Here is a 56,790-nt window from a genome sequence, read left to right as displayed (position 1 = left end):
CGCTGCCTTTTTTCAGCGTCACCGCGATATGCGCCGCCTTCGGCCAGCCGCCGTCGACGCTGCCGACCAGTTTGGTTTTACCGTTAAGCGCCGCTTTCCAGGCACCGATCACGTTCGGGCCAAAGTAGGCGTCCGCGCGTCCGGACTGAAGCGCCAGCGTTTGGGCCGCGTCGTCTTTGGTGTAGATCGGCGTAAAGGGTTTAAGCCCTTTTTTGAGGTTCTCTTCGTTCCATGCCAGAAGGATGGCCTCCTGGTTGGTGCCGGAACCCACGATGATGCGCAGCCCGGCGATATCCTCTGCCTTCACAAGCGAGTTGATCGGACTGGTGGATTTCACGTAGAAGCCAAGTGAATCCTTGCGGTAGGTGGCGAAGTCGAACTTCTCTTTGCGCGCTTTAGTGACGGTGATGTTGCTGATAGCCGCGTCGTATTTCCCGGAGGCAACCCCCAGCGGCCAATCCTCCCAGGAGGTGGGCACCACGTTCAGCTCCAGTCCGAGGCTGTCCGCTACCAGACGCGCGATGTCGACCTCACTTCCCAGCAGAGTTTTGTTGTCGTCGGAAAAGACCGTCAGTGGCGGTTGATTCAGTCCCGCCACCGCCACGGTAAATTTCCCCGGCACGGCAAAACGATAGTCTTTCGGCAGTTGCGCGATCGCATCGCTGTTTTTGGCGGTATTGATCGGCGTTTTATTGGCCTCAATGCTCACGCCGGTGCCGTTAATATTGACGTTCTCTGCCCAGACGGCAGGGGTAAAGGCCAGCGCAAGCGCCAGAATAAGCGATGATTTCTGCATAGCATTTTTCTCTTTTATTGTTGTGTGAACTGATTTTTGGGCTCGTCTAAGCCCAGACTTTCGCGCAGCGTGGTGCCGGGATAGTCGGTGCGGAACAGGCCGCGCGCCTGTAAAACGGGCACCACCTGGTCAACAAAGCGCGGGAAGGTGTCCGGCGTGCCGCCCTGAATGATGAAGCCATCCGCCGCCTTCTCTTCGAACCAGGCCTGTAAACCATCGGCCACCTGCTCCGGTGTGCCGGAAAAACGCGGGCGCGGCGATGCGGCTTCCAGCGCGACCTGACGCAGAGTTAAGTTGCGCTCACGAGCGTTACGCTTGATTTCATCGGTGGTGCTGCGGAAGCTGTTTTTGCCCAAATCGCCAATATCCGGGAACGGCGCGTCGAGGGGATACTGGCTGAAGTCGTGATGCTCGAAATATCGTCCGAGGTAATTCAGCGCATCATTAATGGAGACCAGTGCCGCCGTAGTTTGATACTGGTTTTCTACGTCATCGGCGTCGTTTCCAACAATCACGCTGACGCCCTGGAATATATGTAAATCCTCTGCGCGGCGGCCGTGACTTTCCAGCTGCTGTTTAACATCGCGGTAAAAAGCCTGGGCTTCTTCCCGCGTGTCATGGTGGGTAAAGATGGCGTCAGCGTGTTTTGCCGCCAGCTTTTTACCGTCGTCGGACGCACCAGCCTGAAAGACAATCGGACGTCCCTGCGGCGTGCGGCCAATATTCAGCGGGCCGGAAACCTGGAAGAAATCACCGTGGTGATCAAGAGTATGCAGTTTCGACGCATCAAAGAACTGTCCGCTCTCTTTATTGCGGATAAAGGCATCCCCTTCCCAGGAATCCCACAGCCCTTTCACCACGTCGAGATACTCATCGGCAATGCGGTAGCGCAGCGCATGCTCCGGGTGTTTTTCGCGGGAGAAGTTCTTCGCTGACCCTTCCAGCGGTGACGTCACCACGTTCCAGCCCGCGCGTCCGTTGCTCAGGTGATCGAGGCTGGCGAACTGGCGTGCAACGGTGAAAGGCTCGCTGTACGAGGTGGATAACGTGCCGACCAGCCCCAGGCGCGAGGTGATACTCGCCAGCGCGGACAACACCGTCAGCGGCTCAAAGCGGTTTAAAAAATGCGGAATGGATTTCTCGTTAATATAAAGGCCGTCGGCCACAAATATAAAGTCGAGCTTGCCCGCTTCTGCTTTTAAAGCCGTTTCTTTAACGAAATCAAAATTAATGCTGGCATCCGCGACCGCCGCGGGATGGCGCCAGGCAGACATATTTCCGGATGCACCATGCAAAATGGTCCCCAGCCGCAATTGACGATGTGCAGACATATTCACCTCAAATTAATTAAACGTGTTGCAGGGCTTTTTCCGCGAGCTGTGCAAAATAGCGGGCAGCGGGTTCGATTAATGCTTCGTCCGGGTTAAATGCCGGGTGATGTAACCCAAACGGACTGTTGCTGCCAATGCTGACAAACGCGCCGGGTATGTTTTGCAGATAGACCGCGAAATCCTCCCCGCCCATGTGCAGTTCCGCATGCCGGGTTTCATATCCCGCTTCGCGCGCGACCGAGGTGGCAAACCCGGCCCAGTGCTCATCATTCACCAGCGCGGTGGGCCCGGCGTACCAGGTGATGTTGATTTGCGCGCTAAAGGCGCTGGCAAATCCGGCGGCGATTTCACCGACGCGCGCTTTCACGTTCTGCTGCACTTCCGTGCGGTGCGTGCGCAGCGTGCCCTCCAGCTCAACGCTTTCCGGCAGCACGTTCCAGGTATTCCCCCCGGCGATGCGCGTCACGCTCAGAACAACCGAATCCAGCGTGTTGACGTTACGGCTGGCTACGCTTTGCAGCGCGGTTACCAGCTGGCTTGCGAGCACGATGGCGTCGTTGCCTTCATGGGGACGTGCGGCATGCGCGCCTTTGCCGGTCACGTGAATAACGAAGCGATCAACGTTGGCATAGAACGGGCCGCCGCGCGTGGCAAACTCGCCGACCGGCAGTGACGGCTCGTTATGCATCCCGAAAATCGCGCGTACGTCGCGTAACGCCCCGGCCCGCACCATGCTTTTTGCTCCGCCGAAATTCTCTTCCGCTGGCTGGAACAGGATCCGCACGCGACCGTTGAGCGAGGCTTCCCGCTCTTTCAGCTTTAGCGCGGCGCCGAGGATCACGCTGGTGTGAATGTCGTGTCCGCAGGCATGCATCACCCCGGCGCGCCGGGAGCTAAACGGCACCCCGCTGCGCTCGTCGATGGGTAACGCGTCGATATCGGCGCGCAGCGCAACCAGTGCGTTGCCCGTGCCGATCTCCGCAACCAGCCCGGTCTGGAGATCGTAAGGCAGCGGGGCAATCCCGGCTGCCGTCAGCCACTCGCGCAGGCGCGCCGTTGTTTCGACCTCCTGACCAGAGAGTTCAGGGTTCTGGTGCAGCTCACGGCGCCAGGCAATCAGTTGTTCGCTAAAGCTCATACGGTAACCTCCCTGTTAAGACGCGCCTCGGCCAGCAGTCGCAGGGACTGTACGCGCGTTGCGCCATCAGCGACCGGCGTGTCGATGATAAATTCGTCAATCCCCCACTGCTGATGCAGCGCGTTGAGCTGTTCAAGCACCGACGCCGCCGTTCCGGCCAGCAGAGACTGCGCCCGACGCCCGATGCGCACCGGTTCACTCCCTGCCTGCCGCGCAAAGGCGTAGGCCTGTTCTTCGCTGGCGACGGTGACGCGCTGTCCGTTTGCCAGCTCCACGCCCCACACTTCAACCTTCTGCGCCAGCGCATCGGCCTCAGCCTGGGTTGGGGCAACAATGGCCTGCACGGCCACAATCACCTCCCGGACGCTGTGTTGACGCCAGGCTGTGACGACCTCGCGCAGCAGCTCAGGATCACCGTTCAGATGGGCGGCAAAGACAAAATGCCAGTCGAGGGAGGCCGCCAGCAGCGCGCTTTCTGTGCTGGCGCCCAGCAGAAACCCCCGGGCAGGCACCGGCGGCAGCGGCGTGGCGCGAACGTCCTCCTCCGCTGACTGATTTTCAGGGCGGATCCAGCGATCGAGCTGCGTCAGTTGTTCAGCAAAGCTGCCTTTTTCCTGCGGATTAAGGCCGTGCTGCAAGGCGCGGGTAGAGAGCGGCAGACCGCCGGGCGCTTTGCCAACGCCCAGATCAACCCGGCCCGGCGCAATGGCGGCCAGTACGTTAAAATTTTCGGCGACTTTATAGGGGCTGTAATGTTGCAGCATGACGCCGCCCGAGCCCACGCGAATACGTTTTGTTTGCCCGAGGATCCAGGCAATCAGCAGCTCCGGCGAGGGGCTGGCAAGCTGCGGGGTATTGTGGTGTTCGGCAATCCAGAAGCGGTGATAACCCAGCGTTTCTGCCTGTTGCGCCAGTGCTAAGGTTCGCGCCAGCGCATCGGCGGCTGTTTCGTGTTCTGCGACGGGGCTTTTATCCAGAATGCTGATTCGCCATGACATGTTGCGTTCTCGTTTGACTTAACATGTCGTCATTATTAAAGGTGGATTTCACCTCTGAGAAACAATTAATTTACATTTGGATTGCCGGAAAACGGCAATAGAGAGTCTGTCATCGGCGTGATTTGAGCGATGTAATGAGTCTTTCCGCATCCTGCCGTCGGGTAATGCGGAGAAAGCGAATGTGTGCGTACTGCGGGTTTTGTATATCCGCCTCATATCGTTTGCGGTTGCTGCGCCAGGTTTTGATCGTCCAGATGATAATAGAGTCCTTGCTAAGGAACGACCGACGAAAGCTTTCGCGGTTCCCCGTGCCGGGCCAGAGCTCCTGTTTGTGCCAGGCGCGTCTGGAGGCCCGCGTCACCGCCTGCCAGAGCGTGCGGATAAACCCACGATCTATCCACACCACCAGATCGACGTCGCGCCACTTAACGTCGCGTGTGCGGTTGTAATTCCCGTCCAGGACCCAGTCAGGCGAGGCGGCGAGCGCTTTTTCCAGGGTAGCAAGAAACTCATCATCCGGTGTTCCCTGCCAGTTCGCTCGCCAGTAAAGCCTGTCCATCTCAATGTAAGGGATAGCCAGCGCCTCCGCGATTCGCCTGCCAAACGTGCTTTTCCCACTTCCGCTGGTGCCTATGATATTGATTTTCACCGTTCCGCCTGCACATGCTGAAGAAAACGGATCGAATCATAACGTTAATAATTTGTTTACGAAACGCCAGACTACTCGTTCGGATACTGCTCGTCGGTGACCTTCTCCAGCCATGCCACCGGGCTCCCGTCGACAGCTTCTGCGATGGCGATATGGGTCATGGCCGTCTGCGCGCTTGCGCCATGCCAGTGCTTCACGCCGGGTGGGATCCAGGCGATATCACCCTGATTCAGCGGTTCCGCCTCTTTCCCCCACTCCTGTAACCAGCCGCGCCCCTGCGTCACGATCAGCGTTTGTCCAAGAGGATGCGTATGCCAGGCGGTACGTGCGCCGGATTCAAAGGTGACGGTCGCGCCGCCGACTTTTGCCGGTTCAGTCGCCTGGAAAGGCGCGTCAATGCGCACGCAGCCGGTAAACCAGGCCTCTGGCCCCTGAACGGAAGGTAACGAACCGCTACGGATAATTTTCATGATTAACTCCTCGTTTGCTGTTGCGTTAACAGTAGCGTAAAGCCATGGGGAGCATTAGAGTGCATAATCAGAAAGGAACCATGAATTCATTTCATAAATCGAGTAAACCGCCATGTTAAAAGACAACTTCAACGATCTGCTTTCCTTTATGGTCGTCGCCCGGGAGCGCAGCTTTACCCGCGCCGCGGCGCAGCTTGGGGTATCTCAGTCGGCGCTCAGCCACGCAATGCGCAATCTGGAAACGAGGCTGGAAGTCCGTCTGTTAACCCGCACCACCCGTAGCGTGGCCCCTACCGAGGCCGGCGAGCAACTCCTCATGCGCTTAAGCCCCCATCTGCTGGAGATCGAACAGGAACTCACCGCGCTGCGTGATACCCGCGACAGACCTGCCGGGAATATTCGCCTTACCGCCGGGGAGCACGCCATGTCTGCGGTGCTGTGGCCTGTGCTTAAACCCTTTATGGCGCAGTATCCTGATATCAACGTTGAAGTCACGGTGGACAATGGGCTGACTGATATTGTCGATGGCCGCTTTGACGCGGGGGTGCGTCTGGGTGAGCAGGTGGCGAAAGATATGATTGCCGTTCGTATTGCGCCGGACATGCGCATGGCGGTCGTCGGGTCGGCAGAGTATTTGCAACGTTTCGGCGTACCGGAAACGCCGGAGCAGCTTGATCAGCACCGCTGCATTAATATGCGCCTGCCCACACGCGGCGGATTATATGCCTGGGAATTTGAACGGGACGGACGTGAGCTGCGCGTGCGGGTTGACGGCCAGCTGATCCTCAACAGCCTGCCGCAACGCATCGATGCCGCCGAAAACGGTCTGGGGCTGGCGTACGTCCCGGAAGATGCGGTTCAGGACGCCCTTGCTGAGAGCCGGTTAGTGCGTGTGCTTGAAGCCTGGTGCCCGGCTTTTACGGGATACCATCTGTACTATCCGAGCCGCCGCCAGCACACTACCGCGTTTGCATTACTTATTGCAGCCCTGCGGCATTCATAAGCTCTACCTATAAGTAACTATTAAGTAAACCTGATGATTAAATCAGCATTCGCAGACCTTTTTGCCTAAAAAAACGTCACGATTCAGCGCGTTGTGATCGCCGTCTGCTCTGACCACACGATTTCCTTCGACGAGCATCACTTTCGACACGGTTATATTTTGCGTCACTTAACAATTGCGGGTAGGATGCCTCGCCATGTTTTGCCTTATCCATACACAGAATGACTGGAAAGGCGGCATGTGTCTGCGCAGAAGCAATCGTTTGTTTCGGCTTCTGCCAGGCAGGACTATCACGTTAATGGTTCAGACAGGCAAACAGGTAACTCAATGAAAACAAGCAATAAAAGCGCAGCCGATCATCATGCTGCGAAACGTCGCTGGTTGAACTCTCATGAAGAGGGCTATCACAAGGCGATGGGCAACCGTCAGGTGCAGATGATCGCCATCGGCGGCGCTATCGGTACAGGTCTGTTTTTAGGTGCAGGCGCACGTCTGCAAATGGCTGGCCCCGCTCTCGCCCTGGTCTATCTGGTGTGCGGGATCTTCTCTTTCTTCATCCTTCGCGCCCTCGGCGAACTGGTACTCCACCGCCCTTCCAGCGGCAGCTTTGTCTCTTACGCCCGCGAGTTTCTTGGTGAAAAAGCCGCGTATGTCGCGGGCTGGATGTACTTCGTTAACTGGGCGATGACCGGTATCGTCGATATCACCGCCGTTGCGCTGTACATGCACTACTGGGGCGCGTTTGGCGATGTGCCGCAGTGGGTTTTCGCCCTTGGGGCGCTGGCAATTGTCGGGACCATGAACATGATAGGCGTGAAATGGTTCGCCGAGATGGAGTTCTGGTTCGCACTGGTGAAGGTGCTGGCCATTGTGATCTTCCTGGTGGTCGGAACCGTATTCCTCGGTACCGGTAAACCACTGGACGGTAACGCAACCGGCTTCCATCTGATTACCGATAACGGTGGTTTCTTCCCGCACGGCCTGCTGCCTGCGCTGGTGCTGGTGCAGGGGGTGGTGTTCGCCTTTGCTTCCATCGAACTGGTCGGTACGGCGGCAGGCGAATGTAAAGATCCGCAGACGATGGTGCCAAAAGCCATCAACAGCGTGATCTGGCGTATCGGTCTGTTCTATGTGGGTTCCGTGGTGCTGCTGGTGCTGCTGCTGCCGTGGAATGCATACCAGGCGGGGCAAAGCCCGTTTGTAACCTTCTTCTCTAAGCTGGGCGTGCCGTACGTGGGCAGCATCATGAACATCGTGGTACTGACCGCCGCGCTCTCCAGCCTGAACTCCGGGCTCTATTCGACGGGCCGTATCCTGCGCTCCATGTCGATGGGAGGCTCTGCGCCGAAGTTTATGTCGAAGATGAGCAGGCAGCAGGTTCCTTATGCGGGGATTCTGGCCACGCTGGTGGTTTACGTCTTTGGCGTGTTCCTGAACTATCTGGTGCCGTCCCGCGTATTTGAGATCGTTCTGAACGTGGCTGCACTGGGGATTATCGCCTCCTGGGCCTTTATTGTGGTCTGCCAGATGCGTCTGCGCAAAGCGATCAAAGAAGGCAAAGCGGCTGATGTGTGCTTCAGGCTGCCGGGCGCACCGGTGACCTCCTGGCTCACCCTGCTGTTCCTGTTCAGCGTGCTGGTACTGATGGCGTTTGACTACCCGAACGGTACTTACACCATCGCGACGATTCCACTGCTGGCGGTTCTGCTGATTGCTGGCTGGTTCGGCGTGCGTAAGCGCGTTCACGAGATCCACAGCACCGCGCCGCTTCATCACGACGATGAAAAGCACGACGCACCGCTGGTAGAAGAAACCTCGCGTTAATAAAAAAGCCGGGTGGCGGCTTCGCCTTACCCGGCCTACATCTCATGGTTTTGTAGGCCCGGTAAGCGCAGCGCCACCGGGCAATTCCACCATCACAGCGCGATACGAATCACATCGTCAGGCTGGGTCGCTTCCTGCTGACGGGTTGATTTCTGTTTCACCGTTACATACAGCGTTTTACCGTCCGCAGACAGCGCCAGGCTGTTCGGGTAAACCGGGGTATCGTAGGTCCTGGTCACTTTGTAGGTTTTGGCGTCAATCACGCTCACCTTGCCCGCCTCGCGGTGCGTCACATAGGCTTCGTTACGCGCCGGGTTAAACAGTACGGCCAGCGATGCTGGCGCGGCGATTTTCTGCATCACGCTGCCATCTTTCAGATTCACCACCAGCACTTCTGGCTGTTTTGAATCCGTCACAAACGCACGCTGGCCGGCAGTGTCCAGGCTCAGGTTCAGGTAGAAGTGCTCTTTTCCGTCATCCTGCACTTTTTTACGGCTGAGGATTTTGTTGGTTGCCGTATCAATGGTCACCAGCTCGCCGTCCGCATTGGTGGTATACAGGCGTTTTGCCTTCGCATCCAGCGCCAGCCCGGTGCTGAACGTGCCGGTGTTCGTGATAGTGTCCTTCAGCTTCAGCGTTGCGCCATCAACAACCCAGATCACGCTCTCCTTGCCGATACCGGTAATGTAAACCGTATTGGTCGTGTCATCGGCCACCAGCTGGCGCGGCTGAAGCGGCTTCACCGTGTCGCTACGCTTGCGATCGTCCAGCACCAGGCGCCCTTTCACCTCGCTCGTTTTGGCGTCAATCGCCGTCACGGCGCTGTTGACGGTGTTACCGAACCACAGCGTCTGGGTGGCGTTATCGATCGTGGCGCCAAACGGCTTGAGATCGTTATGAATCGCCTGCGTCACTTCCAGCGTGACCGGATCCAGACGATAGACCACGCCGCCCTTATCGGTTTTGCGGCTTTGTGACGTCGCAACCCACAGCGCGTTTTCCTGCTGGCTGACGGCCATTTCATACGCGCCCTTGCCGACCGCTTTGCGCAGCATCTCTTCAGCGGCATGAACCTGGAACGTACCGGCAAACAGTAAAGAGCCCAACAGCAGAGACCCACGCAGGCGCGGCGAGCACAGATGACGTAAAGACATAACAATTCCTTTTTAAATGAGGAGTTTTACCGCTGACATCACTTCCGGTGGGCAAAGTCATCGCTTTGCCGTTATTTTAATGAGAATAGTAATCATTAATGAGTTGAATGTGGAGTATTTCTTTCCTTCAAAACCTTACATTCACGAAATGTGCGGTTATAGTTTTCATAACATTTACAAAGGATTTAACATATATACACAGGTTCCAGTTGATTTGGTTCGAATTTTTCTTAACCGGTTTACTCCATGAAAATTATTACTGCCCGTAAGGCATCACTACCACTGCTCTTCGTTCCCGTCATTTTTAGCCCGCTGAGTGCGATGGCCGCGGATGAACAGACCCTGATCGTCAGCGCCACGCCGCAAACCGTCTCCGAACTGGACACCCCGGCCGCAGTCAGCGTGGTGAGCGGCGAGGATATGCGACATGCCACACCGCGCATCAACCTTTCTGAATCCCTTGGGAGCGTACCAGGCCTGCAAATCCAGAACCGCCAGAACTATGCTCAGGATCTGCAACTTTCCGTTCGCGGATTCGGCGCGCGTTCGACCTTCGGCGTACGCGGGATCCGCATGTACGTGGACGGCATTCCGGCAACCATGCCCGACGGCCAGGGGCAGACGTCTAACATTGACCTCAACAGCATTGAGAGCGTCGACGTGCTGCGTGGCCCCTTCTCTGCCCTGTACGGCAATGCCTCCGGCGGCGTGATCAACATCAACACCCAGACCGGACAACAGCCAGCCACAATTGAAGCCAGCAGCTATTACGGCAGCTACGGCACCTGGCGTTACGGCATGAAGGCCACCGGTGCGGTAGGCGACGGGACTCAGGCGGGGGATGTGGACTATGCGGTATCCACCACCCGCTTCACCACCCATGGCTATCGCGACCACAGCGGCGCACGGAAAAACCTCGCCAACGCGAAACTGGGCGTGCGCATTGATGATGTCAGCAAGCTAACGCTGATTTTTAACAGCGTGGACATGAAAGCCAACGATCCGGGCGGACTGAGTTATCAGGAGTGGCAGAACAACCCGCGCCAGTCACCCCGTGGCGATCAGTACAATACGCGTAAAACCATTAAGCAGACCCAGGCCGGGATCCGCTACGACCGCCAGCTGAGCGAACAGGACGACCTCAGCGTGATGATGTACGCCGGTGAGCGTGAAATGACCCAGTACCAGTCCATTCCGGATACCACGCAGACTGAAAATCCAGCGCATTCGGGCGGCGTAATTGATATGCAGCGCCACTATCAGGGTATTGATACCCGCTGGACCCACCGCGGCGAGCTGCTGGTGCCGGTAACGTTTACCACCGGCCTTAACTACGAAAATATGAGTGAAAATCGCCGCGGGTATGAAAACTTCGTGATGAACAACGGCGTGCCGGATTTTGGCGTGAAGGGTAACAAACGCCGTGACGAACGTAACCTGATGTGGAACCTTGATCCCTACCTGCAAACCCAGTGGCAGCTCACGCAAAAGCTGTCCGTTGAGGCGGGCGTGCGTTACAGCTCCGTCTGGTTTGACTCCAACGATCATTACATTACCCCGCAAAACGGCGATGACAGCGGTGACGCCAGCTACCATAAATGGCTCCCGGCTGGTGCGGTGAAATACGCCGTGACCGACGCCTGGAACCTTTATGCTGCGGCGGGACGTGGATTTGAGACCCCGACCATCAACGAACTCTCCTACCGTTCTGATGGCAAAGGCGGCCTCAATATTAATCTGCAACCGTCAACCAACAACACCTATGAGATTGGCAGCAAAACCCGCATCGGCAATGGCATCCTGACGGCGGCGCTGTTCCGCACGGATACCGACAACGAGATCGTGGTGGACGAAAACAAAGATGGTCGCACTACCTACAAAAATGCGGGGAAAACGCGCCGTCAGGGTGTGGAAATTGCGCTCGACCAGCAGTTTGCCGAAAACTGGAAGCTGAAAATGGCGTGGACCTATCTCGATGCGACCTACCGTACCAACGTCTGTAGCAATGCAGACTGTAGCGGCAACCGGATGCCGGGGATTGCCCGTAACATGGGGTATGCGTCGTTTGGCTGGGAGCCTGAGGAAGGCTGGTACGCGGGGGCAGATGCCCGCTACATGAGCGACGTGATGGCAAACGACACCAATACCGCCAAAGCGCCCTCTTATACCGTGGTCGGTCTGAATACCGGGTATAAACTCAATTACGGCAAATGGGGAATGGACATCTTTGGTCGCGTCGATAACCTGTTTGATAAAGAGTACGTCGGTTCAGAGATTGTAAACGCCGGCTACAATCGCTATTACGAACCCGCCCCTGGCCGTAACTATGGCGTGGGCCTGTCGGTCTCTTATCGCTTTGAGTAAAACATTTTCCGGCAGCGCACGTTGCCGGTAAAAAAATAACATCATTCCCGGTAGCCTTAAGCGCCGGGAATATACTCAGGGAAGTTTAAAACGAATAAAAAAATAAGTGCGCCAGTGCGATCCTTAACTGTAGTATTGCCGTTGCAGGAGGATATTAGCTTCATCAATGGCTCGGTCGATCGCTTCCCGACTGGCCGTCACGTCCCTTTGCTCAAGCGCAGAAAGCAGATCGGCATAATGGTAAGTCGTTGCAGGGATATCTTTCATCTCTTCGTGCAGGTAGTTGATACACGGACCAATCCGTACCCAGAGCTGCTCAATCAGCGAGTTCAGGGTCGGCATTTCGGCATACTGATAAAGCGTAAACCGGAACACGCGGTTGGCATGGATCGCCTTCTGCACATCGCCCTGATGCATGGCGGTGCTGAAGTTATCTGACAGCGCGCGTAATGCATCCAGTTTGGTCTCGGTCATATTCTGACACGCCGCCGCAACGGCCATCGGCTCAAGCTGTTTTCGAATGGCGTTAATTTCGTTATAACGCTCCAGCGTAACCTCTGGCACCAAAAACGCCTGAGCAGGCGTGGCCTGTAATGCGCCTGCCGACACCAGGCGCAGCAGGGCTTCGCGCACCGGTGTGATGCTGGTGCCTAATTTATCCGCAATCTCTTTCGTGATGAGTCGAGCCCCAGGTTTTAATGAGCCCGTAATTAACGCTCCCTTTAAACTGTTCTCAACTTGCATCGTCAGACTGATTCTTTGTGCTTTTTCCAGGTTTTCCAAATCAAGCATGTTTAATTCCCGTAGCCAAAACAAAATGCCATTTTCAGCGACTGTTTAAAAAAACATCGCCGGTTTGATATATCCTGTATCGTCATGCCTGGTATGAAGGGCGCGCGTTAAAATAAAAATTGTTCAATTAATATTACGTTTACCACTTCTGGCTCAGCTGGGCCGATGGCGCGCAATGCTTATGGATTAATTAAAGACAATATATCGTATCTTCACAAATAATTATGGCGGACTTTGCCCGCCATAACCGATGCTCTGTTTAGTCCGCCGCCACGCGGATCACGACCTTGCCGAAGTTTTTCCCTTCCAGCAGCCCAATCAGCGCCTCCGGCGCCGCGTCCAGCCCTTCGGTGACCTGCTCGCGATAGTGAATTTTGCCTTCCTTCACCCAGCGTCCCATTTCCTGCTGGAACTCGTCGATACGATGACCATAGTCCTGAGCGATGATAAAGCCCTGCATGCGGATGCGTTTTTTGAGGATGGTCCCCATCAGCAGCGGCAAGCGATCCGGACCATCCGGCAGGTTGGTCGCGTTGTAGCCGCTGACCAGTCCGCAAACAGGTACGCGCGCGGAGGTATTCAGGAGCGGCAGTACGGCGTCAAAGACTTTACCGCCGACGTTTTCATAATACACGTCAATGCCCTGCGGGCAGGCTTTCGCCAGCTGTTCGGAAAAATCATCCGCATGGTGATCCAGGCAGGCGTCGAAACCGAGCACGTCGACCGCATGACGGCATTTCTCCTCCCCGCCGGCCACGCCGATAACCCGGCACCCCTTGATTTTACCGATCTGCCCCACCGTTGCGCCGACCGGCCCCGTGGCTGCCGCCACGACAAGCGTTTCCCCCGCCTGAGGCTGGCCGATATCAAGCAGCCCCATATACGCGGTGAAGCCCGGCATTCCCAGCACGCCGAGTGCCCATGAAGGGTGCGACGGGTTTTCGCCCAGCCTGACCAGCCCTTTCCCGTCGGAAAGTTCATACTCCTGCCAGCCGCTGTAGCCCAGAACCCACTCGCCCTCATTATAATCCGGATGGCGGGAGGTCTCGACGCGGCTTACCGTGCCGCCCACCATCACCGCGCCAATCTCGACAGGAGGTGAATAGGATGGGGCATCGCTCATACGGCCCCGCATGTACGGATCAAGCGAGAGCCATACGGTGCGTAATAACACCTGCCCCTCTGCGGGCGTGGGGATCGGCTGCTCTTCCAGGCGGAAATTTTCGGCAACCGGTGCGCCGTGTGGACGGGAAGCCAGTACCCAGCGTCGGTTTTGCGTAGTTGATTGACTCATTCATCGCTCCTTACAGCTGAAAATGTCATTCAAGTCTGGCACGCTATCCTGCGGATCGCCTTTGCATTATGAGCCGGACTGATTAAGCCGCACGACCAGATAAAGGCACGATTCATCCGTTTCGTTAATAAACCGGCAGTCGTTCGGCGGCCCGAGTTCCAGACAATCTCCGGCCTTCATTTCATGGCGGGTGTCCCCCTCCAGAAAGACCAGTTCACCTGCCTGCAACCAAATCAGCTGTCGCGCCAGCGCATAAGAGGAGGCGGGCATCGGCACATCGCTGCCCGCGGGCAGCTCCACCTGGACGAGGTCAATAGGCATATCGCTGCGCGGCGACACATGACGACGTAAATAGTGGGTTTGCGGATCGCGCCAGACGGGCTGGTTCGCCAGACGTAACAGTTTGCCCTCCTGCATTTCCGCGCGCGCAATGAGCGTAGACATGCTAATACCGAAGGCACCGGATAACCGGGCAAGCAGCGTCGCCGTTGGGCTACTGTCCCCCCGTTCAATCTTATGGATCATGGCGCGTGAAATACCTGCCCGTTCGGCCAGTTCGCTTAATGACCAGCCCCGCGACTCGCGTTCAAGGCGTATGCGGGCGCTAATGCGTTGATTCATATTGTCTGTCATTGTGTTCATGACGTCATACTATAGTGTACGGATGGTTTTTCGGGGCAGTTTGGTGACAAAAAAATAGGGATTTTGTCGTAGCGATGCAACACAAGAACTGTGTAATATTGTGAGTGAATCGTACTACTATAGTAAACAACACAGCCAGAGGTTAACCATGATCGTTCGTCATGCCTGCAAAGAAGATTGTGCCGCTATCGGTGAAATTTATAACCATGCGGTGCTGTACACCGCCGCCATCTGGAACGATACAACTGTCGACACCGATAACCGTATTGCATGGTTTGAGGCGCGCACGCTGTTGGGTTATCCGGTGCTGGTCAGTGAAGAAGAAGGTGTTGTGACGGGATACGCCTCATTTGGCGACTGGCGAGCGTTCGACGGTTTTCGCCATACGGTGGAGCACTCGGTTTACGTTCATCCCGATCATCAGGGCAAAGGCATCGGTCGGCTGCTGATGACGGAATTAATCAAGGAAGCCCGCCAGATTGGTAAACATGTGATGGTTGCCGGTATTGAGGCGCAGAATCAGGCGTCGATTCATCTGCACAAAACCCTGGGCTTTATTACCACCGGAAATATGCCGCAGGTGGGAACCAAATTCGGTCGCTGGCTGGATTTAACCTTTATGCAACTCCAGCTCGATGAGCGCAGCGATCCGGATGCTCTGCCATGAATCAATCGTTGACGTTAGCGTTTCTGGTGGCCGCCGGGATTGGGCTGGTGGTACAAAACACCATGATGGTGCGCATTACGCAATCCTCTTCCACTATTCTTATCGCCATGCTGCTGAACTCGCTGGTGGGGATTGTGCTGTTTGTCAGCATTTTGCTGGTGAAAAATGGCCTGTCGGGGTTTAGCGAACTGGCGTCGACAGTGCGCTGGTGGACGTTGATCCCCGGCCTGCTGGGGTCATTTTTTGTCTTTGCCAGTATTAGCGGGTATCAGAATGTGGGCGCGGCAACGACCATTGCCGTGCTGGTAGCAAGCCAGCTGATTGGCGGCCTGGTGATGGACATCCTCAAGAGCAACGGCGTTCCCCTGCGCGCGCTGGTAGGCCCGGTCTGCGGCGCAGCGATGCTGGTGGTCGGCGCCTGGCTGGTGGCACGGCGCCAGTTTTAACCCTTACAGGATAGTCCCACCCTGCGTGAGGTGGGCATGGCGCGCCTCCGCCTCTTCTTTATGCTGCTTACCATGATGCGCAATCGCGGTACGCAGGCGCTGCTGCTGGGTATAGCGATCTTCACGGCTGAGCTCTGCATCGTCGCTTAATTCGATCAGCAGTTCGTTCATGTGGGTAATTATGCTCTCTTCGATGGCGGCATCGACGCGGGCGATAACATCGTTTAAATGTGACATTGTCACTCCTTTCCAAATGCCCGGTGGCGCTACGCTTACCGGGCCTACGAGTGGTAACTGTAGGCCGGGTAAGGCATAGCCGCCACCCGGCAAGAATACGATCAGTTCAGCTTCGCTTTCGAGAAGTCACTGCCCATCAGACTCACGCTGTACCCGGTCACGTTGCTGCGGGTCGCGTAGAACGTTTTGCCGTTAGCTAACGCAATCCACGGTGCCTGCTGGTAGAAAATCTCCTGTGCCCGGCCATACAGCTTCGCACGTTCGTCCGGGTTGCTGGTCAGTTTGGCCTTTTGCACCAGCTCATCATACCCCTTATCACACCAGCGCGCGGCGTTAGATCCGGTTTTGATGCTGTTACAACCCAGCAGCACATCGGCGAAGTTGTCCGGATCGCCGTTATCAGACATCCAGCCGAACAGCGCGGAATCATGCTCGCCTTTACGCATGCCGGAGAGATATTCCCCCCACTCGTATGAGACGATTTTCGCCTTCACGCCCACTTTCGCCCAGTCAGCCTGGATCATCTCCGCAATGCGTCGCGAGTTCGGGTTGTACGGACGCTGAACCGGCATGGACCAGAGGGTCACTTCCGCGCCCTTATCCAGACCCGCCTGCTTCAGCAGCGCTTTCGCTTTTTCCGGATCGTAGCCGTAATCCTTCAGGTCTTTGTTAAAGCCGAGCATGTTCGGCGGGATCGGCGATTTAGCGACCGTACCAGACCCCATAAAGACCGCGTTAACAATGGCCTTTTTGTCCGTTGCGTAATTCAGAGCCTGGCGCACCAGCACGTTATCAAACGGTTTTTTCTCCGTGTTGAACGCCAGGTACCCCACGTTCAGCGCATCCACCGAGTGCAGGGTCAGGTCTTTGTTTTTCTTGATCGCTTCAAACTGCACCGGCGACGGCGCAGGAATGATCTGACACTCGTTCGTTTGCAGCTTCGCCAGACGCGTCTCAACGTTTGGCGTGATGGAGAAGATCAGGTGTTTGGTCGGCACCTCACCCTCCCAGTAGTTCGGATTGGCGACGTAGCGGATCAGCGAATCCACCTTGTACTGCTGAAGCACATACGGGCCGGTGCCGATTGGCCAGGTGTCCACATATTCAGGTGTCCCCTTTTTCAGCATCGCGTCCGCGTACTCGGCAGAGAGGATCGAGGCGAAGTCCATTCCCCAGTCGGCGAGGAACGCCGCGTTGGGTTCACTCAGCGTGAACTGAACGTGATAATCGTCGATCTTTTTCACATCCTGAATGAGCTTGTCGAGGCCCACGTCATTAAAGTATTCGTAATTACCCTGGGAAACATTGTGATAGGGATGCTTAGGGTCTTTCTGACGCATAACGGAGAAAATAACGTCATCAGCGTTAAAATCACGGGTCGGTTTGAAGTATTTATTGCTGTTGAACTTTACCCCTTTACGCAGGGTAAACGTGTATGTTTTGCCGTCTGGCGAAATGGTCCACGACTCGGCCAGAGAAGGCACCGGCGTGTTTTTTACCGGGTCGAAGTTAATCAGACGGTTATACAGCGTTTGCGAGCTGGCGACAAATGAGGGCCCAGAGCTGGCGATCTGCGGGTTAAACGACTCCGGCGACGCCTCGGAGCAGTAGATAATGGTGTCTTTGTTTTCCGCCCATGCGGCGCTTGCCGGTAGCAGCGCGCTCAGCGCGAGGGCCAGCACGGTTTTCCCTGTAGACATGGTTATTACCCTTTCGGTTTTATTATAGTGAACAGTAATAACAGCACAGACGTTTTGGCCTGACAAATAACGAATCACTATCAGGTTATTCTAAAGCCGTACATTTCGCTGGTTTTAGCATCAGCCCGCAGAAACCGATTTGCCTTAAGGTCCATTATTCGTCAAGCACAACCGTCACGATCAATGCCGCAAGAAATCGTCCCTTTTGCCGTCTCCTCAGCCGTTTGCTTGCTTACCTGATTCGCTAAAGTAATGGCGTGAAAAAGTCTACAGGACCAAATCGTGGCAAAAACACTTTTACGCAGCGGTAATCTGGATGATTTTCAGGCCGTTGGCGGCGGCGGACAGGCCGTTTTTGAATCAGCGCTGCAAATCCGCGAAGCGCTTCGGTTGCGCAAACAGCAGGCTATCGTTGATTGCCTGGCCATCCCCCAGGTCAACGACGGCGGCGATCGCGTTGACTGGTACTCCCCGGTTGAGGGAACCGTCTCCAGCTGGAAGGCGGCGGATGAAGATGATCGTTATCGCGCCCTGCGCTATCTGGAAAACACGCTCGCCAGCGTGGAGTCGCTGAGTAAAAAATGCCTTCAGTCACCGAAAACGGCGCAGCAACTGTTTGGCTCTCTGCTCTCAAAAGCCTTTCAGTATCCCGGTGAAAACTTTGTTTTCCTGGTGGATGGCAAGCCGGTGATCTGCTTCTGGGGTTTCGTCAACCTTAACGAAAACGCGCGCGATGACGTGCTGGACTGCCTGCGCGAATCGTTGGTCACTGAACCTGAGCCAGTGGTGATTAACGAGCCTGAACCTGAACCGGAGCCAGAACCGGCCCCGGTGGTGACCTTTGAGCAGGCCGACGCGCCGCTTATCACGCCTGTGACTACAGTCCGTATCACCGACGATGAACTGTATACGCCAGAGCCGGTGCGCATGAACGCCGCGCCGCCAGAGCCCGCACCGGCGGCCATACAGAAAAAACGTCGCTCCCCCCTGTGGTTGCTGCCGGTTGCCGCCGTCATTATTGCAGCCATCGCCACCCCGCTGCTCTGGCCAAAACAGGCCCCAATCGCAGCGCCTGTTGCCACACCAGCGCCAGTACCCGTCGCCATTGCTCCGGCCCCCATAAAGTCGGTTGAGCCGCTTGAACTGAAACTCCCGCTGCACCAAGCCGAAGTGGTAGAGCCGAAGGTGAAAACGCCTGCCCCGGCAGCCGAACCGGTGGTCATTACCGCGATACCGAAAGATGCGATGGTGATGGAGGCAAACCAGGTCAAAGCGGGGTTAACGCGCTTCCTGAACGGCACCTGGCGCGCGTTTCTCGATGTGCAGGATCCGCTCACCGGCAAACCGCCGTCGCTGCGCTACCAGATCCAGAACAATAAAGGTTTCGCCCGGGTCGTGCATGGCGACAACATTGTCTGCCGGGTAGACGTCTTTTCCGGATTACACAGCAACGGCGAGCTGTTGATCAAAACGCGCGGAAACGCGCGTTGCACCGACGGTTCACGCTATCCGATGCCGGAAGTGACCTGTAAGGCAGGTGCCAGCGATGTGGCGGAATGCACCGCACGTTACGATGCCAACACCGTCGTTCCTCTGACGTTCAAGAAAGCAGGTGTCTGATCCTATGCTGGTTAATCTTTGCGACTATAAACAGAGCGTGACGCTGATTGCTAACAGCGGCGTGCAGTTTCTCGATTTTGGCCTGACTCCGCAGGACACCGCCAGCAACGGGCGTTTCGTGCGTAAAACGGCAAATGGCCCGCTGCTGCGTCTGGATTTTGACCTGGTTAACGGCCGGTACACGCTCCCTGCCACCGATGGCGGGCAGCCGGAAGTGGTCAAGCCTGAAAGCACCATTCCACTGCATGACTCCCTGACCGTGCTGGACGGCGTCTGGCTGCCGATCCCTTTCCTGCGCTTTAACCCGCCGCGGACGTTTGTTGAAGGCCCGGATAACTGGGCGCGCGTCCAGGTACGAAAGCTTTCCACGCCCGACGCAGCTGGCAATACGCACCGGGTCACCGTCGCGCTCGACAGCCAGATTGCAGAGCATGCGACGTCTGCCCTGTCGCCGGTTGAAAACGATATCCTGAACGGCACACGTTTCGCGCTCGCCTGGCGCGACAGTGAGGTTGAAAGTTTCCTCGACCAGACCTGGATTGACGGCTGGCTCCGTGAAGCCTTCACGCAGTTTGCCGACGGGGTTGAAAAACGCTCCGAGCGCGAGCTGCATCAGGCCATGCGCAGCTTTGAATATCAGGCGCACTGGCTCAACCTGCTCTCCATGCTCGGTGAACAACTCACCGTGCCGGAAGTGAAGTTTGTCACCCATACCCTGAGCACCCCTGCTATTCCTGTCGATTTGATCCTTGACGTAGGCAACACCCACACCTGCGGCGTGATTATTGAAGATCATGGTGATGCCAACGACGGCCTGCGTCAGACGGCTGAACTTCAGGTACGATCGCTGAGTGAGCCGCAGTTCCTGAATGAGCCGCTGTTTACCAGCCGTCTTGAGTTTTCCGAAGCGCGTTTTGGCAAGCAACACTTCTCGGTGGAAAGCGGCCGGGAGGATGCGTTCGTCTGGCCGTCGATTGTCCGCGTGGGTGATGAAGCGCGTAAGCTGGCAATGCAGCGTCTGGGCACCGAAGGCAACAGCGGCATTTCCAGCCCGCGTCGCTATCTGTGGGACGAGACGCCGGTGGTGCAGGACTGGCGCTTTAGCCAGATGAACAGCAAAACCCAGCGCGAACCGCTGGCAACTGCGTTTCCGCTGATGAACCTGATGAACGACGACGGGGAACCGCTCTTTACGCTGCCGCAGGATGAGCGCCTGCCGGTGTTCTCTCCGCAGTACAGCCGCAGCACCCTGATGACGCACATGCTCTGCGAGCTGCTGGCTCAGGCGCTTGGCCAGATTAACAGCGTGGCCACCCGCCTGCGGCTCGGCTTCCCGGCCTCTCCCCGCCAGTTGCGGACGCTGATCCTCACCCTGCCGTCGGCGATGCCGAAACAGGAGCGCGAGATTTTCCGTCGCCGCATGTTCGAAGCCATCGCCATCGTCTGGAAAGCGATGGGCTGGCACCCGCAGGATGAAGATTTTGCCAGCCGCAAGCAGCAGGAAAAAAGCGTGGTGCCGGTCCCTGAGATCCAGATGGAGTGGGACGAGGCCAGCTGCGGCCAGCTGGTGTGGCTGTATAACGAAGCCATTTCCCATTTTGGTGGCCAGACCGAGGCCTTTTTCGCCTCCCTCGCCCGTCCGGATCGCGCGCCTGAGCCTGGCGTCCAGCCGGGGCGTGCGCTGCGCGTGGCCTCGATTGATATCGGCGGCGGCACGACGGATATGGCCATCACGCACTATCAGTTAGATGATGGTTCCGGGAATAACGTCAAAATCACCCCGCAGCTGCTGTTCCGCGAAGGGTTTAAGGTAGCCGGTGACGACACGCTGCTGGACGTGATCCAGCGCTACGTTCTGCCCGCCCTGCAAACCCAGCTTCAGAAATCCGGCATAGCCGATGCCTCCCAGCTGATGGCATCCCTGTTCGGTGACTCCGGGCGGATCGATACCCAGGCGGTCCTGCGCCAGCAGACGGCGCTTCAGCTCTTTATGCCGATCGGTCACGCGATCCTGGCGGCGTGGGAATCGAGCGATGTTGACGATCCGCTGGCCGGGCTGCATGCCACCTTTGGCGATCTGCTTGCGCAAAAACCGACGCGCAACGTGATGAATTATCTCCAGCAGGCGATCGACCATGCGTTGCCTGCCGGCTCAGAACACTTTGATCTGTTCAGCGTACCGCTGCACGTCAGCTTCCGGGAGATGCGGGACGCCATGCTGGCGGGTCAGTTCACGCTTGCCGCCCCGCTTCATGCGGTATGTGAGGCGATCTCTCATTACAGCTGCGATATCCTGCTGATCACGGGACGGCCGGGCTGTCAGCCGGGCGTTCAGGCCTTGATTCGCCACCTGCAACCGGTGCCCGTCAACCGCATCGTCTGGCTGGATAAATACCAGGTTCATGAATGGTATCCGTTCAGCCAGCAGGGACGGATCGGCAACCCGAAATCCACCGCTGCGGTGGGAGCGATGCTCTGTAGCCTGGCGCTGGATCTTCGTCTGCCGCGCTTTAACTTTAAAGCAGCGGATATCGGCGCGTATTCTACGGTGCGCTATCTGGGCGTGCTGGATAACACGATCAATACCCTGCGGGACGAGAACGTCTGGTATCACGATATCGACCTCGATAAACCCGGCGCGAAACTGGACGCCCGTCTGCACTTCCCGCTGCGCGGCAACGTTACGCTCGGCTTCCGGCAGTTGGCCAATGCCCGCTGGCCCGCGACGCCGCTCTATACCCTGAGCATCAACTCAGCCGAGCTGGCGAAAGCCATTGCGGGCGACGGCGTACTGAACGTGCGCCTGAAGCTGCGTGGCGGCACTAAGCAGGAAGGCCCGGAATCTTTCGAGCTGAGTGATGCCTGGCTACAGGACGGCACGCCCGTGCCGCCGGATGCCCTGACCTTTAAACTGAATACTCTGGCCGATCGCCGACACAGCGGCAGCCACTACTGGATCGACAGCGGGAGCGTATACCTCAAATGACTGCGACGACTGCCACCACTCAGGCCTTAATCGGGTGGATCAACGAGACGCGACAGCACGCCCCGATGCTTGATAACGAAGCCGACGCCCTGCTTGCCCGCCTTAACGCAGTAAGCGCGCGTGAAGAGGCGCTCGATCGCGCCCTTGTCAGCCAAGGCAGTATCGGCTTATATGGCCACTCGCAGGCCGCGAAAGCGCACCTGCTGGCTGCTCTTTGCGGCAGCGGGGACGAACGGCTGAACGTTACGCCGGGTCAACGCACGTTTGATTACTTCTCGCATATTAACCCCGGGCATGCACCGACCAACATGGCCGTGCGTTTCAGCAGAGCGTCCCGCGAGGTCGCAGACGACGCGTTTCCCCTGCGCCTGCGCCTGGTAACGGAGGCCGAGCTGGTGCAGCTGTTTATCGCGCGCACCACGCTGGATCCGCAGATCCGCGCGGTGGATAAATTGGTGATTGAAGCCCGGCTTGACAAGTGGCGGGCGCTGCGTCAACCGCAGAGCGTGCCGGGAATGACGGCGCGGGAAGTCGCGACCATTGCCCGGTTCTGGCAAAGCGTAGTACCCGGCGCTAAGCAGCATATTGATGATGCCCTGTGGCACCAGTTTGCCCTGCTGGTTCCGTCGCTTGATCTCAGCACCCGCGCCAGCGTCTGGTCTCTGCTGTGGGGTGAGCAGCAGGAGTTAACCCAGCAGTGGCTTAAATTCGCCCAGGTGCTGCATCAAACCAGCCATGCCAGCGCGCTTGCGGCGCCGTTGAGTCTGCTGGTGGACAGCTTTGGTCTGCCCTGCGAAGGCTTCCTTACGCACGGGGCGTTTACCGTGCCGGAAGCACAGGAAACACTGCTTCATCCGGTAAAAAACGGCGAGCTGCTTAACGCCATTAGCCTGCCCGTCGATGTACTGGCATCTCTGACCCGCGAAGTGGTGCTGCCCGTTGAGAACTGCGTGCTGGATAACGTTGACGTCATTGATATCCCTGCCATTTCTGAGGAAAGCACGCCGCTGATAATGCAGGCAAAATGCCTGTGGTTGCTGGAGCATTATCGTCAGCACATTCAGCCGGATGTCCTGGTTATCTGCAATGCGACGGCGCACCACCAGCAGACCGCGAAAACGGCAAGGCTCCTGCAAAACTGGGTCAAAGAGACGCAGCCGGTTGAAGAATCCGCATTGCCGGGGCTGGTCTGGGCCATTACCCCTCATGATGCGCGGTTTACCACAAAGCAGAATCTGGACGAAGCGGTGCAGCAATTGCTGGGCCAGCCGGGTCTGCGCTGGGGCACGCTCCAGGCGCTCGATACCCACAGCATGCAGCGGGTGATTGAGTGGCTGTCGCAGGCTACCCTGCCGGCACAGCGCCAGAAGCGTCTCCGCGCGCTGAAAAGGCTGTTACAAGAGTCGCTGTCGACGCTGATTCGCCCATATGTCGCGCCTCTCACTCAGGAGCCAGGCGCAGGGCGGGCACAGGCCGAAAAAATGGTCCGAACGCTGCAAGGCAGTGCCGCTCGTCATGGTGAACTGCTTGAGGGACTTCTGCCGCCGTTAAACGCGTTTGAGACGCTGCTGACCGTTCACCAGCCTCGTGAGGAACAGGTCAACGGCCTGTTTAACGATGTTATCGATCTGTTTGCGGAAGAGACGCAGGAAAATCCAGGCGCGTTGCAGACCAAAGACAAGGCGCGGCTGGCCCATAACGTGTGGGTTAACCATCTTCGTCAGTGGAGTCGCAACGACGCGGCGGCTGCCCGTCTGGGCCTGGACGCAGAGGTATTACAGCAGATTGCGGATGTGCTGATCGTTACCAGCTACCGGCTGGATCTGCCGCTGCAACTGCAACGCATTGCAGAAAAAGATAAAAGCAGTGCCGCGCAGCTGCATGCCGCGACAGGCAATTTCATTAGCTGGCTTGGCTATGAAATGACGCCCGTTTCTGAACGGCCTGCAAGCCGGATCCGCAAAGGTCAGCCAATTTTTGTGACGCCAGTTGTGAGCAGCGCTTCTCCCCGTCTTACCCGACTTGGCGAGCAGCCTGTCCATGCGGCGACAGCCTATGTTTATGACTGGCTGGTTGCGCTCTACACCCGCGCGATTGAAAACGTGGATTATCAGTGCCCGTATGACGTTCAGCCTGCTGCGCGGAAAGCCTTGTCTGCCCTGCTGTCTTAATCATTGCAGCCCGCAGCAATGCGGGCTACCCCTTCATGAGCCGTTTATGAAGCCAGATAAAGCCTGAGCCAACGCTGACGGGTTTTCCCAGGACATTGAATGGCCCGCATCAGGGATAATTTTTACAGCAACATTGTTTTGTTGCAGGCGATTAAAATCGTCATCAGGCAGGGATCGCTCACCAAAAACTAACATTACCGGGCAGCTCAATGACAAGAACAGGTGTGCCCAGTCAGGTTTAACGCCCTCGACCAGGCTTGTTGCGCCGCGCCAGACGGCCCAGGGGGCATTGCTTTGAAGGCTTCCAGCCCACGGCGACGTTTCCGCCCGCAGCATGTCATCATAGCCCTGAGCCAGAAAATGTTGTTCCGTTTGGGCCGCAATTGCTCGGCTGAACATCCCGCCACCCGCATGAAAATTGGGTTCAGATACTATCAGGCCCTTAACGCGCGACGTTAACAGTGCTGCCGTTTCGATCGCGATACTCCCTCCCATGCTATGACCATACAGCCATAGACTATCCAGGGCGAGATGGTTTAACAGTTCAACCACCACCTGCGCCTGTTCGCTCGTGCGATAACGGTAGTTGTCAGGTTTGTCACTGTAACCGCTACCGGGAAGATCGATCAGAATGGCTCTGCGCCCCCCGAAACGGGTATCACAGACAATACGAGGATATTCATACGACGATGCACAGCCCAACCCGTGGATAAACACAACCGGGTCACCGACACCGGGAAGATCTTGCCAGCGCACAGTGCAGCCTGCTTGCTGCGAATAGAAACTGATCATAAGCACTCCATGTATGACGGACTGTATATTTATACAGCCTCAATGTATGGAATGCTATGTCTGGATGCCGATTCTGGAAGCGTGCTTCAGAAAAGAGAGATCAACAGGGCAACAGGAAAGCTCATCGGCCAGGTGGAACCCACCAGGAATGCGCTCAACAGGCGAATACGTTTACGATCTTTAGACAGGAACCAGGTGATTAATGCGCAGATGGAGGCCATGATTGCGTAGAACACCAACATCTTTTGATACAACGTCATTCTGTTTACCTGAGCCGAAAAATAACCGCACGCAATATGCGTCATATGTTGACACAGATCAAGTTTTTTCGTTACATCATAACCACTTAAATACTAAGGATAATAACAACTGAGTACCTTGTGTAACAACGCCGGGTAAAGCAAAACGGTTATTATTGATAAGATGCATATTAAATGCACTTTTTGATAAATCCATCCCCTCAGAAAGCAGTTTAATACCAGCAGGCTTTTAAGGGAGGAAACATGCTACGCATTCCGCAGAGTTGCATTCACACCCGTTCCACGCCTTTCTGGAACAAAGAAACGGCCCCCGCCGGCATTTTTAAACGCCACCTGGATACGGGCACGCGTCCGGGCGTTTACCCTCGCCTGTCGGTGATGCGTGGCGCAGTGCGTTATCTGGGCTATGCTGATGAATTTACCTCTGAGCCTGACAGCGAGCTCGTCATTGAAGCGGGTCGTTTCGGCGTTTTCCCGCCAGAGAGATGGCACCACATTGAGGTGATGACCGACGACACCCTGTTCAATATTGAATTCTTTGTTGAACCTGAGGTGCTTAAGTCCCTTTAAGCGCCCGCCAACATGAAGGAAACTATTATGTTACGTATTCCTGAAAACTTTGTTCATACCCGCTCGACGCCGTTCTGGAATAAAGAGACCGCCCCAAAAGCGCTTTTTACCCATCACAACACCAAAGCCGGCGTGTACGGTCGGTTGTCCGTCATGCAGGGTGCGGTGCGTTACTTTGGCTTTGCCGATGGCGACGCCACCGAGCCCGATCTGGAAGTGGTTATTGAGGCCGGTTCTTTTGGCATCTCCCCACCGCAAAAATGGCACCGCATTGAGCTACTGACCGACGACACCTATTTTAATATCGACTTTTTTGCGGATCCTGCCGTCACGCTCAGCGGTGCGGGCATCGGTAAAGTGGTCAATACGCATAAGGAGTAGATAATGGGTAAGGCTACCTATACCGTGACCGTCACCAACAACAGCAACGGCGTGTCGGTGGATTATGAAACAGAAGCGCCAATGGAGCTGTTGATCCCGGACGTCGCGGCAGATGTCGTGAAGGATCTGGTGAACACCGTTCGCGCCTACGATACGGAAAATGAACACGAGGTCTGTGGCTGGTAAGCTGAATCGCCCGGCACTGCGCCGGGCATGAGGGTTTAGTGTTTGATCATTACATGCCGGACTACCGTGTAATCCTCAAGTCCGTAGACCGACATATCTTTGCCATAACCGGATAACTTCATCCCGCCGTGCGGCATTTCGCTCACCAGCATAAAATGGGTATTGACCCAGGTGCAGCCATACTGCAACCGTGCGCTGAGGCGATGGGCGCGTCCGACGTCTTTTGTCCAGACGGACGAGGCCAGGCCGTATTGCGAATCGTTGGCCCAGTTCAGCACCTGCGCTTCATCCTCAAATTCTGTCACGCTGACCACCGGGCCAAACACTTCTCGCTGGACGATCGCATCTTCCTGCTTCGCCCCGGCCAGCAGCGTTGGCTGGAAGTAATATCCTGCCCCCTCTCTTTTACTGCCACCGGTGACGACGCGGATATGTCCAAGGGTTTTGGCTTCGTCCACGGCAGCACAAACGCGGGAAAGATGCGCTGCGGAGCTGAGCGGGCCCAGCTCGGTTGACGCATCGTCCGGCGCGCCCATTTTCAGGCTGGCAACGGCTGCGCCCAGCTTTTCGACCAGCGCGGGGTAAATCCCCTTCTGGGCATAGATACGACAGGCTGCGGTACAATCCTGACCAGCATTGTAGAAACCAAACGTACGCACGCCTTCAACCACGGCATCCAAATCTGCATCGTCAAAGACAATGACCGGGGCTTTTCCGCCCAATTCCATATGGGTACGTTTAACTGAAGATGCGGTATGCCCGATAATATGTTCTCCGGTAGCAATAGAGCCGGTGAGAGAAACCATACGGACTTTTTCGTGGCCGGTCAGCGGATCTCCTACGGTTTTTCCGCGACCAAACAGCACGTTCAGCACACCTGGCGGGAAGATATCTTTCGCCAGTTCCGCCAGCTTCAGCGCCGTCAACGGGGTGATTTCAGACGGCTTGATGACGACACAGTTTCCCGCCGCCAGCGCGGGCGCCAGCTTCCACGCCGCCATCATCAGAGGATAGTTCCAGGGGGCAATAGAGGCGACAACGCCAACCGGGTCGCGGCGGATCATCGAGGTATGTCCTTCAAGATATTCTCCGGCAGCCAGCCCGTTCAGGCAGCGGGCTGCCCCGGCAAAGAAGCGAAACACATCGACCACGGCCGGGATCTCGTCCCCCTGGACACAGTGCAGCGGTTTCCCGCAGTTAAGGGACTCCACTTTTGCGAACGCGTCAGCGTTGGCTTCTATCACATCAGCCAGTTTCAACAGACATTCGGCGCGCGTTTTCGGCGTCGTTTGTCCCCACTCTGTGAACGCGCGATCGGCAGCCTGGACGGCAGCGTCCACCTGTGCTGCCGACGCTTCAGCAATCTCCAGCAGCACTTCACCCGTGGCAGGATTATAAACCGCCTGCTTCTCACCTTCGCCGGTCACCAGTTCACCATTAATCAGCAATTGATTTTGCATAGCATCGTCCTGTTGAAATCGACATTGTTTTCGCTGTCAGCACACGTTCTGGCGGGCAGAAACGTGACAACGTCACGTTACCAATCCGCGCTCCCTTACTAAAGGTAGACCGCGCGTCATGTCGCTTCAGGAATTTTCATCAAGGTGTGACTGGGTGCAGCATCATTTCGCGGATTAACCCCGCCAGCTGGACGACCGCCTGCTCCTCCCGCTCGCCCCAGCCCCATGAGGTATTGAAACGGAAAAACGGTGTCCAGATATTGGAGGTGGAAAACATCTTGCCGGGCGCAATGCTGATTTGATGGGTTAACGCCTTCTCGCTCAACCGCCCCGCATCCAGCTGTTCAGGCAGTTCCAGCCATAAAAAATAGCCGCTGTCGTTGTGATGGATTTTGACACCAGCAGGCATATGACGCAAAAGCGATTGCCAGGCCTGCTGTTTGCGTTCAGCAAGCGTGCGTCGCAGGCGACGAAGGTGGGCGTCGTAACGTTTGGTCGCCAGGTAATCCACCAGCGCCAGTTGCATGGGAGAGCTGGTGGACAACGTACTCATCAGCTGCAACTGCTGAATACGGCGCGCATGTTTTCCCGCCGCCACCCAGCCAATACGGAAACCGGCCACCAGACACTTGGAGAATGAGGAGCAGTGCAACGTCATATCCTGCTTATCCCAGGCCTTTGCCGGAAGCGGCTTTTCGCGGCCAAAGTAGAGTTCGCTGTAAACATCGTCTTCAATCAGCGTGACGTTATGCCGGGTGAGTAAGGCCACCAGCTGAGCTTTCTTCTCTGCACTCAGCGTGAAGCCGAGCGGGTTCTGACTGTTGGTCATCAGCCAGCAGGCTTTCACCGGATAATCATTTAACGCCTGCTCAAGGGCACTGAGATCGATGCCCTCACGCACGTCAGTGGCAACCGACAGCGCTTTCAGTTTCAGACGTTCAAGCGCCTGGAGTGCGCCATAAAAACAGGGGTTTTCAACGATAACCCAGTCCCCTGGTTCAGTCACAGCCTGCAAACTGAGGTTGAGCGCCTCAAGCGCGCCCGCGGTAATCACAATTTCATCCGGGGAGATATTCATTCCCTGCTGAGCGTAGCGACGGGCAATGGCATGACGTAAGTCGACGTTACCCGGCGGCAGGTTTTCGATCACGCTCATGGCGGTAGCCGTTTTGCTGACGTTAGCCAGCGATCGGTTGAGTTGCTGAAGCGGGAAAAGGCGCGGATCGGGAAACGCCGAGGCAAAAGGGACAACGGAGGGGTCGCGGCTGGCCTGTAGCACGTCGAAAATATAGGTGTTGATGTCGACCACTTCATCGCGCATCACCTGCGCGGGCGGTGCAGGCTGGTGTGTGATCGGGCGGGCGGCAACGTAATAGCCTGACTGCGGTCTGGCAACAATGCGCCCCTGACTTTCCAGCATCTGATACGCGTGGCCCACGGTCATAAAACTCATGCCGCTGCTTGCCACCTGCTCTCGCAGAGAAGGCAGCTTATCGCCCGGCAACCATACGCCAAGCTCAATCTGCGAGATAATTTGTTGCGCCAGACGCTGGTATTTTTTCATCAGATTCTCCTTATTGCTGACAGTGTATATCAGCAGGAGAAAAAGAGAAGATTTTGCTAACTGTTATAGGAAACGCGGCAGATTACTTGCGGTACTCTGTAATGTGATTCTGAGCAGAACGCGCTGCGGCCAGGTGGTCGAGCGTGATCATCGACGATTTGCAGAAAATGCATTTCGCGCCGAACGGATTTTTGTCAGACACATCAAAAGCTGAGGTGCGGTACTGCGAGCCATGACAGCATGGGCAGCGGAAATGGATATAAGAAGTCATAGGATTCTCCTGTAAACGTAAAAACGTAAATTACTCATGAGCCGATCAGGCAATAAATGGTTCGATACAAAACTAATCGGAATGTAGATAAAGACCCAAGAGAGGCTGCGGAGAGGCACAACGTGATGAGAACTGCTTTATAAAACTACGTCAGATATTTATTTGGATTCAAAACCAGAAATCCATTAACGCATGTTGCTGGCGACAAAGCAAGCTGTTTAATGCGTAAAAATCATAAAAAGAAATTTTTTATTCTTCCTTGTTACCTATATCAGCCAGATAAAGTTCAGCTTTTCCCACAACTGTTATAGATAAATTATCGATTTCTGCCCCTGATATCTCATTTGCCGCCTCTCTATCATAACAGTACACCGTTTAACATTGAGGCAGTGCATGTTTGGTTTAGATGCGTTTCATCTTGCGCGAATACAGTTCGCCTTTACCGTATCCTTTCATATTATTTTTCCGGCGATAACCATTGGCCTGGCGAGCTATCTCGCCGTGCTGGAAGGGCTGTGGTTGAAAACAAAAAATCCCGTCTGGCGCTCGCTGTACCATTTCTGGTCGAAGATCTTCGCCGTCAACTTTGGGATGGGCGTGGTTTCCGGCCTGGTGATGGCTTATCAGTTTGGCACTAACTGGAGTGGGTTTTCGCAGTTCGCGGGCAGTATTACCGGCCCCCTGCTGACCTATGAAGTGCTTACCGCGTTCTTCCTTGAGGCGGGGTTCCTCGGGGTAATGTTGTTTGGCTGGAATAAGGTCGGGCCAGGGCTGCACTTCTTTTCGACCTGCATGGTCGCACTGGGGACCCTCATGTCTACGTTCTGGATCCTCTCGTCAAACAGCTGGATGCAGACACCGCAAGGGTATGAAATCATCAACGGTCAGGTCGTTCCGGTGGACTGGTTTGCCGTGGTATTTAACCCCTCCTTCCCTTACCGCCTGCTGCACATGTCGATAGCGGCATTTCTCAGCAGCGCGCTGTTTGTCGGTGCCTCCGCGGCCTGGCATTTGCTGCGCGGAAACAATACGCCCGCTATTCGCACCATGTTTTCCATGGCGTTGTGGATGACGTTGATCGTGGCCCCAGTCCAGGCGCTGGTGGGGGATATGCATGGACTTAACACCTTAAAACACCAGCCAGCGAAAATAGCCGCCATAGAAGGCCACTGGGAGAATCCGCCGGGTGAGCCTACCCCACTGCTGCTATTTGGCTGGCCGGATATGGAGCAGGAACGGACCCGTTTTGGCCTGGAAATTCCCGCTCTCGGCAGCCTGATCCTGACCCACAGTCTTGATAAACAGGTTCCGGCATTGAAGGAGTTCCCAAAAGAAGATCGCCCGAACGCCACCATTGTCTTCTGGTCTTTCCGCATCATGGCCGGCCTGGGAATGTTGATGCTGCTCCTGGGCGTGACGGCAATCTGGCTGCGTTATAAACAGCGCCTTTATACCTTACGTTCCTTCCTGTGGTTTGCCCTGCTGATGGGGCCGTCCGGGCTGATCGCGATCCTCGCCGGATGGGTAACAACGGAGGTCGGCCGCCAGCCCTGGGTCGTCTATGGTCTACAGCGTACAAAGGATGCGGTTTCCGCGCATGGCGATCTGCACATGAGCGTCAGTTTGCTGGCCTTCTTCGTGGTTTATACCGCGGTATTCGGCGTGGGTTACAGCTATATGGTGCGTCTGATTAAAAAAGGGCCGCAGCCCCATGAATCCTTCGCGACTGAATCCGATGGCCGCCCTGCTCGTCCGCTTTCTGCCGTCACCACTGAATTCAAGGAGTAACCGTAATGGGTATCGATCTTTCCATTATCTGGTTCGTGATTATCGTTTTCGCCACGTTGATGTATATCGTGATGGACGGTTTTGATCTGGGGATAGGCATCCTGTTTCCGGCAACGCCGAATGCGGACGACCGCGACGTGATGGTCAATAGCGTGGCTCCCGTCTGGGATGGCAACGAAACCTGGCTGGTGCTTGGCGGTGCGGCCCTGTTTGGCGCCTTTCCTCTCGCCTATGCGGTTATCATCGACGCGCTAACCATTCCACTGACAATAATGCTGATCGGGCTTATATTTCGTGGCGTCGCCTTCGAATTTCGCTTCAAGGCCACTCCGGCGCACCGCCCGTTCTGGGATAAGGCCTTTATTGGCGGATCAATTGTGGCGACCTTTAGCCAGGGCATCACCGTCGGCGCGGTCATCCATGGGTTCAGCGTCACTGGTCGCGCTTACAGCGGTGGTCCGTTTGACTGGTTTACCGCGTTCAATTTTTTCTGCGGTGCGGGTCTTGTAGTGGCTTACGCGCTGCTAGGTTCAACGTGGCTGGTAATGAAAAGCGAAAATGCCCTGCAACAGCGGATGCGTCAGGTATCGAAAGTGCTTCTGCTCCTGCTTCTGGTATTCATTGCAGTAATCAGTATCTGGACCCCTCTCGCCCAACCAGCTATTGCTGCGCGCTGGTTTACGCTGCCGAATCTGTTTTATCTGCTGCCCGTGCCTGCGCTGGTTGCGATCCTGAGTCTGTGCCAGTGGCGCTGCCTGAACGATCCTGCGAGCCATACTCTGCCGTTTATTATGACATTAGGGCTGGTTTTTCTTGGCTTTAGCGGGCTTGGGATCAGCATCTGGCCGCATATTGTCCCGCCGGACATTACCCTGTGGCAGGCCGCTGCGCCAGTCCAAAGCCAGGGCTTTATGTTAGTGGGTGCACTGTTGATCATTCCCGTGATTCTGGTCTACACCTTCTGGAGTTATTACGTTTTTCGCGGAAAAGTACAGCATGGGGAGGGTTATCACTGATGCAACAACCTGTATGGAAACGTTTGATGTGGCTTGCCATCATCTGGGGCGGCAGCGTTCTGGCGCTGGCCTGCGTAAGTATGCTCTTTAAAATGCTGATGGCCGCAGCCGGATTTAAATCGCACTAACTCACTGACCGGGTGCGCCGCCGCCCGGTCCCTTCCCGCACTTTCAGATAAACCCCATTAACACCCAGGAGGGTATGGTTACACTGAAAAAATATTTACGGTATTGATAGTTTGAGAAAAAAAATGAAAAAGCTCGCGGCAGTAAGTTTAATCAGCCTCGCACTGGCTGGATGCGTTAATCCTGGTAAAGCCTCCGTTCAGACCGAACAGCTAGAGAATCATCGTTTCGTTCTGGAAAATGTGGATGGCAAAGCGGTTAAAGGCGGGAAAACCCAGCCTGAAATTCGCTTCAGTGCGCAACCCAATATCAGCCTGATTAACAACATTGTCGTCTCCGGCACAATGTGCAACGGCTTCAACGGCCAGGGGAAACTGTCCGAAGGAGAGTTGACGGTCAAAACGCTGGCAATGACGCGGAAACTCTGCACCGAGCCGCAGCTAAATGAACTGGATCAGACCATCGCCGATATGCTACGCACAGGGGCACAGGTAGACCTGACCGAAGACCAGTTAACCCTGGCGACAGCCAATAAGACATTGATGTTTAAGCGAGTTGAATAACTCAGTAGCTTCCGCACGAACCTACGGCAAGCGACTGCTCACTACAGCGTTTGCCATTTGGCAATGCGCACATGCCGATGGCGGAGCCATCGAGCTGACGGGCAACGGAGAGTGAACCGCCGATCATTGCGCAGTTGGCCTGACCTGAACTGGACATAGCCGCCCGCATACCTGGCGTAACGTGTGCCGCTGTCGCCTGCTGTACAGGTTCATTGCTGCATGCCGACAACAGTAACGCGGCACATCCGACCCAAAATGCTGAACGCATACCTTCCTCCCCATAATTAACGCGAAACCTATGCATAATAGGCATCACGCGCCGCATCGTCGAGAGCGGATGTGCGTATTTATGCGCCCTGGTAACAATTTCTCGCAATTTTTTAACGCGAGTAGCCATCGAGTCATTGATACAGCGCATACCAAGGACACAAAAGCGAAAATCGTAAAACCTGAGCTTTGCTAAAATACACAGATAATATTCAGGGTCTGTCGTCGTTTTTCAGGCCCCTCTTTTTGCGCAATGTAAGGGTGTTGTCCTATGCAAACTATTGACGGCAATGGTGCAGTCGCGTCTGTTGCGTTTCGTACCAGCGAAGTGATCGCCATCTACCCCATCACTCCCAGCTCCACGATGGCTGAACAGGCTGACGCCTGGGCTGGTAATGGGATAAAAAACGTCTGGGGCGATGTCCCGCGGGTTGTAGAGATGCAGTCCGAAGCCGGTGCCATTGCCACCGTGCATGGTGCGTTGCAGACCGGTGCCCTGTCGACCTCGTTCACGTCGTCTCAGGGGCTGCTGTTGATGATCCCCACGCTTTACAAGCTGGCAGGGCAATTAACGCCGTTTGTGTTGCACGTTGCCGCACGCACCGTAGCCACTCACGCTCTCTCTATTTTTGGCGACCACTCAGATGTGATGGCCGTGCGTCAGACCGGCTGCGCTATGCTCTGCGCCAGCAGCGTGCAGGAAGCGCAGGACTTCGCGCTGATTTCGCATATCGCCACGCTGAAAAGCCGAGTGCCATTTATTCATTTCTTCGATGGTTTCCGTACGTCCCACGAGATCAATAAAATCGTTCCGCTACCGGACGACACTATTCTTAATCTGCTGCCGCAGGCTGACATCGATGCGCATCGCGCACGCGCCCTCAATCCGGAACATCCGGTGATCCGGGGTACCTCTGCGAACCCGGATACCTATTTCCAGTCCCGCGAGGCGACAAACCCGTGGTACAACGCGGTCTATGAGCACGTTGAACAGGCGATGGACGATTTTGCCGCTGCGACGGGCCGCGAATATAAGCCGTTTGAATATTACGGTCATCCACAGGCCGAGCGCGTGATCGTCCTGATGGGCTCTGCCATCGGCACCTGTGAAGAGGTGGTTGATGAGCTATTGACGCGTGGTGAAAAAGTTGGCGTGCTCAAAGTTCGCCTCTACCGTCCCTTCTCAGCGAAACACCTGCTCGCAGCCCTGCCGGATAGCGCGCGTGCAGTGGCGGTACTGGACCGCACCAAAGAGCCTGGCGCACAGGCTGAGCCACTTTATCTGGATGTGATGACCGCTCTGGCTGAGGCGTTTAACCGCGGTGAGCGCGAAACGCTGCCGCGCGTCATTGGCGGGCGTTATGGATTGTCTTCCAAAGAGTTCGGGCCGGAGTGCGTCCTGGCGGTATTTGCTGAACTCCGCGAGGCAAAACCGAAGCCGCGCTTTACGGTCGGCATTTATGATGACGTGACTAACCTTTCTCTCCCCTTGCCGGAAAACACCCTGCCCTCGACTGCGAAACTGGAAGCGCTGTTCTACGGTCTGGGCAGCGACGGCAGCGTCTCGGCGACCAAGAACAACATCAAAATTATCGGCAACTCCACGCCGTGGTATGCGCAAGGGTATTTCGTCTACGATTCCAAAAAAGCGGGCGGACTGACCATTTCCCACCTGCGCGTCAGCGAACACCCGATCCGCTCGGCATACCTGATTTCTCAGGCGGATTTTGTTGGCTGTCACCAGCTCCAGTTCATTGATAAATATCAGATGGCCGAGCGCCTGAAGCCCGGCGGTATTTTCCTGATCAACACCCCTTACAGCGCCGATGAGGTCTGGGCACGCCTGCCCCAGGAAGTCCAGGCAGTGCTTAACCAGAAACAGGCGCGCCTGTATGTCATTAACGCCGCGAAGATCGCCCGCGAATGCGGCCTGGCGGCGCGCATCAATACGGTTATGCAGATGGCGTTCTTCCACCTGACCAATATTCTGCCGGGCGACAGCGCGCTGATGGAGCTTCAGGGTGCAATCGCCAAAAGCTACAGCAGCAAGGGTCAGGAACTGGTTGAGCGCAACTGGCAGGCGCTGGCGCTGGCCCGCGAATCGCTGTTCGCGGTGCCGTTGCAGCCGGTCAATGCCAGCAGTCCGAACCGGCCGCCAGTGGTGTCTGACGCCGCCCCGGATTTCGTCAAAACCGTCACGGCGGCGATGCTTGCCGGACTGGGCGACACCCTTCCCGTCTCTGCGCTTCCGCCTGACGGAACCTGGCCGATGGGCACGACCCGCTGGGAAAAACGCAACATTGCCGAAGCGATCCCTATCTGGAAAGAAGAGCTGTGCACCCAATGCAACCACTGCGTGGCGGCCTGCCCTCACTCGGCCATTCGCGCCAAAGTGGTGTCGCCAGAAGCGTTAGATGGCGCGCCGGAAAGTTTGCACTCGCTGGATGTAAAATCCCGCGATATGCGTGGTCAGAAATATGTCCTACAGGTGGCGCCGGAAGACTGTACCGGCTGTAACCTGTGCGTCGAGGTGTGCCCGGCGAAAGATCGTCAGGACCCGTCAATCAAAGCCATCAATATGATGTCGCGTCTTGAACATGTTGAAGAAGAGAAAGTGAATTATGATTTCTTCCTCGACCTGCCCGAAATCGATCGCAACAAGCTGGAACGCATTGACATTCGTACCTCGCAGCTCATCACCCCGCTCTTCGAGTACTCCGGGGCGTGCTCCGGCTGCGGCGAAACACCGTATATCAAACTGCTCACTCAGCTTTACGGTGACCGAATGCTGATTGCCAACGCGACGGGCTGCTCGTCAATCTATGGGGGTAACCTGCCGTCTACGCCATACACCACCGACGCGAACGGTCGCGGCCCGGCGTGGGCAAACTCGCTTTTCGAGGACAACGCAGAATTTGGTCTGGGATTCCGTCTGACGGTCGATCAGCACCGCGCCCGCGTAATGCGTCTGCTGGCACACTTTGCCGATAAGATCCCGGCAGAACTGAATGATGCCCTGCATGCGGAGGCCACACCTGACGTTCGTCGCGCGCAGGTTGCTGAACTGCGCAACGCGCTTCAGGGTGTTGAAGGGGCTGAACAACTCCTGACTGATGCTGACGCGCTGGTTGAAAAATCTGTCTGGCTGATCGGCGGCGACGGGTGGGCCTACGATATTGGTTTCGGCGGTCTTGATCATGTCCTGAGCCTGACCGAAAACGTCAATATTCTGGTGCTTGATACTCAGTGCTATTCCAACACCGGCGGACAGGCCTCGAAAGCAACGCCATTAGGGGCGGTCACGAAATTTGGTGAGCACGGCAAGCGCAAGGCGCGTAAAGATTTGGGCGTCAGCATGATGATGTATGGACACGTCTACGTCGCGCAGATTTCGCTGGGGGCGCAGCTCAACCAGACGGTGAAAGCCATTCAGGAAGCGGAAGCGTATCCAGGGCCGTCGCTGATTATCGCCTACAGTCCGTGTGAGGAGCATGGCTACGATCTGGCGCTCAGCCACGACCAGATGCGTCAGCTCACCGCAACCGGCTTCTGGCCACTGTACCGCTTCGACCCGCGCCGTACCGATGAAGGGAAATTGCCGCTGGCGCTGGATTCGCGTCCGCCGTCAGACGCCCTTGCCGAAACCTTACTTCAGGAGCAGCGTTTCCGCAGGCTGAACGCTCAACAGCCAGAAGTGGCAGAGCAGCTATGGAAGGATGCGGCAGCGGATCTACAGAAGCGGTATGACTTCCTGGCGCAACTGGCGGGGAAAGCCGAAAAATCGACCAGCGAATAACCTGTATGCCCGGCATGTCCGGGCATTTTTTTGCCAAAAAAAGCCCGATGCACGTGCACCGGGCGAATCCAGAAGATCGGTGAAAATTGCCTCAATGTTCTGAACAATATTCACGTGAATTATGGATGAAAAAATCTTAAAGGCATATAACGGCGTGGAGGTTACCTTGTTTTCCACGTAATTAATAATTTTTATTTTGTATTGATTATAATAATTCATTCATGGCATCAATCGTTATTTCTACCGCATCATTTAGTTTAGATTTTACTTAACCCGTAACAATTATATTTTATTCATCCGCCGTCAGAGTGATTTAGCATGGGACAGCTTTCCAGCCCGGAAAGTTCACGAAGTAATAAAAAAATAACTGCAAAGGAATAATCAAAATGCAAAGAAAAGTACTGGCACTGATGATCCCCGCTTTGTTAATGGCTGGCGCCGCTCACGCAGCTGAAATTTATAATAAAGACGGCAATAAACTGGATCTGTATGGCAAAGTAGATGGTCTGCATTATTTCTCTGACGACGCGTCTAAAGATGGCGATCAAACCTATATGCGACTGGGCTTCAAAGGTGAAACCCAAATCAACGACATGATGACCGGCTTCGCACAATGGGAATACAACATTCAGGCAAACAACACCGAAGGTTCTGACAATCAGTCCTGGACGCGTCTGGCCTTCGCCGGTGTGAAGGTGGGCGATTACGGCTCCTTCGATTACGGCCGTAACTATGGCGTCCTGTACGACGTTGAAGGCTGGACCGATATGCTGCCAGAATTTGGTGGCGACTCTTATACTTATGCCGATAACTTTATGACCGGTCGTGCAAACGGCGTGGCTACCTACCGTAACACCGACTTCTTTGGTCTGGTGCAGGGTCTGAACTTCGCGGTGCAGTATCAGGGTAATAATGAAGGCAGCAACTGTGACGAGTATGGCTGCTCTCAGGAAGGCACTAATAACCGTTCAGATAACAACATTCGTAATCAAAACGGTGATGGCTTCGGTATCTCCACCACCTATGACTTTGGCATGGGCTTCAGCGCAGGCGCGGCATATACGTCATCTGACCGTACCAACGATCAGGTTAGTGCTGGCACTGGCGCAGCATCTCAGTATGCAGGTGGCGATAAGGCGGATGCATGGACTGCTGGCCTGAAATATGACGCTAACAATATTTACCTGGCGGCAATGTATTCCGAAACCCGCAATATGACCCCTTATGGTTCAACCGATAGCCAAGATGGCGGCGGTATTGCAAACAAAACCCAGAACTTCGAAGTCACCGCACAATATCAGTTCGATTTCGGTCTGCGTCCGGCTATTTCCTATTTACAGTCCAAAGGTAAAGACCTGGGCAATGGCCAGGACGATAAAGATCTGGTGAAATACGCTGACGTCGGTGCTACCTACTATTTCAACAAAAACATGTCCACCTATGTTGATTATAAAATCAACCTGCTGGATGAAGATGATTCGTTCTACAAAAACAATGGCATCGGTACGGATGACATCGTAGCGTTAGGTCTGGTTTACCAGTTCTAATCCCGTTAGCCCGCAGCGATCTGCGGGCTAATTTTATCGCTGTTTCGCCTGTTCTTTGCGAAAAGAGAGATAACCAATTACCCCGCTGTCGCCATCCATAGGGTGATTTACTCCATCCATTACCGCCACTTCCGGGAAGTCGAATGGCGTGACATTTTCCAGACAGGCGACATTCACACCATATTCATTGGGATTGGAACGTCGTTGGTGGAACGTGTAAATTCCGCAGATCAAACAGAAGAAATGGCGCGCCGTGCCGGTGTTGAAACGGTACTCTGTGAGCGTGTCCGCGCCCTGCGTCACCTTAATGCCCGTCAAAGGCGCTGAAACCACTACCGCCCCACGCATCCTGCAAAACGAGCAGCTACATCGACGTGCGGTATTCAGGCCGTCCGACAGCTCAACCGTAAATTTCACCGCCCCACAATGACACTGTGCATGACGAATGTCAGCCATCGTTATACTCCTTTTCTCACTAACTCAGCCGCTTTTAAAAAGACCTCATCTTCGACACCATCCCCCTTCTGCCTGCCGAGCCTTACCAGCTCAGCGACAATACTTTCACGGTTGATGATCTTCTGGGATGAAACCAGCCCGATAACGGCGGCACCAATCGCCAGCCCAACTAATCCTGTCTGCTCGTCTTTATTTTTCATAGAAGCGCTCCCTTGTCCCCCTCAAAAGCGTAGCAGGAGAAATGTAAAACGCGCTGGTACGCGGGAATGAGATCCGTGCTTTATCTCAGCTGTTCGCCAGGCAAAACAGTAGGGGTTCTGAGCGGTTATCAGACAACGTTGAAGAGGACAACATGAATAGCGGTGCGCATAGAGAGGCCGAATGGGTGTTAAAACCGCCTTCGAAAAGGCGGCAGGTCATTACTCTGGATCTTTATCGCCTGATTCAGGCGCTGAGCCAGGATCATCTTTCGGTTTTTTTCCATCCTTGTCCGGGTTATCCGGGCTGGGATTATAATCAGGATGGTCACCATTAACGGGACGGTCAGTCATTTTCACCTCCGTTTTTACTGCGTAAGCTGTAAGTGTAGACAACCCTTCAGTCTTAACTAAACTTCTCCTGTGGAGCTCATTTGTAAATCGTGCTGGCATTCGGCGCTGCAATCCGTACCATACACGACACACTTTCGCATGCTGGTTTTTACCGGTAGCCGCAAACCCGTCTTTTATCGCAACCAGATGGGGCACGTACATGCGCAGATGGTGTATGAAATCTATGCTACATGGATAGAAGAGATGAACACGAAGCTGACGCTTTGAAATCGTTTTCCTCACCCTGTGCCCCATTTGAGATCTGAGTAACGAATAGATGCAACAAAATCAAGAAATTAACAAGAAAAAACAGTACAACCTGAATAAACTGCAAAAGCGACTGCGCCGTAACGTGGGCGAAGCCATTGCAGACTTCAACATGATTGAAGAAGGCGATCGCATCATGGTCTGCCTGTCGGGCGGTAAAGACAGCTACACCATGCTGGAGATCCTGCGCAATCTACAGCAAAGCGCACCGGTGAACTTTTCCCTGGTCGCGGTTAACCTCGATCAGAAACAGCCCGGCTTCCCGGAACATATCCTGCCGGAGTACCTTGAGAACCTGGGCGTTGAGTACAAAATCGTAGAAGAGAATACCTACGGCATTGTTAAAGAGAAGATCCCAGAGGGCAAAACGACCTGCTCGCTCTGCTCACGTTTGCGTCGCGGCATTCTGTACCGCACCGCAACCGAACTGGGCGCCACCAAGATTGCGCTTGGTCATCACCGGGACGACATTCTGCAAACGCTGTTTCTGAATATGTTCTATGGCGGCAAAATGAAGGGAATGCCACCGAAGCTGATGAGCGACGACGGCAAACACATCGTGATCCGCCCACTCGCCTACTGCCGCGAGAAAGACATTGAGCGTTTCTCCCAGGCCAAAGCCTTCCCTATCATTCCGTGCAATCTGTGCGGCTCACAGCCGAACCTGCAACGTCAGGTCATTGGCGACATGCTGCGTGACTGGGATAAACGCTATCCGGGCCGCATCGAAACCATGTTCAGCGCCATGCAGAACGTGGTGCCTTCGCACCTGGCCGACGTTGAACTGTTCGATTTCAAAGGGATTAACCACGGTTCAGAGGTGGTGAATGGCGGGGATCTGGCGTTTGACCGCGAAGAGATCCCGATGCAGCCTGCTGGCTGGCAGCCAGAGGAAGAGGATGCGCAATTCGATGAACTGCGCCTGAACGTGGTAGAAGTCAAGTAACCTGGCAGCGTCTCAGATATCGTTTCTGAGACGCGTTTTAAGCTTATTTCAGCAGTCGAACGCGGCAGGTCTTCCCTTTAATCTTCCCGCCCTGCAACTGTTTCCAGGCCTTATGCGCAACCGACTGGCGAACCGCTACGTAGACATGCGCAGGATGGACCGTGATCTTGCCAATATCTGCCCCGTCGAGACCGATATCCCCAGTTAACGCCCCCAGAACGTCACCGGGACGCATTTTGGCCTTTTTACCGCCGTCGATGCACAGGGTGGCCATTTCCGCCGCCAGCGGAGCGATGCTGATATTACCAGGGGTATTCACCCAGTTGAGTTTCAGTTGCAGCATTTCCGCAAGAATATTGGCGCGCTGCGCCTCTTCAGGTGCGCAGAAGCTGATGGCGAGACCACTGTTACCTGCGCGCGCGGTACGTCCGATGCGGTGGACATGCACTTCCGGATCCCATGCCAGTTCGAAATTCACCACCAGCTCAAGCGATTTAATATCCAGGCCACGGGCCGCCACATCCGTTGCAACCAGCACGCGTGCGCTGCCGTTAGCGAAACGCACCAGCGTCTGATCGCGATCGCGCTGTTCCAGATCGCCATGCAGCGATAATGCGCTCTGTCCGGCATCATTCAGAGCATCGCACACCGCCTGACAATCTTTTTTGGTATTACAGAACACCACGCAGGACGCTGGCTGATGTTGGCTCAGCAATTTTTGTAGCAGTGGAATTTTGCCCTGCTGCGATGTCTCGAAGAACTGCTGCTCAATCGCCGGTAACGCATCGACAGTATCGATTTCAATGGTCAGCGGGTTCTTCTGCACGCGCCCGCTGATCGCCGCTATCGCCTCTGGCCAGGTGGCAGAAAAGAGCAGCGTCTGACGCGTGGCTGGCGCAAAGCGGATCACTTCGTCAATCGCATCGCTGAAGCCCATATCCAGCATGCGGTCAGCTTCATCCATCACCAGCGTTTGCAGTGCATCGAGTGAAACGGTGCCTTTTTGCAGGTGATCGAGCAGACGGCCCGGCGTTGCCACAATGATATGCGGCGCGTGCTGAAGGGAATCGCGCTGCGCACCGAACGGTTGCCCGCCGCAGAGCGTTAAAATTTTAGTGTTAGGCAAAAAACGCGCCAGACGACGCAGCTCACCCGCGACCTGGTCGGCCAGCTCGCGCGTCGGGCAGAGTATCAGGGACTGAGTCTGAAACAGGGTTGCATCAATGTGTTGTAACAGGCCTAGCCCGAATGCAGCCGTTTTTCCACTGCCGGTTTTCGCCTGCACGCGCACGTCACGGCCTTCAAGGATAGCCGGCAGCGCGGCGGCCTGGACAGGGGTCATAGTGAGGTAGCCCAACTCATTCAGGTTAGTCAGTTGGGCTTCAGGCAGAACGTTCAGCGTGGAAAAAGCGGTCACAATATACTCTCGTGGTAATGATTGCAGTCAGATGGCGCGTATCCTCGCAGATCTGCGCTAACGATGCGACAATTTAATCGGTTCTTCATCGGGCGGCGGATCCGGCATCGGCTGCGGACGTGGGACAGGATCGGGTATCGGCGTCGGATCGGTGGGCACCGGATCGGACTGCCAGGTGTTAAGGCGTTGCAGGGCAAGTAGCATACTCATCTTTTCCTCCAGATTAGGGTGCTGACCCCTAAAGGGTAGACGCAGATAAACAGGAGGCAAAAAAAAAGCCGACTATGAAGTCGGCGTCGTACGAATCAATTGTGCTATGCAGTAATTCAAAAAAAGGAAGTAAGACAATATGGAGCGCAACGCCCATCGCTTGACGTTGCATTCACCTGCGGGAGTAATATTGCACCTAAAATGGTCGGAGTTTATTGACTTCGCTCAATTAAAATGTCGTTTTGAAGCCGACTCTGCCTCAGAAAAGCGTAAATTTACAGCCATTTACTACGATGCAACCACCACGCAACACCGCCAATCAAAACCACTAACATGACGCAAAACGTGGTGAAGCCATAGTGATATTCACCGCCGGGGATCCCTCCGAGGTTTACGCCAAACAACCCCGTCAGGAAGGTACTCGGTAAAAAGACCATCGCCATCAGCGACATGGTGTACGTTCTCCTGGCTAACGACTCCTGCATCACCTGGGCTATCTCATCCGCCATGACTGCCGTTCTGGCAATACATGAGTCAATCTCGTCCAGTCCACGTCCGAGCCGGTCAGCGATATCCTGCATTCTGCGGCGTTGATCGTCGTTCATCCAGCTCATGCGTTCGCTGGCCAGCCGCGCATAAACGTCGCGCTGAGGGGTCATATAGCGGCGCATCACGATGAGCTGCTTACGCAGCAGCGCCAGAAAACCACGTGGGGGGATTTGCTGATCGAGCAGGTTATCTTCCAGATCGATGATTTTATCGTGAAGTTCTTCTATAAACTCGCTGGCATGATCGGTCAGCGCATCACACACATCCACCAGCCAGCTGCCGCAATCCGTAGGTCCGGTGCCCTCTTTCAGATCGTTAATGACGTCATCCAGCGCCAGCACTTTTCGCTGGCGGGTGGAAACAATCAGCCGTTCATCCATATAAACACGCATTGCCACCAGCTGATCCGGACGCTCATCCGTACTGCCGTTTATACAACGCAGCGTAATTAACGTCCCCTCACCCATCCGGCTGACGCGGGGTCTGAGACTTTCTCCCGCCAGCGCATCCCGAACGTTGTTAGGCAATAGCGGCGTAGACGCGAGCCACTCGGCGCTGTCCGGGTGCGTGTAGTTGAGGTGCAGCCAGCATGGATGTTCGCTGTCGATGTGATCCTGATCTTCAAGCGGCCTTGCGCCGCCTTGTCCATCAAACACCCATGCAAAAACTGCGTCAGGTACGTTAACCTCAGACCCTTTAATGCTCTCCACAGCGCCTCCACCGTTTTATCTCTTTCGGTGTCAGTCTAGCTTTCGCCGAGGGTTAAGCAATAATTATGTGAGGCATCGTCCTGAATACGTTCAGGAATTCACCGCCCATTCGCGGCTTCTTAACGCATTGTCAGTCTGGAACTCATTTTCCAGACGGAAATTACGTGTTCGTGTCTGGAGCTCAATCACCTGATTGCGCAGCACATCTGACGATCCATTGAGTTCCTCAACCATCGACACGTTGCTCTGCGTTACGCGTTCAAGCTCTGATAATGCCTGCGTAATTTGTGAAATACCTTTTTCCTGTTCTGATGTTGAGGCGGATATTTCATCCATCAGTCTGCTCACATTGCCCGAACCGGTAACAATGTCATGCATGTTTTTTTCGGCTTCAGAGACCACGTTAACGCCCTGCGTCACGTTATGGCTGGTAACTTCAATCAGTGACTTAATATTTTTTGCCGCTTCGGCGCTACGATGCGCCAGGCTTCTCACCTCACCCGCGACCACAGAAAACCCTTTACCATGGTCGCCCGCTCTTGCCGCTTCAACGGCGGCGTTAAGCGCCAGAATATTGGTCTGAAAAGCGATCCCGTCAATCAGCGAGATAATCTCTGTCATTTGCTGGGCGCAGTCGGTAATCGACTGCATATTGTTCGCGACCTGCCCCATTAATTCTCCGCCTTTACGCGCCTGTAACGTCGCGATATTCGCCTGCTCGCTGGCTAAACGGGTATTGTCGGCATTATTTTTTGTACTTGCAGCCATCTCTTCCATGCTGGCTGCCGTTTGCACCAGCGAAGCTGACTGCTGTTCTGTTTTGACGGAAAGCTGCGCGCTGCGTGAAGAGAGTTGATCAGACAGGGTCATCGCGGTTTGCGAGGAGGCGCGGATCTCACGGACCAGCGTTGCAATGTTGTTGGAGAGACTGTTAATCCCCGGGATCAGTCGTCCCGCACAGTTGTTGCCAAATTCAGGTATCAACACGCCAAGTTTGCCTGACGTTACTTCTTCAATACTTTTTTTCACAGTATTGATCGGCGTAACAAGATATTTGGTCATGTACGCCCAGAGTAAAAATAAGGCGATGAATTGTACAATTATGACTGCAATAAAAAGCGAAGAATTCCGTGAAAATAGCGCTATAACTCCATCACTTACCAAAAATACACATAAAAGGAAATAGACAATGAACGTTCTGACACTAATATTTCTTAGCATACGTTTTCCTGGGACATTATATTTTGGTTGGCATTAAGGGTTATAGCATTGCCATACGAATTTGTCCTCACGTTCGTCGCTGGTTTGTTGTTTTGCAGTTTGATTTGCGCAGTTTTACTTAAGGCGGACAAAAAGCATGTTTTACGCTAAATGTCTGTCTTGTCGTTGGGTTGCTGATACCCCTTCAAAAATGGCAATTATATATTTAAGGAGGGGTACTGTAGGGCGCCGTTGTTTAGTGGTGCTTAATAAGTTAACGTAGTTAATACGCGCCCTCCCGTTAGAGTGGCTTACGTTCAGGCCAGACAGTCGATAGTCTGGAAAAAACAGTCCTCATTCATGAGAATATTCTCTTTTGCACTTTGATGCCCGCGACGAATATACCAGCCTGTATCAGGCGCCATGCTTAAATGGAATATACTCGCCCCCGACAGACTATCGGGGACATTAATACTCATCGTCACACACCCCTTCTCCGGCCCCCTGATCACCTGTTCTGGCATAATGGTGACGCTGCGATCCCCATTTTGCAAAATGATCGTCGTAATGGCATAACGGCATATACCGCTACTGAGGCTATAGCCAACCGTACTTAAATCGGTGATATGTTTTTTAGATAAAAATATTTCAATACCAGAACCTTCAAACCATGTAATGATTTGCTGTGCAAGATCCTCCATCCGCTCACAAAACGCCCTGACTTCGGCCTCAGCCGTATTAACATAGATCGGTTTGTCCCCGATGCTCTGCTGCACTTTCTTAAAAAAACGCTCTCTTGCTGACATGTCAACTCCGTGTTTTTCGCCAGTCTCATTATTCTTTTTGGTGCTTCAGCAGGGCATAGCTGGCAATCAACTGCTGAAGATGCTGTTCGGTCTGGTTTAGCTGCGCTGCTGACAGGGGTTGCCCGGCAGGTAAAATGGAAAGCAGACGAAGCCGCTCCTCAAGCGGAACGGTATGGCTGAAGGACTGCGACATGGCAAACACGGCTGATTTCAGTTCGCTGACCGTCATGTACTTCCCCTTCTGTTCATCCAGCGCGTTTAGCCTGTTCGTCAACTGCTGTAACTGCGTCATTCCCTGATGCCAGCCATTCAGCTCTGACTCTGCAAGTCCGGAAACGCTAATTTGCTTGTGCCACTGTTGTGCCAGGGGTTTGGCCTCTTCTGGCCACAGCGTCAGCGCCTGCTGCACCAGACGGTCGCCGTAGCTTACTGCCCAGTCTGGTTTCAGGTGTAAAAGCTGCGCTAACAGCTGCTGTGTCTTGCTGATCCCCGGTTCAGGTGGCGGTGACGTTTGTTGCAGCGCCTGCAACTGTGCTGTAGAGAGTCCTTCAGGTAAAGGAGCCAGAGTCGCAGCCAGCTGCATTTGCGCCGAATCTGGCGCATGCATCGTCTGCCATCCCACTGCGACAATGCTGGCTGCCACCAGCATGAACAACATACCCGCAGCAAATGGCTTCCACTGCTTCACGGGTACAGGAGGCTCTTTATTCGGCAACGGCTCGGGCTGAACCACATAAACCCATTTACAACGCTCTGTCGGTTCGGTGAGATCAAGTTCCGCGGCCCCCATCGTGTTACCCGGCAGACTCACGCCCGTATTATCACTGTTTTCCAGACGCACTGCTGCGTTCTGCATCATCGTGCGCAGGGCATCAAGCTGAGCAGCATGCTTAAGTTCGAGGCGCTGCAACATGTCACTCAGAGCGTTCAGATTCTCCTCAGCCTGATAAAGCTGCCCTAAATCGGCATACGTCAACGTCAGCGTTCTCACCACCTGTTGCAGGCGTTTGCTCAGTGCGCTGAGGATTTCAACTCGCGCATGGACAGGCTGTGGCCAGAGGCTACCCCACTGACGGACGACCAGTGCAGCCAGTAGCCCCAGCCCTTCATTCATGCCGTAGAGTCCGGCGAGATGCGTGCGGGCGAGCGTATACCAGGCAGCCGTTTGTAGCTCCACACCGTTATGCTCGAACAGTGACAGACAGAGCGTTTCCGCGTGTTGCCAGTTAACATCCGGGCGTGCCGGATGGGTGAGCTTGTTCATTTCTTCGCGCAAGGCAGCGTAATCCGCAAGCGTGCGCGGATCCCCGCCGGTTTTAAGTTGGCGTTCAGAATTTATTGTCATAACTGTTTTAACCTGAGTAATAACTAGATGGCGGCTCGTGCATCGAGGTATTGCTGTTGTTTCAGATGACGGATTAATACCCTGCCCTCGGGCATAAATTCCGTGCCGTAGCGCACCAGCCCGACCCCCTTCAGCTCCGCATCAATGGCGTAGCGGAGTTCACCGGGCTGAATCTGTTCCTGCATCACCACGTTAATCCGGCTCAGGCGCGGCTCATATTTCAGCAATATGGCCGACAGTGTGGTAATCAGCTGATGGGCGGTACCGGGCATTCCCTGGAGGATTTTTGTCATATCCGGCAGGCCGTAGTCCGGCAAGTGAGCCAGCGTACCGGCGCGGCAGTTGAGGATGCGCTGCATGTTATCGAGTACTGATAAAATCACCTGATTCTGTTCGCTGACCTGGTTGAGGCTCAGGCCACCTGAGAAATTACCGCTCAGCATTTCATAAAGCGATGGCGTGTTGTGTCCCTGTGGCATCAGTCATTATATGAACACATTCCGTTTGCAAAGCATCCATTGTTTAGACATTGACGGGTAGGGTTCAGCATCATTCCTGGCTTATTTGCAGCTATAACGCTGCCAGCCCTAATGTAATTCGCTGACTCACCCCTTATTTCCTTTGCGGCTTTAAGCCCAGTGACTGATTCAGGTGTAGTGAGTCCTGGTCTTACCTGTCTTTGTCATTACACTGGCCGCCAGAGCAACCTTTCAGTATTCACCCATTTGTTAAGAGTTTATATTCATCCGTATCAGCGATTAGTATGACCGGATACTGATATGATCCTTACCGTACTTATGGTAATAAGTCGCTATAGCCCATACATCGGTACGCAATTCGGCACCCCGGCCGCGACATTGTCCCTGGCTGTCCACCAGATGCCCGCTGCTGAGCTGTGTTTTCCCGTACTCCGTGGCGAGCTTGATATGCTCCTCTCCCCGTTTATCCTCCATCCGCAGCTTGTTGTTCGCCGGGGTGCGCAGCACGTTGCGGGTATGGTTGTCGCGGGTCACGTGGCCCGGGTGCTCAGAGTCGTGCAGCGCATACGCAATGTACGGCAGGTCAATATCACCGTTGCTGTACGCAATCGCCACTTCCGTCCCGTCGGTGAGCGGGGTGTGCCAGCCATATGTATCACCAGAGTACGGCTTCGCCATCCGCAGCCACAGGTAGCCGTAACCGGATTCCGTCCCCTCCCGGTCAAAGTCCAGTTTCACCCGATAGCGCCCCTGCACGTCCAGTGTGCGTAGGTATCATTTTTTTCGCGACTTTCGATCCGGGCCGGAAGCGTACCCGGGATGACCGGGCGAGGGATCTCTACCGGACGGAAGCAGTAACGTTCCGTGTAAGGCAGGCCCCAGACCGACACATGCAGACGGGAATCACGGGCGCCACGGAAGTTCACCAGCGTGAGGATCACGCCTTCTTGCAGGGCCGTAATGACGTCGCCCTGCGGCTCCAGCACCTGCCCGGGAGTGAGGTGTGCAGCATTGCTGAACAGGTGAATGCGGACCGACCTGTTGAGCTCCCGCTCGTGGTGAAGTCGGGCGTAGAACGCGCCAGATTCGGTTTCCGGCTCCGGGCTCGCGTCATCACCCGCTTCACGATAAGGCGCCGCGCAGCGGTAATGCTCCCCGGTGGTGACCGCATCATTACGCACACTCACCGCCGCATCCATCGGCGTGGTGGCTGTCCGGTAGTTGTAATCCCGCGTGGCGACGGTGCCGGTGACAACCCTGTCCGGGCCATACGGCAGACGCCCCAGCACGCGCGGCATCACGAGGCCGATGTAGCGGGCGTCGTCGGTGTCGCGGAACGATTTCCACTTAATGTACTCGGCGCGGTCGAAGTAGTTGCCGATATCCTTAATTGCAGCGACCTCTTCCATGGAGTCTTTCAGGAAGAATTTCGGACCGACAGAGCCAATAAACGGCATATGTGCGGCAGCTGACACTTTAGAGATGTTGCGTAGCAGCGCCACATCCTGCGGGCTGGCGTCAAATTCATAGGATGAAATCACGGAGCCAATCGGCTCGCCGCCCGGGGTGTCATATTCGGCGGTATAGGTGTGCCAGTAGAGGCCACTCTGGATAAGTTCCGGCGCGTCTTCAAAGTCCTGACGCAGATCTTCTTTCGACACATCCAGAATTTCGGTTTTCACGTTCTGGCGGTAGTCGGTGCTGTCCACCAGCTGCTTCAGGCCGCGCCACAGGGACTCCACCTTCTGGAACTCCTGGTGATGCATTACGGCATCCAGCTGACGGCTAATCTGGAAATCCAGTTCGGCGATATGGTGGTCAATCAGCGTTTTGTCGAGCTTCTCCACCGGCTGACCGGATTTGCGGATGCAGTCCATAAACACCTGCATCGCCGCCGTCAGGCGTTCACCCGCCGGAGCGTCAGAAAGCGCGGCGTCATCCAGAAACGCATTGATATCCCCCAGGCTGGAGGCCGGGGTCAGGTTGATTTTTTCAAACAGGGAGGCGTAAACGCCCTCTTTTTCCAGTACGGTGGTCTGCCCCTGCGCGGAGGCGGTTTCAGTATTCACAGACATCAGCATATTCCCGGTTAATCCATTAAATTACACATGCCGCTTATTTCGGGGCCAGTGCACTCATTTCGTCGCGTAATTCCTGAGACAGCGCCGGGTCTTTAAGAATTTTCTCGAGTTCTTTTCTGAAAGTGGCGTTATCAAGGAGATTGGATTTGAGGTCGCGTAATAAATTACGCATGGCCAGCATGGCGCGGAGCTGGGGGATCTGGCGGGCAACCTGTTCAGGTTCGAAATCCTTAATATCGGAGAAATTCAGTTTTATGCTTTCTTCCGAACCATCCCCGGCCATTGTGTTAGGAACCGTCAGATTCACTTCCGGGTTAAATTCCGAAAGTACGCTGTTGAAGTTATTTTTATTGACGTTAATTTTCTCTCTTTCCGATAATGGACGATTCTCTTTTCCATTACTGAAATCACCGACGGTGAGGAGTTTAAGCGGCAGTTCGATTTTCTTCTGCGCGCCACCTGTATGCAGAGCCAGCTTTAAGTTTATGCGTGCCTTGGGCACCTCATTCTGGAATGAATCGGCCATAGCAGTCCCTTTCTTTAAAAGAAATAAATGTTAAGTGAGTGACGTTTCTTTACAAAACCATATTAGAGCAAAAGCCCATTTAAAATCAACTTCTCAGATCAAAGATCTACCATTGGACTTTTCTTAAGAATATTCCACTAAATTATTGTACTCATAAATGCCATAGATACATGACATACAGTAAAAATTAACCATTTATTCACATTAATTTGGCAGGAATGACTGCTTTGTTTGGAAATATTGAACTTATTGTTCCATGAGGCTGAATAATTGATTTACATCAATGCATTTATTAACACGCCCCGTAACAGCGCAGAGAAATAAGGTTTAATTCAATAAATGGCCTGAATATGAAAAAATCCTGTATCGGACAAATTTAATCTTGAAAACAGTAATGACTATACTGCTACAGGAATGGCGAATAAATGACTACGCGTTTTTCGATAAACGGGAGAAAGAATCTCTCTGAAGATATTCATCATGACAATGAGTGATGGGCTGATATGAAGGGGATATTCGGTATTAACCAGGCTGTAAAATCATACCCCCTTAGAGCGGGCGCTTATGCGGTTAATGGATGTTTACCATAATCACGTAGCGCCCTGACCTCTTTTTAATGCTTTTCAATATACATTGTACGGCTGTACGCAACATCCTCTGGGTTATTTATCGGATAACCTTTAACCCATGGCTTGATGAGACGGCCATTGGTGTACTGATAAATAGGGGCAATCGGTGCTTTCTCGGTGAGGATCTTCTCGGCCATGTTGTAGTCGGCATTACGCGCTTTTTCAGTGGTTTCGAGCGTCGCCTGATGAATAATCTTATCGTAAGCAGGATCGTTGAATCGTGAGATATTCCCGCTGTGGGAGGAGGTCAACAGCGACAGGAATGTCGACGGCTCGTTGTAGTCCCCTACCCACGATGCACGGATGACGTCAAAATTCCCGGTATTGCGGCTGTCGATGTAGGTTTTCCACTCCTGATTCTGCAACTTAACGTCAACACCCAGATTTTTCTTCCACATGGATGCAACGGCAATCGCAATTTTCTGATGGTTTTCAGACGTGTTGTACAGCAGCGTTAATTTTAGCGGCCGCTGAGGGCCATAGCCTGCCGCCTGCAACAACGTTTTCGCCTGCGCATTCAGCTCCTGCTGCGTCATCTGCTCAAATGGCGAGGCTTCCGGCGTAAAACCCGCAGTGACATCGGGAGTAAAATGCCAGGCCGGTTTCTCACCGGTCCCCAGGACTTTCTCCGCCATAATACGTCTGTCGATAGTCATGCTGAGCGCGAGACGTACGCGGGCATCCGCGGTTGGGCCTTTTTGCGTGTTAAACGCGTAGTAATAGGTCCCAAGCTGTGGCGGTGTATATACCTGACCCGGAATATCTTTAAGCAGCTTCTGGTACATGTTTTTCGGAAACGATTCTGTAATATCGATATCGCCCGCCAGATAGCGTTTGGTCGCTGAGGACTCCTGATTGATTGGCACAAAGGTGACTTTTTTAAGCACCGTCCTGGCGTTATCCCAGTAATGAGAATTCGGCTCAACCACCAGTTTTTCATTCACCACGCGATCTTTCAGCACATACGCACCGTTGCCAATGAGCGCGCCAGGGCGCGTCCATTCCTTACCGCTTTCCACATTGGCCTTTTGAACAGGATAAAACGCGAAATTAGCCGTCAGATTGCTGAACCAGGGCAGCGGTTTGTCCAGCTGCACGCGCAAAGTTTTAGCATCCACCGCCGTCACGCCGAGGGTATCCGGAGCAGCTTTGCCGTCGATAATGGCCTGGGCATTGTTAATGCCCGCCAGCGCCGCAAACCAGGCGAAAGGTGACGTTGTTTTAGGATCAACCAGACGACGCCAGCTATAGACAAAATCTTGTGCCGTCACCGGGGTTCCGTCAGACCACTTAGCGTTATCCCGCAACGTGAACGTCCAGACGCGGTTGTCATTGCTCTGCCAGCGCGTCGCCACGCCGGGAACTAACTCCCCTTTTTCGTTCTGATTTACCAGCCCTTCATAGAGGTCGCGGATCACCTGTATCTCGGGCAACCCCACCGCTTTTGCCGGATCGAGCGAAGCGGGCTCATCTTTAATATGTCGAACCAGCTCCTGCTTTTGCGCCAGAACCGTTCCTTCGGGAACCTCCGCGGCATATGAAAGTGAAGAAAGCCCGCACAGCCACAGCGCAGTACAAAGAAGCGAAACAGGATGCTTCATACGATCCCCTTAATGATGTCAGGTAACAGACAGATGCGTAATTATTTGTTTCGAAACGGAGAAATGCAAATGCTTCCTCCGGAAAGTTGATGTCAGGCAATTTTCCACACACACGGAAACTATTTGATTAAGCGCGGCTTTTGCACAACACTGCCAGAAGTGACTTTATCATCAGGGTTTACTATGGCAACTACCCGACCAAGAACGGAACGCGGCGCCTTCCCGCCCGGGACTGAACATTATGGACGCTCGTTTTTAGGCGCGCCGCTGATCTGGTTTCCGGCACCCGAGGCCGATCGCAATAGCGGCTTAATCATTGCGGGCACGCATGGCGATGAAAACTCGTCTGTCGTGACGCTCTCGTGCGCGCTACGTACGCTGGCCCCCGATTTACGACGTCATCATGTGATTTTGACCGTCAACCCGGACGGTTGTCAGCTTGGATTACGGGCGAATGCACGCGGCGTTGACCTGAACAGGAACTTCCCGGCGGCAAACTGGCGCGCCGGTGAAACGGTGTATCGCTGGAACAGTTCAGCGCAGGAGCGAGATGTTGTCCTGCTCACGGGAGAAAAACCCGGTTCCGAACCGGAGACTCAGGCATTGTGCCAGCTTATTCATAAGATCCACCCCGCCTGGGTTGTCTCTTTCCACGATCCCCTCGCCTGTATTGAAGATCCTCGTAATACGGCGCTCGGGCAGTGGCTGGCGGATGCGTTTGCTCTACCTCTGGTGAGCAGCGTTGGCTATGAAACACCCGGGTCGTTTGGCAGCTGGTGCGCGGACCTTAGCCTTCACTGTATCACCGCAGAGTTTCCGCCCATCTCCTCGGATGAAGCGAGCGAAAAATACCTGCGGGCGATGACAGAGCTCCTGCGCTGGCAGCCTCAAAGATGAAGTACACCGGAGGTAAAATTCAGGGCGGGTGATACGTCAACCGCCAGCCAGGTTGGGCCGTCAAGATCGGCAAAACGCACGCTGTTCACCAGCGGGAGCGCAGCGCCGATCGCTCTGGACGTGCACAACATGCAGCCCAGCATCAGAGCAAAGCCTTGCGCCTGCGCATCTTGTGCCAGTGCCAGGGCTTCGGTTAATCCACCTGTTTTATCCAGCTTAATGTTCACCATTTCGTAGCGTCCCTCGAGAGCTGACAGGCTCTCACGGGTATGACAGCTTTCATCTGCACAGACGGGAAGCGGATGAATAAAATTCGCCAGGGCGGCATCGTCTTCTGCCGGGAGGGGTTGCTCCAGCATGGCAACGCCCAGATCGGTAAGCAGCTGACAACGAGCTGCCAGCCCTTCACTATGCCATGATTCGTTCGCATCGACGATAAGAGTGGCATCAGGCACCGCCGCACGAATGGCGACCATGCGTTCGCTAATCAGACGATCGTCGAGCTTCACCTTTAATAATGTTGCACCGGTGGCATACAACGCCTGAGCGCTGGCGGCCATTTGCTCTGGTTCACCGATGACCACCGTTTGCGCGGTGACGATCGATTGCGGCAGCGTAACGTCCAGCAGCGCAGGCAGCGGTTTTTGTTGTTTCGCCGCTTCCAGACTCCAGAGTGCGCAGTCAATCGCGTTGCGTGCCGCGCCGGCCGGCAACCGAAGCTGAAGAGCCTCACGCGTCAGGCCCGCCTGCAACTCGGGCACCACCGTCATAATTTGCGCCATGACTGACGCCAGGCTTTCTCCGTAGCGGGGATAAGGGGTACATTCCCCGACGCCTTTTACGCCGTCCTCTTCACATTCAACCACGACCACGCAGGCCTCATTACGGCTGCCGCGCGAGATCACAAACGGGGTGTGCAATGGCCAGGCTTCTTCATAGACCTTAACGCTTCTCATCACTGACTCCTTGCAGGCCGGAAAGGCAGAAAATTGGTTTGCCGTGCTAACTGCGGATGACATACACTAGCCACGACGTTAACTATTTGTAAACAGGAAGATATCTATGTCACAACTCGTTCATTTCCAGGGCAACCCGGTTGCTGTTGCAGGTTCCATCCCACAGTCTGGCAGCAAAGCACAGCCTTTTACTCTGGTGGCTAAAGATCTGTCTGACGTCACGCTGAGCCAGTTTGCTGGCAAGCGTAAAGTCCTGAACATTTTCCCAAGCATCGATACTGGCGTTTGCGCTGCATCAGTGCGTAAATTCAACCAGCTGGCGACCGAAATGGATAACACCGTGGTGCTGTGCATTTCTGCTGACCTGCCGTTTGCCCAGTCCCGCTTCTGCGGCGCTGAAGGCCTGAGCAACGTCATCACCCTTTCCACTCTGCGCAGCCCGGATTTCCTGGAAAAATACGGTGTTGCCATTTCCGAAGGCGCGCTGAAAGGTCTGGCTGCTCGTGCGGTACTGGTGATCGACGAAAACGACAACGTTGTTTTCAGTGAGCTGGTTAACGAAATCACTACCGAACCGGATTACACCGCTGCACTTGAAGCGCTTAAAGCCTAAACGTAAAAAAGCCTCTGCAAAGAGGCTTTTTTATTTATTCGTCACCCTTCTTCTGATTTAACCCATACTCGCGCAGCTTATTCGCAATCGCGGTATGTGACACCCCAAGACGTTTAGCCAGCTTGCGCGTGCTCGGATAGCTGCGATAAAGCTGCGTTAACACCGAACGCTCGAAACGGCTGGTGATGTCATCCAGCGAGCCTTCCATTGCCTCTTCGCCTACCGAGACCGTCCCGGCATCGTAATCCGGCAACAGAATATCCTGAGGGCGCAGTTCATACCCTTCAAGCTGAGTTAATGCGCGATAGACCGCATTTTTAAGCTGACGAATATTGCCCGGCCAGCCGTAACGCGTCAGCACGGTGCCCAGGTCGGCAGAGAGCTTCGGACGCGGCACGCCCTGCTCGTCGGCAAAACGGGCCACGAACAGTTCTGTCAACGGCATGATGTCCTGCGGGCAATCGCGCAGCGGCGGAATATTGAGCGTCAGAACGTTGAGACGATAGTAGAGATCTTCGCGGAATACCCCTTTCTGCACCAGCTCCACCAGGTTTTTCTGGGTGGCGCAGATGACGCGCACATCCACGTGTACTTCATGATCTTCCCCCACACGGCGGAACGTGCCGTCATTGAGAAAACGCAGCAGTTTCGCCTGCATGCGTGGCGACATTTCGCCAATCTCGTCCAGCAGCACCGAGCCGCCGTTCGCCTGTTCAAAGAAGCCTTTTTTACCTTCCGGCGCATGCCCGAACAGCTCACTTTCCACCGCATCTTCAGGAATAGAGGCGCAGTTCAGCGCCAGATACGGTTTTGCCGCACGCGGGCTGGCCATGTGCACAGCATGCGCCAGCAGATCTTTCCCCGTACCGGTATCCCCGGTAATCAGCAGCGGCGCCGTAAGATTTGCCAGCTTGCGCGCCTGGTCGATCACATGACGCATCTTCGGGCTCACCGCAATAATCTGGCTGAATGCGCCGACGTCCTGGCTGGAAAGATTCTGTAACTGTCGTCCCATGCGCACCGTGGAGCGCAGCATGATCACCGCGCCGGTGAGCACCCTCGCGGCATTTTCCCCTTTCAGGTAGACCGGCGTGATCTCCATCAGGAAATTCTGTCCGTTGATAACGACATGCTCGCTATGGGTATTTTGCGGGTTGCTGTCCAGCCAGCGCTGGAAATTAAAACCGGTAATCAGTTGCGTGGCGTGGTGCCCGATAAGTTTTTCCTGAGTCTGCGCAAACAGCTGGCAGCTGGCCTGGTTAACGCGCTCGACTTTATTTTTCAGATCGAGAGAGAGAAACGGCTCCGGCATTGCTTCCAGCAGCGCGCTCAGCGCAAGATGTTCCCGCTCGGACGGCATCCAGGGGATGGTGCGTACATCCGTAACGCCATCGATACGGCGGATTTCCGCCATCAGGCTACTGAAGGTATTAAATTCAATTTCGGCAAAATTGAGGTAAATTCGCCCGACAGGGTCGATCTCTATGCCACGTAAATCAATGCTACGTAAAACAAGAAGATCGAGTAACTCGCGGGTCAGACCGAGACGGTCCTCACAAAAGACTTCCAGACGCATGGGAAATTCACCGTTTAAGCCAATAACAGTAAAATGATATGTCAGATCACGGTGTTCGGGAAGGTGG

General features: G+C 54.9%; 52 protein-coding genes and 2 pseudogenes (1 of these 54 cut by a window edge). 21 read left to right on the top strand and 33 right to left on the bottom strand.

The features are described 5' to 3' along the window. The 5 genes and pseudogenes from ACOTWU_RS11780 to ACOTWU_RS11760 all read right to left on the bottom strand — a co-directional run. Positions 1–2,127 (bottom strand): annotated as a pseudogene (locus ACOTWU_RS11780) (NtaA/DmoA family FMN-dependent monooxygenase); it reaches 137 nt to the left of the window's first position. A gap of 16 nt (positions 2,128–2,143) precedes the next feature. Then, positions 2,144–3,265 (bottom strand): amidohydrolase, encoded by a 1,122-nt coding sequence (locus tag ACOTWU_RS11775; protein WP_017382285.1) that lies wholly within the window; start codon positions 3,263–3,265, stop codon positions 2,144–2,146. Continuing rightward, complete coding sequence (locus tag ACOTWU_RS11770) at positions 3,262–4,263, bottom strand: LLM class flavin-dependent oxidoreductase (protein ID WP_017382284.1); 1,002 nt, start codon at positions 4,261–4,263, stop codon at positions 3,262–3,264. The genes ACOTWU_RS11775 and ACOTWU_RS11770 overlap by 4 nt, the downstream gene beginning before the upstream one ends. 109 nt (positions 4,264–4,372) lie before the next feature. Beyond that, positions 4,373–4,912 (bottom strand): shikimate kinase, encoded by a 540-nt coding sequence (locus ACOTWU_RS11765; protein ID WP_023303788.1) that lies wholly within the window; start codon positions 4,910–4,912, stop codon positions 4,373–4,375. A 71-nt stretch (positions 4,913–4,983) separates the two neighbouring features. Beyond that, a complete protein-coding gene (locus ACOTWU_RS11760; RefSeq protein WP_126498558.1) occupies positions 4,984–5,382 on the bottom strand; it encodes a (R)-mandelonitrile lyase in 399 nt (132 codons plus the stop codon). A gap of 112 nt (positions 5,383–5,494) precedes the next feature. On the opposite strand from ACOTWU_RS11760, the gene ACOTWU_RS11755 reads away from it, so the two are divergent. Beyond that, positions 5,495–6,385 (top strand): LysR family transcriptional regulator, encoded by an 891-nt coding sequence (locus ACOTWU_RS11755; RefSeq protein WP_045334941.1) that lies wholly within the window; start codon positions 5,495–5,497, stop codon positions 6,383–6,385. Positions 6,386–6,712: 327 nt separating this feature from the next. After that, positions 6,713–8,209, top strand: coding sequence for an L-asparagine permease (gene ansP, locus ACOTWU_RS11750; RefSeq protein ID WP_063863080.1), 1,497 nt, complete (start codon positions 6,713–6,715; stop codon positions 8,207–8,209). 92 nt (positions 8,210–8,301) lie between these two features. On the opposite strand, the gene ACOTWU_RS11745 is transcribed toward ansP, so the two are convergent. Further along, on the bottom strand, positions 8,302–9,363 hold the full coding sequence (locus ACOTWU_RS11745; RefSeq protein ID WP_017382280.1) for a YncE family protein: 1,062 nt from the start codon (positions 9,361–9,363) through the stop codon (positions 8,302–8,304). A gap of 246 nt (positions 9,364–9,609) precedes the next feature. Here ACOTWU_RS11745 and pqqU point away from each other — a divergent pair, with 246 nt between their 5' ends. Next, positions 9,610–11,727: a TonB-dependent receptor PqqU gene (gene pqqU, locus ACOTWU_RS11740; RefSeq protein WP_063863079.1), complete on the top strand. Its 2,118-nt coding sequence runs from the start codon at positions 9,610–9,612 to the stop codon at positions 11,725–11,727. Positions 11,728–11,850: 123 nt separating this feature from the next. Here the strand turns inward: pqqU and ACOTWU_RS11735 are convergent, their stop codons facing one another. The 3 genes from ACOTWU_RS11735 to ACOTWU_RS11725 form a co-directional block, all read right to left on the bottom strand. Beyond that, positions 11,851–12,519 carry a GntR family transcriptional regulator gene (locus ACOTWU_RS11735; protein WP_003856981.1) on the bottom strand — a complete coding sequence of 223 codons (669 nt, stop codon included), beginning with the start codon at positions 12,517–12,519 and terminating at the stop codon, positions 11,851–11,853. A gap of 259 nt (positions 12,520–12,778) precedes the next feature. Then, entirely contained in the window at positions 12,779–13,813 is a 1,035-nt protein-coding gene (locus ACOTWU_RS11730) for an NADP-dependent oxidoreductase (protein WP_126498559.1), read from the bottom strand. Between the two features lie 66 nt (positions 13,814–13,879). After that, complete coding sequence (locus ACOTWU_RS11725; protein ID WP_017382277.1) at positions 13,880–14,455, bottom strand: helix-turn-helix domain-containing protein; 576 nt, start codon at positions 14,453–14,455, stop codon at positions 13,880–13,882. A gap of 148 nt (positions 14,456–14,603) precedes the next feature. Between ACOTWU_RS11725 and ACOTWU_RS11720 the strand changes: the two genes are divergently transcribed. Next, positions 14,604–15,122, top strand: a complete 519-nt coding sequence (locus tag ACOTWU_RS11720; RefSeq protein ID WP_126498560.1) for a GNAT family N-acetyltransferase — start codon at positions 14,604–14,606, stop codon at positions 15,120–15,122. After that, positions 15,119–15,568, top strand: coding sequence for a DMT family transporter (locus ACOTWU_RS11715; protein WP_045345119.1), 450 nt, complete (start codon positions 15,119–15,121; stop codon positions 15,566–15,568). Before ACOTWU_RS11720 ends, ACOTWU_RS11715 begins: the two co-directional genes overlap by 4 nt. A gap of 3 nt (positions 15,569–15,571) precedes the next feature. Here ACOTWU_RS11715 and ACOTWU_RS11710 read toward each other — a convergent pair whose 3' ends face one another. Then, positions 15,572–15,805 carry a YdcY family protein gene (locus ACOTWU_RS11710; RefSeq protein ID WP_017382275.1) on the bottom strand — a complete coding sequence of 78 codons (234 nt, stop codon included), beginning with the start codon at positions 15,803–15,805 and terminating at the stop codon, positions 15,572–15,574. 101 nt (positions 15,806–15,906) lie between these two features. Beyond that, entirely contained in the window at positions 15,907–17,505 is a 1,599-nt protein-coding gene (locus ACOTWU_RS11705; RefSeq protein ID WP_023303794.1) for an ABC transporter substrate-binding protein, read from the bottom strand. Positions 17,506–17,787: 282 nt separating this feature from the next. Here ACOTWU_RS11705 and ACOTWU_RS11700 point away from each other — a divergent pair, with 282 nt between their 5' ends. From ACOTWU_RS11700 to ACOTWU_RS11690, 3 genes are read left to right on the top strand one after another with little or no spacing between them, the layout of a single operon-like run. Further along, complete coding sequence (locus ACOTWU_RS11700; protein WP_023303795.1) at positions 17,788–19,125, top strand: SrfA family protein; 1,338 nt, start codon at positions 17,788–17,790, stop codon at positions 19,123–19,125. Positions 19,126–19,129: 4 nt separating this feature from the next. After that, positions 19,130–22,111: a virulence factor SrfB gene (locus tag ACOTWU_RS11695; RefSeq protein WP_126498562.1), complete on the top strand. Its 2,982-nt coding sequence runs from the start codon at positions 19,130–19,132 to the stop codon at positions 22,109–22,111. Then, positions 22,108–24,282 carry a virulence factor SrfC family protein gene (locus ACOTWU_RS11690; protein ID WP_252049277.1) on the top strand — a complete coding sequence of 725 codons (2,175 nt, stop codon included), beginning with the start codon at positions 22,108–22,110 and terminating at the stop codon, positions 24,280–24,282. The genes ACOTWU_RS11695 and ACOTWU_RS11690 overlap by 4 nt, the downstream gene beginning before the upstream one ends. Positions 24,283–24,315: 33 nt before the next feature. Here the strand turns inward: ACOTWU_RS11690 and ACOTWU_RS11685 are convergent, their stop codons facing one another. Next, complete coding sequence (locus ACOTWU_RS11685) at positions 24,316–25,074, bottom strand: alpha/beta fold hydrolase (protein ID WP_023303798.1); 759 nt, start codon at positions 25,072–25,074, stop codon at positions 24,316–24,318. A gap of 86 nt (positions 25,075–25,160) precedes the next feature. Beyond that, positions 25,161–25,334, bottom strand: coding sequence for a GhoT/OrtT family toxin (locus tag ACOTWU_RS11680; RefSeq protein WP_003856960.1), 174 nt, complete (start codon positions 25,332–25,334; stop codon positions 25,161–25,163). A 243-nt stretch (positions 25,335–25,577) separates the two neighbouring features. Here ACOTWU_RS11680 and ACOTWU_RS11675 point away from each other — a divergent pair, with 243 nt between their 5' ends. Genes ACOTWU_RS11675 through ACOTWU_RS11665 form a run of 3 tightly spaced genes read left to right on the top strand, consistent with a single transcriptional unit; the run spans position 25,578 to position 26,471 of the window. Then, complete coding sequence (locus ACOTWU_RS11675) at positions 25,578–25,904, top strand: DUF1971 domain-containing protein (RefSeq protein ID WP_023303799.1); 327 nt, start codon at positions 25,578–25,580, stop codon at positions 25,902–25,904. 27 nt (positions 25,905–25,931) lie between these two features. Continuing rightward, complete coding sequence (locus ACOTWU_RS11670; protein WP_003856958.1) at positions 25,932–26,285, top strand: DUF1971 domain-containing protein; 354 nt, start codon at positions 25,932–25,934, stop codon at positions 26,283–26,285. A 3-nt stretch (positions 26,286–26,288) separates the two neighbouring features. Further along, entirely contained in the window at positions 26,289–26,471 is a 183-nt protein-coding gene (locus ACOTWU_RS11665) for a DUF1869 domain-containing protein (protein ID WP_003856955.1), read from the top strand. 35 nt (positions 26,472–26,506) lie between these two features. Here ACOTWU_RS11665 and patD read toward each other — a convergent pair whose 3' ends face one another. The 3 genes from patD to ACOTWU_RS11650 form a co-directional block, all read right to left on the bottom strand. Then, positions 26,507–27,931, bottom strand: a complete 1,425-nt coding sequence (gene patD / locus ACOTWU_RS11660) for an aminobutyraldehyde dehydrogenase (RefSeq protein WP_017693362.1) — start codon at positions 27,929–27,931, stop codon at positions 26,507–26,509. A gap of 139 nt (positions 27,932–28,070) precedes the next feature. After that, on the bottom strand, positions 28,071–29,495 hold the full coding sequence (locus ACOTWU_RS11655) for a PLP-dependent aminotransferase family protein (RefSeq protein ID WP_015570440.1): 1,425 nt from the start codon (positions 29,493–29,495) through the stop codon (positions 28,071–28,073). 82 nt (positions 29,496–29,577) lie between these two features. Continuing rightward, positions 29,578–29,766, bottom strand: a complete 189-nt coding sequence (locus tag ACOTWU_RS11650; RefSeq protein WP_017693360.1) for a hypothetical protein — start codon at positions 29,764–29,766, stop codon at positions 29,578–29,580. 393 nt (positions 29,767–30,159) lie between these two features. On the opposite strand from ACOTWU_RS11650, the gene ACOTWU_RS11645 reads away from it, so the two are divergent. The 4 genes from ACOTWU_RS11645 to hslJ all read left to right on the top strand — a co-directional run bounded on the left by ACOTWU_RS11645 (position 30,160) and on the right by hslJ (position 33,259). Beyond that, entirely contained in the window at positions 30,160–31,554 is a 1,395-nt protein-coding gene (locus tag ACOTWU_RS11645; RefSeq protein ID WP_040117698.1) for a cytochrome ubiquinol oxidase subunit I, read from the top strand. A gap of 5 nt (positions 31,555–31,559) precedes the next feature. Next, positions 31,560–32,570, top strand: a complete 1,011-nt coding sequence (gene cydB, locus ACOTWU_RS11640) for a cytochrome d ubiquinol oxidase subunit II (protein ID WP_040117699.1) — start codon at positions 31,560–31,562, stop codon at positions 32,568–32,570. Then, positions 32,570–32,698 carry a DUF2474 domain-containing protein gene (locus tag ACOTWU_RS11635; protein WP_017693358.1) on the top strand — a complete coding sequence of 43 codons (129 nt, stop codon included), beginning with the start codon at positions 32,570–32,572 and terminating at the stop codon, positions 32,696–32,698. Before cydB ends, ACOTWU_RS11635 begins: the two co-directional genes overlap by 1 nt. Positions 32,699–32,821: 123 nt before the next feature. Beyond that, positions 32,822–33,259: a heat shock protein HslJ gene (hslJ, locus tag ACOTWU_RS11630; RefSeq protein WP_015570436.1), complete on the top strand. Its 438-nt coding sequence runs from the start codon at positions 32,822–32,824 to the stop codon at positions 33,257–33,259. Position 33,260: 1 nt separating this feature from the next. Here the strand turns inward: hslJ and ACOTWU_RS11625 are convergent, their stop codons facing one another. Further along, a complete protein-coding gene (locus tag ACOTWU_RS11625) occupies positions 33,261–33,527 on the bottom strand; it encodes a DUF333 domain-containing protein (RefSeq protein WP_003856935.1) in 267 nt (88 codons plus the stop codon). Positions 33,528–33,797: 270 nt separating this feature from the next. Between ACOTWU_RS11625 and nifJ the strand changes: the two genes are divergently transcribed. Together nifJ and ompC are read left to right on the top strand one after the other, a co-directional pair. After that, positions 33,798–37,322 carry a pyruvate:ferredoxin (flavodoxin) oxidoreductase gene (gene nifJ, locus ACOTWU_RS11620; protein ID WP_126498564.1) on the top strand — a complete coding sequence of 1,175 codons (3,525 nt, stop codon included), beginning with the start codon at positions 33,798–33,800 and terminating at the stop codon, positions 37,320–37,322. 386 nt (positions 37,323–37,708) lie between these two features. Next, positions 37,709–38,869 (top strand): porin OmpC, encoded by a 1,161-nt coding sequence (ompC, locus tag ACOTWU_RS11615; protein WP_023303805.1) that lies wholly within the window; start codon positions 37,709–37,711, stop codon positions 38,867–38,869. Between the two features lie 33 nt (positions 38,870–38,902). Here the strand turns inward: ompC and ACOTWU_RS11610 are convergent, their stop codons facing one another. From ACOTWU_RS11610 to ACOTWU_RS11600, 3 genes are all read right to left on the bottom strand, one after another. After that, positions 38,903–39,325 carry a GFA family protein gene (locus ACOTWU_RS11610; protein ID WP_126498565.1) on the bottom strand — a complete coding sequence of 141 codons (423 nt, stop codon included), beginning with the start codon at positions 39,323–39,325 and terminating at the stop codon, positions 38,903–38,905. Positions 39,326–39,327: 2 nt separating this feature from the next. Next, positions 39,328–39,525 carry a hypothetical protein gene (locus ACOTWU_RS11605; protein ID WP_000790642.1) on the bottom strand — a complete coding sequence of 66 codons (198 nt, stop codon included), beginning with the start codon at positions 39,523–39,525 and terminating at the stop codon, positions 39,328–39,330. A 219-nt stretch (positions 39,526–39,744) separates the two neighbouring features. Continuing rightward, positions 39,745–39,876 carry a hypothetical protein gene (locus ACOTWU_RS11600; protein WP_017693355.1) on the bottom strand — a complete coding sequence of 44 codons (132 nt, stop codon included), beginning with the start codon at positions 39,874–39,876 and terminating at the stop codon, positions 39,745–39,747. A gap of 70 nt (positions 39,877–39,946) precedes the next feature. Between ACOTWU_RS11600 and ACOTWU_RS11595 the strand changes: the two are divergent. Beyond that, positions 39,947–40,143, top strand: a pseudogene (locus ACOTWU_RS11595) (tyrosine-type recombinase/integrase); the annotation flags it as partial. Positions 40,144–40,192: 49 nt separating this feature from the next. Continuing rightward, positions 40,193–41,128, top strand: coding sequence for a tRNA 2-thiocytidine(32) synthetase TtcA (ttcA, locus tag ACOTWU_RS11590; protein ID WP_126498566.1), 936 nt, complete (start codon positions 40,193–40,195; stop codon positions 41,126–41,128). 43 nt (positions 41,129–41,171) lie between these two features. Here the strand turns inward: ttcA and dbpA are convergent, their stop codons facing one another. The 11 genes from dbpA to ACOTWU_RS11535 all read right to left on the bottom strand — a co-directional run bounded on the left by dbpA (position 41,172) and on the right by ACOTWU_RS11535 (position 52,681). Then, a complete protein-coding gene (gene dbpA, locus ACOTWU_RS11585; protein ID WP_047717456.1) occupies positions 41,172–42,545 on the bottom strand; it encodes an ATP-dependent RNA helicase DbpA in 1,374 nt (457 codons plus the stop codon). A gap of 57 nt (positions 42,546–42,602) precedes the next feature. Next, the gene (locus ACOTWU_RS11580; protein WP_275427718.1) at positions 42,603–42,749 is read right to left on the bottom strand and encodes a hypothetical protein; all 147 of its coding nucleotides are present in this window, start codon (positions 42,747–42,749) and stop codon (positions 42,603–42,605) included. Between the two features lie 281 nt (positions 42,750–43,030). Beyond that, entirely contained in the window at positions 43,031–44,014 is a 984-nt protein-coding gene (zntB, locus tag ACOTWU_RS11575; RefSeq protein ID WP_017382256.1) for a zinc transporter ZntB, read from the bottom strand. A gap of 90 nt (positions 44,015–44,104) precedes the next feature. After that, the gene (locus ACOTWU_RS11570) at positions 44,105–45,235 is read right to left on the bottom strand and encodes a methyl-accepting chemotaxis protein (RefSeq protein WP_126498568.1); all 1,131 of its coding nucleotides are present in this window, start codon (positions 45,233–45,235) and stop codon (positions 44,105–44,107) included. 296 nt (positions 45,236–45,531) lie between these two features. Then, the gene (locus ACOTWU_RS11565; RefSeq protein ID WP_220719533.1) at positions 45,532–46,020 is read right to left on the bottom strand and encodes a hypothetical protein; all 489 of its coding nucleotides are present in this window, start codon (positions 46,018–46,020) and stop codon (positions 45,532–45,534) included. A 28-nt stretch (positions 46,021–46,048) separates the two neighbouring features. Next, entirely contained in the window at positions 46,049–47,365 is a 1,317-nt protein-coding gene (locus ACOTWU_RS11560; protein ID WP_040117707.1) for a VasL domain-containing protein, read from the bottom strand. A 23-nt stretch (positions 47,366–47,388) separates the two neighbouring features. Then, the gene (tssE, locus tag ACOTWU_RS11555; protein WP_040117708.1) at positions 47,389–47,844 is read right to left on the bottom strand and encodes a type VI secretion system baseplate subunit TssE; all 456 of its coding nucleotides are present in this window, start codon (positions 47,842–47,844) and stop codon (positions 47,389–47,391) included. 279 nt (positions 47,845–48,123) lie between these two features. Continuing rightward, entirely contained in the window at positions 48,124–48,582 is a 459-nt protein-coding gene (locus ACOTWU_RS11550; RefSeq protein ID WP_310889573.1) for a type VI secretion system Vgr family protein, read from the bottom strand. Then, on the bottom strand, positions 48,579–49,925 hold the full coding sequence (gene tssC / locus ACOTWU_RS11545; protein ID WP_310889572.1) for a type VI secretion system contractile sheath large subunit: 1,347 nt from the start codon (positions 49,923–49,925) through the stop codon (positions 48,579–48,581). The genes ACOTWU_RS11550 and tssC overlap by 4 nt, the downstream gene beginning before the upstream one ends. 34 nt (positions 49,926–49,959) lie before the next feature. Beyond that, positions 49,960–50,451 carry a type VI secretion system contractile sheath small subunit gene (tssB, locus tag ACOTWU_RS11540; RefSeq protein ID WP_003856899.1) on the bottom strand — a complete coding sequence of 164 codons (492 nt, stop codon included), beginning with the start codon at positions 50,449–50,451 and terminating at the stop codon, positions 49,960–49,962. 613 nt (positions 50,452–51,064) lie between these two features. Further along, positions 51,065–52,681 (bottom strand): peptide ABC transporter substrate-binding protein, encoded by a 1,617-nt coding sequence (locus ACOTWU_RS11535; RefSeq protein ID WP_033486876.1) that lies wholly within the window; start codon positions 52,679–52,681, stop codon positions 51,065–51,067. 183 nt (positions 52,682–52,864) lie between these two features. On the opposite strand from ACOTWU_RS11535, the gene mpaA reads away from it, so the two are divergent. Continuing rightward, positions 52,865–53,578 carry a murein tripeptide amidase MpaA gene (mpaA, locus tag ACOTWU_RS11530; protein WP_040117723.1) on the top strand — a complete coding sequence of 238 codons (714 nt, stop codon included), beginning with the start codon at positions 52,865–52,867 and terminating at the stop codon, positions 53,576–53,578. On the opposite strand, the gene ycjG is transcribed toward mpaA, so the two are convergent. Further along, positions 53,569–54,534 (bottom strand): L-Ala-D/L-Glu epimerase, encoded by a 966-nt coding sequence (gene ycjG, locus ACOTWU_RS11525; protein WP_040117724.1) that lies wholly within the window; start codon positions 54,532–54,534, stop codon positions 53,569–53,571. The genes mpaA and ycjG overlap by 10 nt on opposite strands. 106 nt (positions 54,535–54,640) lie before the next feature. Here ycjG and tpx point away from each other — a divergent pair, with 106 nt between their 5' ends. Beyond that, positions 54,641–55,147: a thiol peroxidase gene (gene tpx, locus ACOTWU_RS11520; protein ID WP_003856889.1), complete on the top strand. Its 507-nt coding sequence runs from the start codon at positions 54,641–54,643 to the stop codon at positions 55,145–55,147. Positions 55,148–55,181: 34 nt separating this feature from the next. Here tpx and tyrR read toward each other — a convergent pair whose 3' ends face one another. After that, complete coding sequence (gene tyrR, locus ACOTWU_RS11515; RefSeq protein WP_023303818.1) at positions 55,182–56,723, bottom strand: transcriptional regulator TyrR; 1,542 nt, start codon at positions 56,721–56,723, stop codon at positions 55,182–55,184. Between the last annotated feature and the right edge of the window lie 67 nt (positions 56,724–56,790).

The sequence above is a fragment of the Enterobacter cloacae complex sp. GYL001 genome, assembly GCF_049237125.1.
GTDB lineage: Bacteria > Pseudomonadota > Gammaproteobacteria > Enterobacterales > Enterobacteriaceae > Enterobacter > Enterobacter hormaechei_C.
Note: the sequence above shows the minus strand (reverse complement) of the source record. Positions and strands in the feature narration are given on the sequence as shown.

Bases quoted from the DNA above. Each gene is read 5' to 3' on its own strand.
- ACOTWU_RS11730 (WP_126498559.1), bottom strand. From the start codon at position 13,813: ATGAGTCAATCAACTACGCAAAACCGACGCTGGGTACTGGCTTCCCGT.
- ACOTWU_RS11565 (WP_220719533.1), bottom strand. From the start codon at position 46,020: ATGTCAGCAAGAGAGCGTTTTTTTAAGAAAGTGCAGCAGAGCATCGGG.
- ACOTWU_RS11745 (WP_017382280.1), bottom strand. From the start codon at position 9,363: ATGTCTTTACGTCATCTGTGCTCGCCGCGCCTGCGTGGGTCTCTGCTG.
- ACOTWU_RS11600 (WP_017693355.1), bottom strand. From the start codon at position 39,876: ATGACTGACCGTCCCGTTAATGGTGACCATCCTGATTATAATCCCAGC.
- ansP (WP_063863080.1), top strand. From the start codon at position 6,713: ATGAAAACAAGCAATAAAAGCGCAGCCGATCATCATGCTGCGAAACGT.
- tpx (WP_003856889.1), top strand. From the start codon at position 54,641: ATGTCACAACTCGTTCATTTCCAGGGCAACCCGGTTGCTGTTGCAGGT.
- ttcA (WP_126498566.1), top strand. From the start codon at position 40,193: ATGCAACAAAATCAAGAAATTAACAAGAAAAAACAGTACAACCTGAAT.
- ACOTWU_RS11725 (WP_017382277.1), bottom strand. From the start codon at position 14,455: ATGAACACAATGACAGACAATATGAATCAACGCATTAGCGCCCGCATA.
- ACOTWU_RS11610 (WP_126498565.1), bottom strand. From the start codon at position 39,325: ATGGCTGACATTCGTCATGCACAGTGTCATTGTGGGGCGGTGAAATTT.
- ACOTWU_RS11625 (WP_003856935.1), bottom strand. From the start codon at position 33,527: ATGCGTTCAGCATTTTGGGTCGGATGTGCCGCGTTACTGTTGTCGGCA.
- cydB (WP_040117699.1), top strand. From the start codon at position 31,560: ATGGGTATCGATCTTTCCATTATCTGGTTCGTGATTATCGTTTTCGCC.
- nifJ (WP_126498564.1), top strand. From the start codon at position 33,798: ATGCAAACTATTGACGGCAATGGTGCAGTCGCGTCTGTTGCGTTTCGT.
- ACOTWU_RS11690 (WP_252049277.1), top strand. From the start codon at position 22,108: ATGACTGCGACGACTGCCACCACTCAGGCCTTAATCGGGTGGATCAAC.
- ACOTWU_RS11560 (WP_040117707.1), bottom strand. From the start codon at position 47,365: ATGACAATAAATTCTGAACGCCAACTTAAAACCGGCGGGGATCCGCGC.
- ACOTWU_RS11655 (WP_015570440.1), bottom strand. From the start codon at position 29,495: ATGAAAAAATACCAGCGTCTGGCGCAACAAATTATCTCGCAGATTGAG.
- tyrR (WP_023303818.1), bottom strand. From the start codon at position 56,723: ATGCGTCTGGAAGTCTTTTGTGAGGACCGTCTCGGTCTGACCCGCGAG.
- ACOTWU_RS11680 (WP_003856960.1), bottom strand. From the start codon at position 25,334: ATGACGTTGTATCAAAAGATGTTGGTGTTCTACGCAATCATGGCCTCC.
- ACOTWU_RS11570 (WP_126498568.1), bottom strand. From the start codon at position 45,235: ATGCTAAGAAATATTAGTGTCAGAACGTTCATTGTCTATTTCCTTTTA.
- ACOTWU_RS11635 (WP_017693358.1), top strand. From the start codon at position 32,570: ATGCAACAACCTGTATGGAAACGTTTGATGTGGCTTGCCATCATCTGG.
- ACOTWU_RS11675 (WP_023303799.1), top strand. From the start codon at position 25,578: ATGCTACGCATTCCGCAGAGTTGCATTCACACCCGTTCCACGCCTTTC.
- hslJ (WP_015570436.1), top strand. From the start codon at position 32,822: ATGAAAAAGCTCGCGGCAGTAAGTTTAATCAGCCTCGCACTGGCTGGA.
- pqqU (WP_063863079.1), top strand. From the start codon at position 9,610: ATGAAAATTATTACTGCCCGTAAGGCATCACTACCACTGCTCTTCGTT.
- ACOTWU_RS11605 (WP_000790642.1), bottom strand. From the start codon at position 39,525: ATGAAAAATAAAGACGAGCAGACAGGATTAGTTGGGCTGGCGATTGGT.
- ACOTWU_RS11695 (WP_126498562.1), top strand. From the start codon at position 19,130: ATGCTGGTTAATCTTTGCGACTATAAACAGAGCGTGACGCTGATTGCT.
- ompC (WP_023303805.1), top strand. From the start codon at position 37,709: ATGCAAAGAAAAGTACTGGCACTGATGATCCCCGCTTTGTTAATGGCT.
- ACOTWU_RS11705 (WP_023303794.1), bottom strand. From the start codon at position 17,505: ATGTCTACAGGGAAAACCGTGCTGGCCCTCGCGCTGAGCGCGCTGCTA.
- tssE (WP_040117708.1), bottom strand. From the start codon at position 47,844: ATGCCACAGGGACACAACACGCCATCGCTTTATGAAATGCTGAGCGGT.
- ACOTWU_RS11755 (WP_045334941.1), top strand. From the start codon at position 5,495: ATGTTAAAAGACAACTTCAACGATCTGCTTTCCTTTATGGTCGTCGCC.
- ACOTWU_RS11535 (WP_033486876.1), bottom strand. From the start codon at position 52,681: ATGAAGCATCCTGTTTCGCTTCTTTGTACTGCGCTGTGGCTGTGCGGG.
- ACOTWU_RS11685 (WP_023303798.1), bottom strand. From the start codon at position 25,074: ATGATCAGTTTCTATTCGCAGCAAGCAGGCTGCACTGTGCGCTGGCAA.
- ACOTWU_RS11760 (WP_126498558.1), bottom strand. From the start codon at position 5,382: ATGAAAATTATCCGTAGCGGTTCGTTACCTTCCGTTCAGGGGCCAGAG.
- tssC (WP_310889572.1), bottom strand. From the start codon at position 49,925: ATGCTGATGTCTGTGAATACTGAAACCGCCTCCGCGCAGGGGCAGACC.
- ACOTWU_RS11580 (WP_275427718.1), bottom strand. From the start codon at position 42,749: ATGCTACTTGCCCTGCAACGCCTTAACACCTGGCAGTCCGATCCGGTG.
- ACOTWU_RS11775 (WP_017382285.1), bottom strand. From the start codon at position 3,265: ATGAGCTTTAGCGAACAACTGATTGCCTGGCGCCGTGAGCTGCACCAG.
- ACOTWU_RS11720 (WP_126498560.1), top strand. From the start codon at position 14,604: ATGATCGTTCGTCATGCCTGCAAAGAAGATTGTGCCGCTATCGGTGAA.
- ACOTWU_RS11770 (WP_017382284.1), bottom strand. From the start codon at position 4,263: ATGTCATGGCGAATCAGCATTCTGGATAAAAGCCCCGTCGCAGAACAC.
- ycjG (WP_040117724.1), bottom strand. From the start codon at position 54,534: ATGAGAAGCGTTAAGGTCTATGAAGAAGCCTGGCCATTGCACACCCCG.
- mpaA (WP_040117723.1), top strand. From the start codon at position 52,865: ATGGCAACTACCCGACCAAGAACGGAACGCGGCGCCTTCCCGCCCGGG.
- ACOTWU_RS11650 (WP_017693360.1), bottom strand. From the start codon at position 29,766: ATGACTTCTTATATCCATTTCCGCTGCCCATGCTGTCATGGCTCGCAG.
- ACOTWU_RS11665 (WP_003856955.1), top strand. From the start codon at position 26,289: ATGGGTAAGGCTACCTATACCGTGACCGTCACCAACAACAGCAACGGC.
- ACOTWU_RS11710 (WP_017382275.1), bottom strand. From the start codon at position 15,805: ATGTCACATTTAAACGATGTTATCGCCCGCGTCGATGCCGCCATCGAA.
- ACOTWU_RS11645 (WP_040117698.1), top strand. From the start codon at position 30,160: ATGTTTGGTTTAGATGCGTTTCATCTTGCGCGAATACAGTTCGCCTTT.
- ACOTWU_RS11715 (WP_045345119.1), top strand. From the start codon at position 15,119: ATGAATCAATCGTTGACGTTAGCGTTTCTGGTGGCCGCCGGGATTGGG.
- ACOTWU_RS11735 (WP_003856981.1), bottom strand. From the start codon at position 12,519: ATGCTTGATTTGGAAAACCTGGAAAAAGCACAAAGAATCAGTCTGACG.
- patD (WP_017693362.1), bottom strand. From the start codon at position 27,931: ATGCAAAATCAATTGCTGATTAATGGTGAACTGGTGACCGGCGAAGGT.
- tssB (WP_003856899.1), bottom strand. From the start codon at position 50,451: ATGGCCGATTCATTCCAGAATGAGGTGCCCAAGGCACGCATAAACTTA.
- ACOTWU_RS11670 (WP_003856958.1), top strand. From the start codon at position 25,932: ATGTTACGTATTCCTGAAAACTTTGTTCATACCCGCTCGACGCCGTTC.